This window comes from Pseudomonas germanica (assembly GCF_019614655.1).
In the GTDB taxonomy this organism is placed as follows: domain Bacteria; phylum Pseudomonadota; class Gammaproteobacteria; order Pseudomonadales; family Pseudomonadaceae; genus Aquipseudomonas; species Aquipseudomonas neuropathica.
In genome coordinates this window covers 6,317,508-6,375,178 of sequence record NZ_CP071586.1, presented here as the reverse complement: position 1 = coordinate 6,375,178, position 57,671 = coordinate 6,317,508, and the positions used below count along the sequence as shown (strand labels likewise).

Sequence of the window (57,671 nt, the reverse complement as noted above, 5' to 3'; positions counted from 1 at the left end):
CCACGCTCTGCGTGGTAACGCCGCCCGGGACGCTCCGCGTCCCTGTGACGCAGAGCGTCACTGGATGCATGCCCACGCAGAGCGTGGGAACGATCAAGCGCGCAACGGTCTAAAATCCCGTTGCCCAACCTCTCAAGGAAGCCCCTTACGTGAAATCCCTCCTTGCACTGTTTGCCCTCGTCGCCCTGCCGGTCATGGCCGCCGAGCCGACCCTGTACGGGCGCTATGAATACATCGCGCTGCCGGAAATCGGCGGTGAAGTGCTCAAGGCCAAGATGGACACCGGCGCCCTGACCGCCTCGCTGTCGGCCAAGGACATCGAGACCTTCACCCGCGATGGCGATGAATGGGTGCGGTTCCGCCTCGCCACCAAAGACGCCAGCAACAAGGTCTATGAACACAAGGTCGCGCGGATCAGCAAGATCAAGAGCCGTTCGGATGAAGAGGACGAGGGCGAAAGCACCGAAGTCGCCAAGCGCCCGGTGGTCGATCTGGAACTGTGTCTGGGTAACGTCAAGCGTACCGTCGAGGTCAACCTGACCGACCGCAGCAACTTCAACTACCCGCTGCTGATCGGTGCCAAGGCCTTGCGTGAATTCGGCGCGGCAGTGAACCCGGCGCGGCGCTTCACCGCCGACAAACCGGACTGCTGAACCAAGTGGTCTCATTGACGTAACGTCAGGCTTGGGGCACCGTTCGCGCACCTAACCCACGGGCTCGGACGCCATGCCTCATATCCTGATTGTCGAAGACGAAGCGGCGATTGCCGACACGCTGATTTTTGCTCTGCAGGGCGAGGGCTTCACCACCACGTGGCTGAGCCTCGGCGCGGCGGCGCTTGAACATCAGCGGCAGACGCCGGCCGATCTGATCATCCTCGACATTGGCCTGCCGGACATCAGCGGTTTCGAGACCTGCAAGCAACTGCGGCGCTTCAGCGAGGTGCCGGTGCTGTTCCTCAGCGCCCGCGATGCCGAGATTGATCGTGTGGTCGGGCTGGAAATCGGCGCCGACGACTACGTGGTCAAGCCGTTCAGCCCGCGAGAAGTCGCGGCGCGAGTGAAGGCAATCCTGAAACGCATGGCGCCGCGTCCAGCGATTGAGACCAGTTCAGCGCTGTTCCGTATTGATCCGGAACGGATTCAAATCATTTATCGCGGCCAGACGTTAAGCCTGACCCGCCACGAATTCCGCCTGCTGCAATGCCTGCTCGAACAACCCGAGCGGGTCTTCAGCCGCGAGCAATTACTCGATGCGCTGGGCGTGGCGGCCGACGCCGGTTACGAGCGCAGCATCGACAGCCACATCAAAAGCGTGCGCGCCAAACTGCGTCTGGTGCGTGCCGACGCCGAGCCGATCCAGACCCATCGCGGCCTCGGTTACAGCTACAGCCCGGGGCACAGCTGATGTCACTGGGGCTGCGGATCTTTTTGGTGTATGTGCTGTTTGTCGGCCTGACCGGGTATTTCGTGCTCAACACGGTGATGGAAGAAATCCGCCCCGGCGTGCGCCAGTCCACCGAAGAAACCCTGGTCGATACCGCCAACCTGATGGCGGAAATCCTCCGTGATGATTTCAAGGCCGGCACCCTCAGTGAGAATCGCTGGCCTGAATTGCTGCGCGCGTATGGCGAGCGTCAGCCGCAAGCGACCATCTGGGGCTTGCCGAAAAATCAGGTCAACCACCGTATCTACGTCACCGACGCGAAAGGCATCGTCGTGCTCGATTCCAGTGGTGTCGCGGTCGGTCAGGATTACTCGCGCTGGAACGACGTCTACCTGACCCTGCGCGGTGAGTACGGCGCACGTTCGAGCCGCAGTGATCCGGATGACGCCAGCTCGTCGGTGATGCACGTCGGCGCGCCGATCCGCGACAACGGCCAGATCATCGGTGTGGTCACCGTGGCCAAGCCGAACAGCTCATTGCAGCCCTACGTCGATCGCACCGAGCGGCGCCTGCTGTTTTACGGCGCCGGATTGATCGGTCTCGGTCTGCTCTTTGGCGCATTGCTGTCGTGGTGGCTGAGCCGCGCGCTGCATCGTCTGACCGGTTATGCCCAAGCGGTGAGTGAGGGCCGGCGGGTGGAAGTGCCGCATTACCGTGGCGGTGAACTGGAACAATTGGCTACCGCCGTGGAACAGATGCGCACGCAACTGGAAGGCAAGGCCTACGTCGAGCGTTATGTGCACACGCTGACCCATGAACTGAAAAGTCCGCTGGCGGCGATTCGTGGCGCGGCGGAGTTGCTGCAAGGGGACATGCCGCCGGTTCAGCGATTGCGCTTTGTCGGCAACATCGACAGTGAAAGTGCGCGGATGCAGCAGTTGATCGAACGGTTGCTGAATCTGGCGCAGGTGGAACAACGTCAGGGCCTTGAAGAGCGGGTCGCCGTGCCGTTGGCGGCGCTGGTTGATCAGTTGTTGCAGGGGCAGGCGGCGCGAATTGAAGGCAAACAGTTGCGCATCGAACAGACCATTGCGGCGGATCTGCTGTTGATTGGCGAGCCGTTTCTGCTGCGTCAGGCGTTGGGTAATCTGCTGGAGAATGCGCTGGATTTCACCCCGGTTGAGGGGCTGCTGCGCTTCAGTGCCGAGCGGGTTGGCGAGCAGATCGAATTTCGATTGTTCAATGAAACGGCGCCGATTCCTGACTACGCTTTGCCGCGTTTGACTGAACGCTTCTACTCATTGCCGCGCCCGGACAGTGGACGAAAAAGCACGGGGTTGGGGCTTAACTTCGTTGAAGAAGTGGTCAAGTTACATGGTGGGACGATGCAGATTCGTAATGTCGAAAGTGGTGTTGAGGTGACATTGCGCTTGCCTTGATTCCGTCAAAAGATCGCAGCCTTCGGCAGCTCCTACATAGGGTGCGTACACCTGTAGGCGCTGCCGAAGGCTGCGATCTTTTGATTTTTCCACACAATCTCCACATTCCCCCCACAAAACCCCCACACCCACTCAGCAGACTCTCCCCATCCAAACAGGGAGAGTCCCATGAACAAGAATCTGACTATAAAGCTCGGCGCCATCGCCCTGCTGATCCTGCTGTTATTGATCCCGCTGCTGATGATCGACGGCGTCATCGACGAGCGCCAACAGCTGCGCGATGGCGTGCTCGAAGACATTGCCCGCAGCTCCAGCTACAGCCAGCAACTGAGCGGCCCGGTGATGGTGGTGCCGTATCGCAAAGTGATTCACAACTGGAAAACCAACGATAAAACCAACCAGCGTTACGACGAACCGGGCGAAGAACGCGGGCGTTTGTACTTCCTGCCGGAACGATTTGAACTGGACGGCCAGGTGCAAACCGAACTGCGTGCGCGGGGCATTTATGAGGCGCGGCTGTTCCACGCCGATAACCGCATCAACGGCCATTTCTCATTGCCGGCGCAATTGGGCATCAAGGAAGACTTCAGCGACTACCAGTTCGATGCACCGTTTCTCGCGGTCGGTATCAGCGATATTCGCGGTATCGAAAATGCGCTGAAACTGGAGCTCGATGGCCAGCGCCTCGATTTCGTTCCGGGTACGCAAGTCGGTTGGCTCGGTGAAGGTGTGCGGGTCACGCTGCCGTTGCTCGACACCAGTAAAACCACGGAACTGAGCTTCGGCTTCGACCTGCGTCTGCAAGGCACTGGTTCATTGCAGGTGCTGCCGGTGGGCAAGAGCAGTAGCGTCAGCCTCATTGCCAACTGGCCGCATCCAAGCTTTGTCGGCAACTTCCTGCCGGGCAAACGTGAAATCAATGATCAAGGTTTCAGCGCCGATTGGCAGACCACGTTTTTCTCCACCAACCTGCAAGACGCCATGAGCCGTTGCGTGAGCAGCAATGATTGCGAGGCGTTCAACGGTCGTAGCTTCGGTGTGAGCTTTATCGATCCGGTGGATCAATATCTGAAGAGTGACCGGGCGATCAAGTATGCGCTGCTGTTCATTGTCCTGACGTTCGCCGGTTTCTTCCTCTTCGAAGTACTCAAGAGTCTGGCCGTGCACCCGGTGCAATACGCGCTGGTTGGTGTGGCGCTGGCATTCTTTTATCTGTTGTTGCTGTCGCTGTCGGAGCACATTGGTTTTGCCCTGGCATATTTGCTGTCGGCCGGTGCCTGTGTGGTGTTGATCGGATTTTATGTCTGCCATGTGCTGCGCAGTGTGCGTCACGGCTTGAGTTTTTCGGCGGGGCTGGCGGCGTTGTATGGCCTGCTTTATGGCTTGCTGAGCGCTGAGGATTACGCGTTGTTGATGGGCTCGTTGTTGCTGTTTGGTTTGCTCGGTGTGTTCATGGTGCTGACGCGCAAACTGGATTGGTACGGGATCGGTCAGAAACCGGCGAAGCCGTTGGAGTTTGATGTCGGGGCGATGCAATGAGCCGGTCGCTGGGATTGCGTGAGGATCAGTGCTGGAGGGAGGGATTGGTGACGCGGATGATCGGTTTTTTGCCTGTGGAACCGAGGTGGTGCCATCGCTGGCAAGCCAGCTCCCACAATGAGTTCGGTGATGACACAAATCCCCGATCTACCACAAATCCTGCGGGAGCTGGCTTGCCAGCGATGAGGCCGGAACAGGCCCTGGAAAACTAAGGCTTGGGCATGGTCGCGATCATGGAAGGTCGCTGACTCACTTCAAAAAACCAGTTGGCCAATTGCGGGTTGGCATCCCGCCAGCCCAGATCCGGGAAGCGCAAATCGAGATAACCCAGCGCACAGGCGACGCTGATCGCTGCCACATCAAAGTGGCTGGTCAGCTCGGCAATGGCATCTTTTTCCAACACTGCGAGGGCGCGGCGGATCTTGTCGCGCTGAGCCTCGAGCCATTCATCCCAATGCTTTTCCGGCGCGCGCAGGACCATTTCATAACGCACCATCACCGACGCATCCATGATCCCGTCGGCCATCGAGGCCAGGGTCAGGCGGCGCCAGCGAGCCGCGCCTTCGCGCGGGATCAGCGGGTTGCCGACGTGTTGTTGGTCGAGGTATTCGAGGATCACACGGCTGTCATGGATGACATTGCCGTCGGCCAGGCGCAGGGCAGGGATCTTGCCCAGCGGGTTGTCGAGATTGAGCTCGGCGCTCGGGCTGACCGGGCTGAGCACGCAGTCTTGCAGCGCGACGCGATCCTGCTGGCCGGTTTCGTGCAGCAACACCATCACTTTGCGCACAAACGGGGAGAGCGTGTTGTGGTACAGGGTCATGCTGGGGGCGGACATTGGCAAACCTCGGTGATCGTCGAAGAGCAGGTGGTTAGCCTAGTCAGAACCGCGATGGCTGGCGAGGGAATTTATGGCGCCCATCCGGCCGCCATCGCTGGCAAGCCAGCTCCCACAGGTTTTTGCAGTGAACACACATTTCAGGCCCAGCAGAGATCCTTGTGGGAGCTGGCTTGCCAGCGATGAGGCCATCACCGACAGCACAAAAACTACCTGCGCAGCAACAATCCCCTGATCGCCAGAAAGGCCGGAACACCCAGTCCGACCCAGCTCAATGCATCCCAAATCCCATCCCCCAGCAACGCCGCAAACAACCCCGCCGCACTGAGCAACGCAATCACGATCGGCGTGCTGAAGACTTTCCAGAAACTCGACTGACGCGGCTTCATGCAGAGGCCTCCGCCGTTTCCAGCACAGGCCTGGCCGCTCTGCGCCGCACCACCCACAAATACACGCCACTGCCGAGCACAATGATCGTCAGCACATCCAGAGTGGCCCAGAGGATTTTCATCGGCATGCCGCCATAGTCACCAAAGTGCAGCGGCTGCGACATGCCCATGGCGTCCATGTACCACGGCCGTTCGGCCACGGCGGTGACCTGCAGCGTGGTCGCATCGATCAGCACCGGCGTCAGCAGATGCGAGGTCAGGTGCGTACCGCCCTTCATGAACACCGAGTAATGGTGTTCGCTGGAAAAGCGTGTGCCGGGGAAGGCAATGAAATCCGGTTTCATCTCCGGCGCAACTTCAGCAGCGATATCGAGCAAACGCGTGGCCGGCGCCAGATGGGTCAGCGGTGGCGCACCGCGGTACGGTTCGATCAGCGCAGTCAGTGCGTCATTGCGCCAGGCAGCGATCAGCAGGTCGGCGCAGGCGCTGATCACACCGGTCACGCCGACAACCAGCGCCCAGGTCAGGGTGACAACACCGATCAGGTTATGCAGGTCGAGCCAGCGCAGCCGTGTCGACTTGTCCTGACGCACCGTGCCGAACTTCAAACGGCGCATGAACGGCAGGTACAGCACCGTCCCGGATACGATGGCCACAACAAACAGCAGCCCCATGAACGCCAGCAGTAATTTGCCCGGCAGCCCGGCGAACATGTCGACATGCAGTCGCAGGATGAACAGCATCAAGCCGCCATTGGCCGAAGGCGTTTCCAGCGCTTCCCCGGTTCGCGCATCGAGCATGAACGTGTGCGAGGAATTCGGTTCGGTGCCAGCGGTTTTCGCCATGATCGTCAGCACGGCGTTCGGCTCATCGTCATCGAAACCGAAGTACTGCACGACTTCGTCGGGACGATGTTTTTCTGCGGCCTCGACCAGTTGCGCCAGGTTCAGCCGTGGCGTGTCGGCCGGCATCTCGCGTACTTCGGGTGCATCGCCGAGCAGATGTTCGATCTCGTGATGGAAAATCAGCGGCAGACCGGTCAAGGCCAGCATCAGCAAAAACACGGTACAGACCAGGCTGGTCCAGGTGTGGATGAACGACCAGCGACGAATTGTTTTACTTTTCATTTCATGACCTTCAAAAACACCAAAGCCGTCCACGAAGGACGGCCTGGTCACAGGGCCTGTTTCAGCTCAAGCGCTTACCACTTGTAAGTGGCGCTGGCGACGACACTGCGTGTGTCGCTGTAGTAGCAGTAGAAGCTGTCGCAGGTGGAAATGTATTCCTTGTCGAACAGGTTGGTTGCGTTGACCGCCAGCGACGCGCCTTTGAGGCTGTTGTCCAGACGGCCGAGGTCGTAATGCACACTTGCGTCGAACACGGTGTAGGCGTCCGCTTTGCCCAGCCAGGTATTGGCCTTGTCGCCGTAGGTGTTGCCGGTGTAACGCACGCCACCGCCAATGCCAAAGCCGTCGAGCACGCCGGCGTGCCAGGTGTAATCGGTCCACAGCGACGCTTGCTGGTTCGGCATCAGTTGCAGGCGATTGCCCTTGTCGACGCCATTCTGCACTTCCGATTTGGCCAGGGTGTAGGCAGCGATGACTTTCAGGTTGTCGGTGACGTCGGAAACCGCTTCCAGCTCGAGGCCTTTGACTTTCACTTCGCCGGTCTGACTGGTGATCGAGACGTTGTTGACGAAGGTGTTGACCGAGACGTTCTTTTGGGTGAGGTCGTACACGGCGGCGGTCAGCAGGGTTTTACTGCCCGGTGGCTGGTACTTGATGCCCAGTTCCCACTGCTTGCCTTCGGTCGGTTTGAGCGAACCCGTCGAGGTAGCGTCGGCACCCGTGGTCGGCTGGAAGGATTCGGCGTACGACAGGTACGGCACGAAACCGTTGTCGAAGACATAACTGAGCGCTGCGTTGCCGCTGAAGGCCTTGTCACGCTGGGTGTTGGTGGCATCGCCCTTGTTGATGAACTTTGTGCTGGTGTGCACCCAGTCTTCACGGCCGCCGAGGGTCAGGCGCCACTGGTCGAGGGCCATCTGGTCCTGAATGTACAGGCCGGTCTGGTAGGTTTTCTGGTCGTAATCGTAAAACGCCGTGGAGCGCGCTGGACGTACGATTGGCTGGCCGTAGATCGGGGTGATCACGTTGGTGGTCAAACCGTCGCCGAAGATCGAGGTGTAGTTGGTGTTGCTGCGCTGATGATCCAGGCCCAGCAGTAGGGTGTGGCGGATGTCGCCGGTGGCGAAGTCAGCCTGGAAGTTGTTGTCCACGGCGAACTGGCTGATGTCTTCTTCGACGCTGGTGCTGGTGCGCCCGACGTTGCCTTGATCATCCACTTCGGTGAACGGGTAGGAACCCGGCGTCAGCGACTGGAACGACAGGTCCGACTTGGTGTAGCGCAGGTTCTGCTTGAACTGCCAGACATCGTTCAGACGATGTTCGAAGGCGTAGCCCAGCGCGTAGTAGGTGCGATCGTAATATTCCCAGTCCGGATCACCCAGATTCTTGTGGTGGGAAATATCACCGAACGGTGACTTGATCTTGGTGCCCTGAATCGGCAGGAACTGACTGGTGATGCCGGTATCGTCGCGGGTGAACTGGCTCAGCAGGGTGAGCTTGGTGTCGTCGTCGATGTTCCAGGTCAGGCTCGGCGCGATGTTGTAGCGCTTGTTGTCGACGTGATCGACTTGCGTGCCGCTGTCGCGCACCACACCGCTGAGACCATAGAGGAACTGGCCGGCGTCATCGATCTTGCCGGTGCTGGCGAAGTTGATCTGACGGTGATTGTCGCTGCCGTACTGCAGCTGGATTTCGTTGCTGGCTTCGGCGCTTGGGCGACGGCTGACCATGTCCAGCAAACCGCCCGGTGGGGTCTGACCGTACACCGACGACGCCGGGCCACGCAGCAGGGCGAGGCGGTCGAGGTTCCAGGTTTCCTGTTTCGGGTTGGCGTACACGCCTTTTGGCAGCGGCAGGCCGTCGAGGAACTGGGTCGGTTCGAAACCGCGCACACGCAACCAGTCGGCACGGGTGTCGCTGCCGTAGCTGCTGGCGGTGATACCCGGCATGTAGCGCACGGCGTCATCGAGGCTGTGCACGCTGCGGTCGTCCATTTGCTGGCGAGTCGCGACGGAGATCGAACGCGGCGCTTCGACCAGTGCGGTGTCGGTCTTGCTGCCAGCGGCGGTGCGGGTGGCGGTGTAGCCGTCGACCGGTCCCCAGGCGCTTTCGAAGTTTTCCACACCGATGACGGAAGTTTCCGGCAGGGCCAACGTCCCTTCAGGCACCGCCACAAGGGTGTAGGTGCCGGTGCTGCTTTGTTCCAGTTGCAGACCGGTGCCACGCAGGGCCGCGCGCAAGGCACCGGCCGCGTCGTACTGGCCGTTGACCGGTGCCGAGGTTTTGCCTGCCGCCAGCGACGGACTCAGCGACAGCGCAATGCTGCCTTGGCTGGCGATCTGGTTCAGGGTGGTCGACAGAGGCGCCGCCGGCAGGTTGTAGGCGCGCACGCTGGACGCTTGTTCAGCGGCGAGCAACGGACTGCTGATCAGCGGCGCGCTGAGCGCGATGGCGACGGCCAGCAGACCGGGGCGCAACAAGGTGTCTAGCGAACGGGACATACGGCGGCTCCTGAATGGAAATATTTCTCAATTGCCTGTGTGCCGGATGAAATTCGAAAAGTGATAGGGCTGGATGAAAATAATTTCGATTAACTGAAAGTAGAGGCTGTAGGGGCCTCATCGCTGGCAAGCCAGCTCCCACAGGTTTCAGTGCTGTTCACAAAATTGCTGCTCACCGCAGATCCCTGTGGGAGCTGGCTTGCCAGCGATGGCGGCCGCTCAGACACCGCATTACTCAGGCTTTATATCGGCCTTTGCGACAGTGACCCAATATGGCGTATGCCGCTCGATCTGCACCGGCAGGGTCGGCAGCAGGGCGCTCAGGGCTTTATCGGTGTCATGCAGCGGGAAGCTACCGGTAATCCGCAGGTCAGCCACGTCCGGTGCCACGCCCAGATGCCCGCGACGATAACGCCCGAGTTCGTGCACCAGATCGCCCAACCGCGCGTTATCGACCACCAGCATGCCGCGCGTCCAGGCATCGGCGCCGGGGTTGAGCGCGACGATCGAACCCAATCCATCACTGCGCAGCAGCACTTGCTGGCCTTCATGGAGGATTTGCTCTGCAGGGTTGGATTGCGGGTGCGCCGCGACCGCCGACTGCAACACACTCAGGCGCGTGCCTTCTTCTTCACGCTTGACCAGGAACCGCGTACCCAGCGCGCGCATGCTGCCTTCGCGGGTTTCGACGATAAAAGGGCGCGCATCGCCATGCCCGGTTTCGACAAGAATTTCGCCTTCCTGCAACACGATCAACCGGCGCTTCTCATCGAACCGCACATCCACCGCACTGTGGGTGTTCAGATTCAACACAGTGCCGTCCGCCAGACGCACGGTGCGCTGCTCACCGGTCGCGGTGCGTTGATCGGCGAGCCAGTAATCCAGCGGCAGAAAGCGTTCGCTGGCGAAAAGCCCCACACCGACCAGCACCACAACGCTGGCCAGCCCACCGCCCAGTCTGCGCACCCGGCGGCGAATGCCTTCGCGTGACTGCAGCAAGGCACTGCGGGCCGGACCTTTGGCCACGCTGAAGCGCTGATCGAGCATGCCCAGTTGCCGCCACGCGCGGGCGTGTTCTTCATGGGCCGCATGCCATTTGGCGAATTCCTCACGCTCCAGCGGGCTGCTTGAGTCGAGGGTCAGTTGCCAGGCAATCGCCGCGTCCAGCACATGCGCCGGCACCGGTCTGGAACTGGCCGGACTCATGTCGGTTCCCCGTACAGGGCGATGTAGCACTGGCGAATGCCTTGCGCCAGATACTGCCGAACGCGCGGCACCGAGACGCCGAGCTTGTCGGCGATCTCGGCATGGCTGAGGCCGTCGAGGCGGTTATAAAGGAACGCGGCGCGGGCCTTGGTCGACAGTTTGCCGAGCAAGCGGTCGATGGCTTTGAGGTCTTCGAGAATCATTTGCTGTTCTTCCACCGACGGTTGTTCGCCTTCGGGGATCAGCATCAGTTCGGTGAGGTAGGCCTGTTCCAGCGCCGCACGGCGGAAGTAGTCGAACAGCAAGCCTTTGGCGATCGCCACCAGAAAGGCGCGGGGCTCACGGGGTGTCAGCATGTCGTCGCGACCGAGCAGGCGGACGAAGGTGTCCTGGCTCAGGTCTTCGGCGCGCTGCGGGCAGGCCACATTGCGCCGCAGCCACGCCAGCAGCCAACCGCGATGGTCACGATACATCGCACCGACGAGCTCACTGTTAGGGCTTGGGACTGACGACACCGGACATCACCGATTGGGAAATATTAACTAACGCGAATTGTTCGCGATTGTGGCAGAGGTGGGAATGGTTAGCAATTGGCCACTGGTCAGGTAAGCGTTTAAAGGCAGACCCTCACCCTAGCCCTCTCCCAGAGGGAGAGGGGATCGATCGCGGGATATTCTGGAGGTACACCGACCTGAGCGAACTTCAGGGAATCCATAATCGACCCGATTTCTCAGGTCGATGAAGAGCCCGAGACACCTCGGTAGGCTCCCTCTCCCTTTGGGAGTGTATGTACCGGAGACATGGTGGACACATGTTCGGAGACATGGTGGACGGTTTTAGATCTTCTTACCTGCCGTCACGATCTGCAAGTTCAAGTCGATTCGGGCGATACGATGTCTACTCCAGTAGACATCGTGGATGCCGTCCTCCGTCGTTTCCCTGATAGCCACTGACCTCCCGTAAAATGCCTTTCCAACTGTGTATTCACGATTGCCCCAGTAGATCTCGCCCTTCACCTGAACCTTCCTGACCACATCCCCATCATCGTACTCAGGCGCCGCCGGTTGCTCCTGATATTCCCGCGGGCTACTGCTGTAGCGAGTAGCAGGAACCTGCATGCCCAGTGCTTGATGCGGGCGCTTCTGGTTGTAAATCTCACGCCAGATATCAAACGCCCGTTGCGCATCGTCCAGATCGATGAAGAGCTGGCCTTGCAGGACTTCCCTTTTCAGGCTGCGGTGGAAGCGCTCCAGCTTTCCCTGGGTTTGCGGGTGATAAGGTCGGGAGTGGCCGACCTTGATGCCCTGGCTCATCAGCCAGACCTCCAGTGCGGTATAAACACCTGTCTGATCACCCCATGGCGAACCGTTGTCCATCGTCATGCGTAAAGGCAGGCCGAAACGCCGAAAGGTCCTGATTAGATGCTCCTGAACGGTTTGGCGCTGCTCATTAATGCATGCCGCGATGCACAGCGAAAACCGTGAATGATCGTCCAATATCGTCAACGGATGGCAACGCCCCTGAGCCAGGCTGATATGTCCCTTGAAGTCCATCTGCCAAAGATCGTTGGGCGCTTCATGCTCGAACCGGATAAACGGTTTGATCTCAGCGGCCTTTGGATCAACGCGCGAATGACGCTGTAAAACCGCATGCACGGTACTGACCGAAGGCATCACTTTGCCGTCGTCTTCCAGCACACGCTTGAGCTTGCGAGCGCCCCAAGCGGCGTACTCCTGACTCACGGTCAGAATCTGCTGCTCAACATCGTCAGCGCAACGTTTGGGTGATGTCTTTGGTTGTCGAGACTGATCGATCAATCCCTCTGCACCTGAGGTCTCAAACCTGTTGAGCCATTTGTAGGCAGTGCTTGGGCTGATATTGAATCGACGGCAAAGCTGCCGAACATTGGCCCCTTCTTGCCGAGCCAACAGCACGAATTCTGAACGAAGCTGCACGGTGGACACCTCTTCCCAAGACACAGGCCATCTCCTTCGCGATGAGCAATGTGTCTATTAAAATGTGTCCACCATGTCTCCGAACACCTGTCCACCATGTCTCCGGTACATACAGGGAGAGGGCTGGGGTGAGGGGGATGGATCTTGGACTCGACTCAACTTCAGAACGAAGGCGCCTGCTGCCGCCGCTTCCACTGACTCAGCCGCTGCTGCAAATTCAACGGACTATGAATCTGCTGCCCCCGCGCCCGGCTGAACAGGATCAGCGCCAGTTCCGCAGTGGCCAGCGCATCGGCACTGGCGTTATGCCGCTCGAACACCTCAAGCTTGAACCAGTCGATCCACTCATCCAGCCCGGCCTCACGAATATTCGCTTGCGGGCACACTAGCGGTGCAATGTCGGCGACATCAAGAAAGACCTGCTGCAACTTGTGCCCCAGATGCTCCTTCAGCGCACGCCCGAGCATGTGCTGATCAAACGGCGCATGAAACGCCAGTACCGGGCTGTCACCGACAAACTCCATGAACTCCAGCAGCGCCTCGGCCGGTTCACTGCCCGCCGCAATCGCACTCGGCCCCAATCCGTGAATCAACACGCTTGGGCTGAGCTTCAGCTCGCGACATTGCAGCGTGCGTTCGAACTGCTGACTGAAATCGATCGCGCCGTCCTCGATCACCACCGCGCCAATCGACAACACACGGTCCTTGTTCAGATTCAGCCCGGTGGTTTCCAGATCCAGCACTACCCAACGTTGTTCGCGCAGTGTGCATTCGCTCAGCTCGGTAATCGTCGGCAGCTGCGCCAGACGCTGCTGAAAATCCACCGGCACCACCGCACTCGCCGGGCGCAGCCACGAGAACAGGCTCATAGCTGATACCGCAAGGTCAGGCTGCTTTGCAGGCGCTGGGCCTGGCGCAGGGATTCCCGCAGGATGCGCCGGTCGAGGTGATTGAGGCTGTCCGGGTCGACGCGGTTGGAATAGGGCAGGTTCTCCCGCGTCTGCAATTGATGCTGCTGCATGCGCGTCTGCTGTATGAAGTGATAGGCCTCTTCATACGCCGCGCCATCCAGTCGCTCGATGACTTCTTTCTCGACCAACTGACGGAAGCGCTCGAGGGTATTGTTGGCGTCGATACCGTTAGCCAGCGCGAGCAATCGTGCGCCATCCACGAACGGCGTCAGCCCCTGCACCTTCAGGTCCAGCGTGGCTTTCTCGCCATTCTTGCGTGCCAGCACAAACTCACGGAAACGCCCCACCGGTGGACGATTGCGCAGGGCGTTCTCGGCCATCATGCGCTGGAACAAACGGTTGTCGCCGACCTGATCGAGAATGCCCCGGCGCAGTTGTTCACAGCCTTGTTCATCACCCCAGACCACGCGCAGGTCGAAATAAATGCTCGACCCGAGCAGATTCTCCGGCGTCGCCTCACGAATAAAAGCTGCAAAGCGCCGTGCCCATTCTGCCCGCGACAGACACAGCTCGGGGTTGCCGGCCATGATGTTGCCCTTGCACAGGGTGAAGCCGCACAGCGCCAGGCTCTGGTTGATCTGCTGGGCAATTGGCAGCAGCTTGCCGCGAATCTCCGCTGCATGCGCAGCATCGCGGGCGTCAAACAGAATGCCGTTGTCCTGATCGGTGTGCAGCGTTTGCTCGCGGCGGCCTTCGCTGCCGAAGCACAGCCAACTGAACGGCACGCCGGGATCGCCTTTTTCCGCGAGGGTCAGCTCGATCACCCGGCACACAGTGTGATCGTTGAGCAAGGTGATGATGTGGGTGATCTGCGTCGACGACGCGCCATGAGCAAGCATGCGCTCGACCAGTTGGCCGATCTCACCGCGCAGACCGACCAGCTGTTCGACGCGTTGGGCGCTGCGAATCGTCCGGGCTAGATGCACCAGGTCGACCCGTTGTAGCGAAAACAGATCACGTTCTGAGACCACGCCACACAAACGCTGATCCTTGACCAGACAGACATGCGCGATGTGCCGTTCGGTCATGGCAATCGCCGCATCGAACGCACTGTGATCCGGCGAAAGATAAAAGGGCGAAGGCGTCATGTGGCGCTCGATGGCCTCGCTGAAATCACCGACGCCCGCAGCCACGACATGACGCAGATCACGCAGGGTGAAAATGCCCAGCGGCGCCTTGTGTGCATCCACCGCAACGATGCTGCCGACCTGCTGCTCGTGCATCAGCTTCACCGCTTCACGCAATGGCGTGTCGGGGCTGCAGGTGACCGGGTGACGCATCGCCAGTTCGCCCAGTCGGGTGTTCAGCGAGTACTGCGTGCCGAGGGTTTCCACGGCTTTCTGCTGCACTTGCTGATTGACTTGATCGAGCAGACTGCTTACCCCGCGCAAGGCGAAATCGCGAAAGGCGTTGGAGAGGGCGAACAGTTTGATGAACGCCAGTTTGTTCAGTTGCAGGCAGAAAGTGTCTTCGCCCGCAAGGTGCTCGGTGCGCGTCGCGCGTTCGCCGAGCAATGCGGCCAGCGGAAAACATTCGCCGGTGGTGATTTCAAACGTGGTCTCGGTGCCGGGCTTGGTGATGTGCTGACGTTCGCCGACCACCCGACCTTGCTTGACGATATAGAAGTGTTCAACCGGGCCGTCGGCGGGTTTGATGATGCTTTCGCCCTGGCCGTAGAAACGCAGCTGACATTGCTCCACCAGATAAGCCAGGTGGGCGTGTTCCATCTGATTGAAGGGCGGGAAGCGCTGGAGGAATTGCAGGGTGCCCTGAATGTTCTGCAATACCGCGGTTTTCCCTGCCTGGGTGAAGGCGTCCGCTTTACTCATAACCATTACCGCAGTCTTTTTCGAATTGTTGTTGTCGGATCGTTCTGGCCATGGTCGACCCCTGCGGGCGGGGTGCCCATTGGACGTAAGTCTAGGTTTGCCATGCCGTTCGGCACATTTGGGAAGTGCCCTACAAAAACAGTCGGAAATTCGCCCGCCAGCCTCTTGGAAAAAAATCCGACGAAGTGCACATTGAAGCTCTGCTTAGCGATGTCTGACGACTGTGCCAGGTGATTGATTTGAAAACGTAGAGAACGCCATGTCCGACCACGATATTTTGAGCGACGCCGAGCGTGAAGCGCTCAGCGCTGTAATGCTCGAACCCGATTTGCCGCCGCAGCGTGTACTGATCGTCGATGACGACAAGGACGCCCGAGAGCTGTTGTCGGAGATTCTCGCGTTGGATGGCATTCGTTGCATGACCGCAGCCAGTGGCGAGACGGCGCTGAAGATGCTCGAAGAAAAACCTTCGATCGGGCTGGTGATTACCGATCTGCGCATGGGCCATGTCGGTGGCCTTGAGCTGATCCGCCAGGTGCGTGAGTCGGTAAGGGCGGCGATGCCGATCATCATTGTCTCGGGCGATGCCGATGTGAAAGACGCGATCGCGGCGATGCATTTGAGCGTGGTGGATTTTCTGCTCAAGCCGATTGATACGGGCAAGTTGTTGGAGTTGGTGAAACATGAATTGGGGATTGAACCCTAAGAGCCCCTCACCCTAGCCCTCTCCCTGTATGTACCGGAGACATGGTGGACAGGTGTTCGGAGACATGGTGGACACATTTTAATAGACACATTGCTCATCGCGAAGGAGATGGCCTGTGTCTTGGGAAGAGGTGTCCACCGTGCAGCTTCGTTCAGAATTCGTGCTGTTGGCTCGGCAAGAAGGGGCCAATGTTCGGCAGCTTTGCCGTCGATTCAATATCAGCCCAAGCACTGCCTACAAATGGCTCAACAGGTTTGAGACCTCAGGTGCAGAGGGATTGATCGATCAGTCTCGACAACCAAAGACATCACCCAAACGTTGCGCTGACGATGTTGAGCAGCAGATTCTGACCGTGAGTCAGGAGTACGCCGCTTGGGGCGCTCGCAAGCTCAAGCGTGTGCTGGAAGACGACGGCAAAGTGATGCCTTCGGTCAGTACCGTGCATGCGGTTTTACAGCGTCATTCGCGCGTTGATCCAAAGGCCGCTGAGATCAAACCGTTTATCCGGTTCGAGCATGAAGCGCCCAACGATCTTTGGCAGATGGACTTCAAGGGACATATCAGCCTGGCTCAGGGGCGTTGCCATCCGTTGACGATATTGGACGATCATTCACGGTTTTCGCTGTGCATCGCGGCATGCATTAATGAGCAGCGCCAAACCGTTCAGGAGCATCTAATCAGGACCTTTCGGCGTTTCGGCCTGCCTTTACGCATGACGATGGACAACGGTTCGCCATGGGGTGATCAGACAGGTGTTTATACCGCACTGGAGGTCTGGCTGATGAGCCAGGGCATCAAGGTCGGCCACTCCCGACCTTATCACCCGCAAACCCAGGGAAAGCTGGAGCGCTTCCACCGCAGCCTGAAAAGGGAAGTCCTGCAAGGCCAGCTCTTCATCGATCTGGACGATGCGCAACGGGCGTTTGATATCTGGCGTGAGATTTACAACCAGAAGCGCCCGCATCAAGCACTGGGCATGCAGGTTCCTGCTACTCGCTACAGCAGTAGCCCGCGGGAATATCAGGAGCAACCGGCGGCGCCTGAGTACGATGATGGGGATGTGGTCAGGAAGGTTCAGGTGAAGGGCGAGATCTACTGGGGCAATCGTGAATACACAGTTGGAAAGGCATTTTACGGGAGGTCAGTGGCTATCAGGGAAACGACGGAGGACGGCATCCACGATGTCTACTGGAGTAGACATCGTATCGCCCGAATCGACTTGAACTTGCAGATCGTGACGGCAGGTAAGAAGATCTAAAACCGTCCACCATGTCTCCGAACATGTGTCCACCATGTCTCCGGTACATACACTCCCGGAGGGAGAGGGGACTGACCGCGGTGAATGTTTGAGGTACACCGACCTGAGATTCCCGAGTCGAACTCCGGTTTTGAAAGCACAAAGATCGGCTCCCTTTCCCTTCTACCCTTGGCAACTCCTGAGCCGAGCTCAGATTTTGAAAAGCACAGAGATCGGCTCCCTTTCCCCTCTAACCTTGGCAATTCCTGAGCCGAGCTCAGATTTTGAAAAGCACAGAGATCGGCTCCCTTTCCCCTCTACCCTTGGCAATTCCTGAGTCGAGCTCAGATTTTGAAAAGCATACAGATCTGCTCCCTTTCCCCCTCTACCCCCTGGGGGAGAGGGCTGGGGTGAGGGGGGATGGATTTCAAGCCCACCACAAAAATCCAATCCACAGCACAAACAAAAAAGCCCTGATCTTTCGATCAGGGCTTTTTCATGTCCGGCATTCAGCGCAAGTTACAGGCCGTTGGCCTTCTTGAACTCGCGACGACGACGGTGCAGCACCGGCTCGGTGTAGCCGTTCGGCTGTTTGGTGCCTTCGATCACCAGTTCGACCGCCGCCTGGAAGGCGATGTTGCTGTCGAAGTTGGGTGCCAGCGGACGGTACAGCGGGTCGTTGGCGTTCTGACGATCCACCACCGGCGCCATGCGCTTGAGGCTTTCCATCACTTGCGCTTCGGTGACTACACCGTGGCGCAGCCAGTTGGCGATGTGCTGGCTGGAGATACGCAGCGTGGCACGGTCTTCCATCAGGCCGACGTCATTGATGTCCGGCACTTTCGAGCAACCCACGCCCTGGTCGATCCAGCGCACCACATAGCCAAGAATGCCCTGGGAATTGTTGTCCAGTTCGTTCTTGATCTGCTCAGGCGTCCAGTTCGGGTTGACCGCCAGCGGAATGGTCAGGATATCGTCTACCGAAGCGCGAGCACGTTTGGCCAGTTCGGCCTGACGGGCGAACACGTCGACCTTGTGGTAGTGCAGCGCGTGCAGCGCAGCAGCAGTCGGCGACGGCACCCAAGCGGTGTTAGCACCGGCCAACGGGTGCGCGATTTTCTGTTCGAGCATCGCCGCCATCAGGTCCGGCATCGCCCACATGCCTTTACCGATTTGCGCGCGACCTTGCAGGCCGGTGCTCAGACCGATATCGACGTTCCAGTTTTCGTAAGCGCCGATCCACTTCTCAGCCTTCATGTCGGCCTTGCGTACCACCGGGCCGGCTTCCATGGAGGTGTGGATTTCGTCGCCAGTGCGGTCGAGGAAACCGGTGTTAATGAACACCACGCGCTCGCTGGCCGCTTTGATGCAGGCCTTGAGATTGACCGTGGTGCGGCGCTCCTCGTCCATGATCCCGACTTTCAGGGTGTTGCGCGTAAGGCCCAACACGTCTTCGATGCGGCCGAACAGCTCGTTGGTGAACGCTGCTTCTTCCGGGCCGTGCATCTTCGGTTTAACGATGTAGACCGAGCCGGTGCGGGTGTTACGACGCGAGGTATTGCCGTTGAGGTTGTGCATCGCCGCCAGGCAAGTCACCAGACCGTCGAGGATGCCTTCCGGAACTTCGTTGCCGTCTTTGTCGAGGATCGCGTCGATGGTCATCAAGTGGCCAACGTTGCGCACGAACAGCAGCGAACGACCGTGCAACGTCACTTCACCGCCATTTGGCGCGGTATAGGTGCGATCCGGGTTCATGGTGCGGGTGAAGGTCTGACCACCCTTGGCGACTTCTTCCGAAAGATCGCCCTTCATCAGGCCGAGCCAGTTACGGTAGATCACCACTTTGTCGTCGGCATCGACGGCGGCCACGGAGTCTTCGCAGTCCATGATGGTGGTCAGCGCCGCTTCCATCAGGATGTCTTTGACGCCGGCCGGGTCGGTCTGGCCAACCGGGGTAGTGGCGTCGACCTGGATTTCGAAATGCAGACCGTTGTGTTTCAGCAGGATCGCGATTGGCGCGTTGGCGTCGCCCTGGAAACCAATCAGTTGTGCATCGTCGCGCAGACCACTGTTGCTGCCGCCCTTGAGGGTGACCAGCAGTTTGCCGTCGGCGATTTTGTAGCCGGTCGAATCGACGTGGGAGCCAGCAGCCAATGGCGCGGCTTCGTCGAGGAAGGCACGGGCGAAGGCGATGACTTTGTCGCCACGCACCTTGTTGTAGCCTTTGCCTTTTTCCGCGCCACCTTCTTCGCTGATTGCGTCGGTGCCGTAGAGGGCGTCATACAGCGAACCCCAGCGGGCATTCGAGGCATTGAGAGCGAAGCGGGCGTTCATCACCGGCACAACGAGTTGCGGGCCGGCGGTGAGGGCGATTTCATCATCGACGTTTTGCGTCGTTGCCTGGAAATCAGCCGCTTCTGGCAACAGATAACCGATTTCTTGCAGGAAGGCTTTGTAGGCCACGGCGTCGTGCGCCTGACCGTTGCGTTCCTGATGCCAGGCGTCAATACGAGCCTGGAAGTCATCGCGTTTGGCGAGTAGGGCTTTGTTCTTCGGCGCCAGGTCATGAATGACCTTGTCGGCACCTTCCCAGAATTTTTCGGCGGTGAGGCCGGTACCGGGAATGGCTTCGTTGTTCACGAAGTCGAACAGGACTTTGGCGACCTGCAGGCCACCGACTTGAACGTGTTCAGTCATTGCTTGCCTCACTCTGCTCAGCTATTTCGCTTTTCAGCTCTTCAATTTGACAATGAAGCCTCTGGCCATTTAAACCACAAACCTGCCGACCAGTACATGCCATTGCTGGCGGCTGGGCTGGGACCAATCAACGGCTTGGGGCCTTGCTGACGGGGCTTTCAGGGTTGCGAACAGGCTTTGGGCAGACATCGATTCAGCGTTATGTAGTGCGCGCTGCGGCATACTACATGATGAGTTGCGCTTGTGAAAATCAGACTAATTACGTCGTTCTGCGACCTCATGTCGCATTGCGGTCACATCGCGGAACGGGATGTTCTCAAAAAACAGATAGATTGTTCCAGCTAAATATAAAAAGTTGTACACGATTTGTTGTTTCGGGCGTCTGAGGCGGCGGACCGTCCCTTGCCTATACTTGCCCTTCTACAACAAAAGTCATGACAAGAGGGCTGCGCCATGGACCATCTCGTACTCACCGTATTCGCCCCGGACAAGCCCGGGCAGGTCGAGCGCATCGCCCAATGCATTGCCGAACACGGCGGTAACTGGCTGGAAAGCCGCATGTCGCGGATGGCCGGGCAGTTCGCCGGGATTCTTCGGGTGGGGGTGCCGGCAGAGGCTTACGACGAATTAGTCGATGCCTTACAAGCATTGTCGACGCATGGCATTCGCGTATTGATTGCCGAGAGTGGCATCGAGCAATCCTGCACCTGGAAGCCGATCGCCATGGAGTTGGTGGGCAATGACCGGCCCGGTATCGTCCGCGACATCACTCGGCTGTTGAGCGAGCAGGGCGTCAACCTTGAGCGGCTGGTGACTGAAGTGCGTCCGGCACCGATGAGCAGCGAACCGCTGTTCCACGCCGAAGCGATTCTCGCGGTACCGCTAACCCTGTCGCTGGATGTATTGCAGTCGCGGCTGGAAACCCTGGCTGATGATCTGATGGTCGAACTGGTGTTACGCACAGACAGTTAAGCGCTGACCGGGTTATCCAGTTTTAACGTGCACCTGCCTGTGGATAACCTGTAGAGACCGGGCGCAGCGCCAAGCCGGCCGGGGCTTGCGCGGAACTGATCAAAAAACCGCCAACATTCAGTGACTTGCACACAAACGGCGGGGATCACGATGTGGATAACCTTGGGAAGGAACGATGCAGGCCACGAGAACCGTGGCCTGTGAGGGTTTGTACGTTTTTTGATCAGCTGCGCCGGCGTAAACTGATCACGGCATCGACGCTGTAAACGGCCAGGCCGGCCCAAATGAAGATAAACGCCACCAGTGTGCTGGACGATAGATGCTCACCGAACAGCAGCACGGCTTGCAGCAGCACCAAAGTCGGCGCCAGGTATTGCAAGAAGCCGATGGTGGTGTAGGGCAAGTGACGCGTGGCAGCGTTGAAGCACACCAGCGGGACCAATGTCACCGGGCCGGCCGCTACCAGCCACCAGGCTTGCGAGGTGGTCCAGAACTCCGGTTGGGCGCTGGTCGCGGTCTGATTGAACAGCAGCCAGGCAATCGCGATCGGTACCAGCATCCAGGTTTCCACCACCAGTCCCGGCAACGCCTTGACCGGCGCCTGTTTGCGGATCAGACCGTAGAAGCCGAACGTCAACGCCAGCACCAGCGACACCCACGGCAGACTGCCGACCTGCCACACCTGTTGCGCCACACCGACCGCCGCCAGGCCGACCGCGAGCCACTGCATCCGCCGCAAGCGCTCGCCGAGAATCAACATGCCCAACAGCACGTTTACCAACGGGTTGATGTAGTAACCGAGGCTCGCTTCCAGCATGCGCCCGTTATTCACCGACCACACGTAGGTCAGCCAGTTGGCCGCGATCAACGTGCCGCTCAAGGCCAGAATTGCCAAACGTTTAGGGTTGTCGAGCAGTTCGCGCAACCAGCCCGGGTGTTTCCACACCATCAGCAACAACGCACCAAACAGCGCCGACCACAGCACTCGATGGATGATGATTTCAACGGCCGGCACTTCGGCGATGGCTTTGAAGTAGATCGGGAACAGGCCCCAGATGATGTAGGCGCTCAGGCCCAGAATGTACCCGCGACGCGGGTTGGCGGCTTGCATGCAGAATCCTTGCTTAGGCAGCTAACAAAGGAGGGATTGTAAGGAGATTTGTCTACGAATGCCGTAGCGCAATGGTCGGGAAATTGTGAACACCGGACAATTGTGGGAGCGAGCCTGCTCGCGATCGCGGTCTGACATTTAACATTTACGTCGACTGACAAAGCTCTATCGCGAGCAGGCTCACTCCTACAAGGGGGAGGTGGTGATCAGAAGAGTTTCAGTGGCTCTTCATTCAGCGCGGATAGCTGCTCACGCAGCGCCAGCACCTGATCACCCCAATAACGCTCGGTGCCAAACCACGGAAAACTGTGCGGGAAGGCCGGGTCATCCCAGCGCCGCGCGAGCCAGGCGCTGTAGTGCATCAGGCGCAAGGCGCGCAGCGGCTCGATCAGCGCCAGTTCTCGCGGATCGAAGTCGTGGAACTCGTTGTAGCCGTCCATCAGTTCCGACAACTGCCCTAGGCATTCCTGACGATCACCGGCGAGCATCATCCAGATGTCCTGCACCGCCGGGCCCATGCGGCAGTCGTCGAGGTCGACGATGTGGAACATCTCGTCGCGGCACATCATGTTGCCGGGGTGGCAGTCGCCGTGCATGCGGATGTTCTGGTGCGGCGTGTTGGCGTAGGCATCTTCCACGCGTTTGAGCAGGTCGCGGGCGACAGACTCGTAGGCCGGCAGCAGGCTTTTCGGAATGAAGTTGCCTTCGAGCAAGGTGTTCAGCGAGGCATGGCCGAAGTTCTGCACGGCGAGGGCTTCACGGTGTTCGAACGGCTTGGTCGCGCCGACCGCGTGGATGCGCCCGAGCAACTGGCCGAGGCGATACAGCTGATCAAGGTTGCCCGGCTCCGGCGCACGACCGCCGCGACGCGGGAACAGGGTGAAGCGGAAACCGGCATGCTCGTGCAGGGTTTCGCCGTTGTGGATCAGCGGCGCTACCACCGGGATGTCGACGTTGGCCAGTTCGAAGGTGAATTGATGTTCTTCGAGGATGGCTTCGTTGGTCCAGCGTTGCGGGCGGTAGAACTTGGCGATCAGCGGTTCGGAGTCTTCGATGCCGACCTGATAGACGCGGTTTTCGTAGCTGTTGAGCGCGAGAATGCGCGCATCGCTCAGGAAACCGATGCTTTCAACGGCATCGAGCACGAGGTCGGGGGTGAGGGTTTCAAACGGGTGGGCCATGCTGACTCCTGCGCGCAGCAGGCTGCCGCGTCCGGCCCAGCATGGTAGCGCAGATGGCAGCGGGGGAGGTGGTTGGTGTCTGTGCTGACGCTATCGCGAGCAGGCTCACTCCTACAGGGGAACGCACGCATTCCAAATGTAGGAGTGAGCCTGCTCGCGATGAGGGCCTGTCAGGCGCCGACGATTCCACCATCCTCGCGAGTGATCGCCATCACCGAAGACCGCGGCTTGCCATTCGGCAGATGCTCGGGGAAGGTCGACCCGCCGTTCTCCCCCGGATGCTGAATCCCGACAAACAGGGTTTTCTGATCCGGCGAGAAACTGATCCCCGTCACCTCACAACCAATCGGCCCGACCATGAACCGGCGAATTTCACCGGTCTTGGGATCGGCGCAAAGCATCTGGTTATTGCCCATCCCGGCAAAGTCGCCGGCGTTGCTCGAATCGCCATCAGTGAGAATCCACAGGCGACCGGCCTTGTCGAAACCCAGGCCATCCGGGCTGTTGAACATGTTCTGCGGGGTGATGTTCTTCGAGCCACCCTTCGGCGTCCCGGCATGCACGCCCGGATTACCGGCGACTACAAACAGGTCCCAGGCAAACGTCTTCGATGCGTGATCGTCACGGTCGGTGCGCCAGCGCAGAATTTGCCCGTAGACGTTTTTCTCGCGCGGGTTCGGCCCGCCCACCGGCTGCCCGTCTTCGCCGCGCTTGGCGTTGTTGGTCAGGGTGCAATAGACCTGGCCATCCTTCGGACTGACGACGATCCATTCCGGGCGGTCCATGCGTGTTGCACCAACCACGCTGGCGGCGAGGCGTGCATGGATCAGCACTTCGGCCTGATCGGCAAAGCCGCTGCTGGCGTCGATGCCGTTTTTGCCGTGGGTCAGCTCGATCCACTGGCCCTGGCCTTTCGGGTGATCGGGGTTGCTGTCGCCGTTGTCGAATTTCGCCACGTACAAGGTGCCGTGATCGAGGATGTCGCGGTTGGCCTTGGCGTTGCGGTGGTTGATGCGGTCGCGGCTGACGAATTTGTAGATGAACTCGCCACGCTCGTCGTCGCCCATGTACACCACGGCGCGACCGTCGTCGGTCTCGGCCAGTGCGGCGTTTTCATGTTTGAAGCGGCCCAGCGCGGTGCGTTTGACCGGGGTCGATTGCGGGTCGAACGGATCGATCTCGACCACCCAGCCGTGACGGTTGAGTTCGTTGGGGTTTTTCGCCATGTCGAAGCGCGGGTCGTACGGGTGCCAGTTGATCTCGCGGCTGGCGACCGAGACGCCGTAACGCTTCTGCGCCGGGTCGAACTGTTGCTGGGCATTGCTGCTGCCGAAACAGTCGGTGAAGTTTTCTTCGCAGGTCAGGTAAGTGCCCCACGGCGTTTTGCCGTTGGCGCAGTTCTGGAAGGTGCCGAGGACTTTCTTGCCGTGTTTGTCGGCTGCCGTTTTCATCAAGTCGTGACCGGCAGCCGGGCCGCTGATGCGCAGCGGTGAGTTGCCGTGAATGCGGCGGTTGTAGCGTGAGCCCTGAACGAACTGCCATTGGCCGTTCTTGCGCTGTACCTCGATCACCGACACGCCCTCGCAGGCCAGTGCTTTACGCACGTCTTCGGCCGATTGCGGCATGCCGCCGTGCGGATAGAGGTAGCGGTAGTTGGTGTATTCGTTGTTGATCGCCATCAACGCGCGATTGCGGTCGTCGGGGAAGGCGAACAGGCTCATGCCGTCGTTGTTGTCGCCGAATTGCACTTCCTGTGCGGCCGCGGTGCCGTTGCCGCTCGGGTCGAAGGCCGGGCCGTTCTTCTGCAGGGGCTGGCCCCAACTGATCAGCACCGAAGACTTGTAGCCTTTGGGCAGGGTGATGACGTCGGTGGTTGCCGCCGGAATACTCTCGAAACCGAGCAGACGGCTGTTGCCGGCGCTGACGCCAGTGGCCAGCGCGCTGCGGCTCAACAGGCTGCCGCCGAGGAACATCGCCGCGCCGCACAGCGCACCGGCGCCGATGAAACCGCGACGGCTGAGGCCGACCATTTTTTCCAGGTCAGTGGATTGGTTTTCTTCTAATAGGCTCACATCAGGCTCCCTGCATGGTTTTGGCAGCCACCTTAATGAGCGTCGATGACGCTTTCGTTGCAGCGCCTGATTACAGCGGCGTGCCGAGCAGCACATTGGACGGCGAAAACTGCACCTGCACCGGTTGTGCGACGCCCAGCCCGCGAGTGCGCAGGTCCAGCGGTTCCGCCAGGGCACAGAGGGTATGGCCGTTGGGCAGGGCAATGCGCACTTCGCTCGGGCCATCCTCGGCGTCGAGAATTGCTTCGATGGTGCCGTTGAGAAGATTGTGACCAAACGTTGCAGGCTGCTCATTGCTGAGCAATTCCAGCCAGCCGGCCTTGATCAGGGCGACCACTTCAGTGCCGGCTTGCAGCTCCAGGTGCACGGTGCTGTCATGGGTGATCTGCGCGTCGAGGCACAGGCCTTCGGCCAGTTCGAGGCGGATCAGGTCATTGCGGCCCTGCGCTTCGATCGCCACGACCTTGCCGTGCAACTGATTGCGTGCGCTGGTTCTGAGCATCAAACGACCGAGCAGATCCAGATCACTGGCGTCTTCCGCTGCCTCCAGCACCTGGGCCTGCAAGGCCTGCAGTTTTTGGTACAGGCGCAAAACGCGCTCGCCTTCGCTGGAGAGTTTCGCACCGCCGCCACCCTTGCCACCGACGGCGCGCTCGACCAATGGTTTTTGCGCCAGGTTGTTCAGCTCATCAATGGCGTCCCACGCCGCTTTGTAACTCAGGCCTGCGCTTTTCGCCGCGCGGGTGATCGAGCCCTGTTCGGCGATGTGTTGCAGCAAGGCGATGCGCTGCGGACGGCGGACGATGTGCTGGGAGAGCAGGGAAGGCATGGACATGGATGGGTGCTTTTTTGTGGCGGTGGACGTGGAAGTTGGCCGCTAGCGACGCGAGAGTCAAGTCGAGCCGAGATCCCTTGTAGGAGTGAGCCTGCTCGCGATTGCGGTGGATCAGTCAGCATAAATGTTGGCAATGATGACGCTATCGCGAGCAGGCTCACTCCTACAGGGATTGTGCTGGCTCAGGTTCCGGGTTTTGGCGTGCGGGCCAGGCAATAGACATCGACCCGTGCAGCGCCTGCGTTCATCAGTAACCGGGCGATTGCCTGGGCAGTGGCACCCGTAGTCAGCACATCATCGATCAACGCCAGATGCCGGCCTTTCACATCGGAGTCGGGTATCAGGCTGAAAGCATTGCGCAGATTACCTTTACGCGCCTTGGCATCGAGATTTTGCTGAGCGTCGGTATCCTTGATTCGCCGCAGAACCCGTTCTTCGCACGGCAGATCCAGTGACTGACTCAACCACCGCGCCAGCATCGCAGCCTGGTTGAACCCGCGTTGACGCAGGCGTTTGTTCGCCAGCGGCACCGGCAACAACACATCAGGCCTCGGCAACCCCTCATCGAAGCGATGTTGCAGGTATTGCCCGAGAACGTCGGCGAGCAGGTGACCAAACGGCCATTTTGCGTTGTGTTTAAAACGCGTAATCAAACTGTCGACCGGGAAGCCATAGCGCCACGGCACCACCACCTGTTCGAATGCCGGCGGCTCTAGCAGGCACTCGCCACAGGTCAGGCCGGCGGCGAAGAGTGGCAGAGCGCAGGTCTGGCAGTGGTCGCCGAGCCACGGCAAATCAGTTTCGCAGGCCACACAGATTGGCATTTCTGCTTCTGCCGGCTCATCGCAAAGCAAGCAGCTCTGTACATTATTTAAACAGATGTAAACCTGTCCTTCGTATCGTGGTTGACAGCGCATGACTCTTCCTTAAATATGCCGAACATCCGTGTCGCGCCTGTGGGTATTCCGTTCCCGCAGCCGCCAGCCAAGCATAACCAAGGAACTACCCATGAGCGCGAGCACCACTGCCACCCTGCGTCACGACTGGTCTCTGGCCGAAGTCAAAGCACTCTTCGTACAGCCATTCAACGACTTGCTGTTCCAGGCGCAAACGGTGCACCGCGCACATTTCAACGCCAACCGCGTTCAGGTGTCGACCCTGCTGTCGATCAAGACCGGCGCCTGCCCGGAAGACTGCAAGTACTGCCCGCAGTCCGGTCACTACAACACCGGCCTTGAAAAAGAAAAGTTGATGGAAGTGCAGAAAGTCCTCGAAGAGGCAGCACGCGCCAAGGCCATCGGTTCGACACGTTTCTGCATGGGCGCGGCGTGGAAACATCCGTCGGCCAAAGACATGCCGTACGTGCTGAAAATGGTCGAAGGCGTGAAGGCCATGGGCCTGGAAACCTGCATGACCCTCGGCCGTCTCGATCAGGATCAGACCGAGGCACTGGCCAAGGCCGGGCTCGATTACTACAACCACAACCTCGACACGTCGCCCGAGTTCTACGGCAGCATCATCACCACCCGTACTTACAGCGAACGTCTGCAAACGCTGGCCTATGTGCGTGAATCGGGGATGAAGATCTGCTCCGGCGGCATTCTCGGCATGGGCGAGTCGCTGGATGACCGCGCCAATCTGCTGATCCAGTTGGCCAACCTGCCGGAGCATCCGGAATCGGTGCCGATCAACATGTTGGTGAAAGTTGCCGGCACCCCGCTGGAAAACGCCGAAGACGTCGATCCGTTCGACTTCATCCGCATGCTCGCCGTGGCCCGCATCCTCATGCCGCAATCCCACGTGCGCCTGTCCGCCGGCCGCGAAGCGATGAACGAGCAGATGCAGGCCCTGGCCTTCTTCGCCGGCGCCAACTCGATTTTCTACGGCGACAAACTGCTGACCACCGCCAACCCGCAGGCGGACAAGGACATGCAGTTGTTCGCGCGTCTGGGCATTCAGCCGGAAGCTCGTGAAGAACATTCCGATGAGGTTCACCAGGCCGCAATCGAACAGGCGCTGGTGGAGCAGAAGAGCAGCGAGCAGTTCTACAACGCCGCGGTTTAAAGCTGCGCGGATTCCTCTGAAGGAATGCAAAACCCCTTGTGGGACGAGCCTGCTCGCGAAAGCGGTGCCTCAGTCGACATTGATGTTGGATGTGAAGGCCTATTCGCGAGCAGGCTCGCTCCCACAAGGGATCTGTGTCACTTGAAAGTCGAGGCCTGCATGTCTTTCGATCTCGCCGCACGCCTTGCTGCCCGTCGTGCCGAAAATCTCTATCGCCAGCGACCGCTGCTTGAGTCCCCGCAAGGCCCGCAAGTGGTGGTCGACGGTAAACCGTTGCTTGCCTTCTGTAACAACGATTACCTCGGCCTGGCCAATCATCCGCAAGTGATCGAAGCCTGGCGCGCCGGCGCTGAACGTTGGGGTGTCGGTGGTGGCGCCTCGCATCTGGTGATTGGCCACAGTGGCCCGCATCACGCACTGGAAGAAGCGCTGGCCGATCTCACCGGTCGACCGCGTGCATTGCTCTTTACCACCGGCTACATGGCTAATATCGGCGCGGTCACGGCGCTGGTCGGGCAGGGCGATACGGTGCTGGAAGACCGCCTCAATCACGCTTCGCTGCTGGACGCGGGTCTGTTGTCCGGCGCGCGTTTCAATCGTTATCTGCACAACGACGCGGTGAGCCTGGCCAAGCGTCTTGAGAAAGCCACCGGCAATACGCTGGTAGTCACCGACGGTGTGTTCAGCATGGACGGCGATCTCGCTGACCTGCCGGCATTGGCTCGTGAAGCCAAGGCCAAAGGCGCGTGGCTGATGGTCGATGACGCTCACGGTTTTGGGCCGCTGGGTGCGAACGGTGGCGGCATCGTCGAGCATTTCGGTTTGAGTCAGGAGGACGTGCCGGTACTGGTCGGCACCCTCGGTAAAGCCTTCGGCACCGCTGGCGCCTTCGTCGCGGGCAGCGAAGAGCTGATCGAAAGCCTGATCCAGTTCGCCCGTCCGTACATCTACACCACCAGCCAGCCCCCGGCGCTGGCTTGCGCGACCCTGAAAAGTCTGGAGTTGCTACGCACTGAACACTGGCGCCGGGATCATCTGCAGACCTTGATCCGCCAGTTCCGCCAGGGCGCCGAGCAGATCGGCCTGGAGTTGATGGACAGCTTCACGCCGATCCAGCCGATCTTGATCGGCGATGCCGGGCGCGCGGTGCGGTTGTCGCAAATGTTGCGCGAGCGCGGGCTGATGGTTACCGCCATCCGCCCACCGACCGTGCCCGCCGGCAGCGCGCGCTTGCGCGTGACCCTGACCGCCGCCCACAGCGAGGCGCAGGTGCAGCTATTGTTAGAGGGACTGGCCGATTGCTTTGCCCAACTGTCGTCGGAGCCAAGCCATGCGTAATCGCCTGATTCTGCTGCCCGGCTGGGGCCTCGGTGTGTCGCCGATGGAGCCTCTGGCCGCCGCTTTGCAAGGGCTCGACGAGCATCTGAAAGTGGAAATCGAGCCGCTGCCGGAGCTGGATTCCAGTGACCTGCAAGACTGGCTCGATGAACTCGATGAACGCATTCCACAAGACGTCTGGCTCGGTGGCTGGTCGCTGGGTGGCATGCTCGCGTCCGAATTGGCGGCGCGCCGTGGCGAGCGCTGCTGCGGTTTACTGACTCTGGCGAGCAACCCTTCCTTCGTTGCCCATGAACAGTGGCCGACCGCGATGCCGGGCGAGACCTTCGATGCATTTCTCGCCGGTTGCCAGGCCGATCCCCGGCTGACCCTCAAACGCTTTTCGCTGCTCTGTGCTCAAGGTGCACAAGATGCGCGCGGCTTGTCGCGGTTGATGCTCGGCGGCGCACCGCACACGGCGCCGTCGGTGTTGATGGCGGGCCTGGAATTGCTCGCGCAACTGGACACCCGCGAAGCACTGCAAGCATTTCGCGGCCCGCAATTTCATCTGTTCGCCGGACAGGACGCTCTCGTTCCGGCGGAAGCGGCGGGGGCGTTGTTCGTCCTGTTGCCGGACATCGAAATAGGTCTGATCGAACAGGCCTGTCATGCGTTCCTTCTGGAAGACCCCCACGGACTGGCGGGCGCTATCCAGGCTTTTTTACATGAGTGCGGTGATGACTGATTTGTCTCTTGTGCTGCCTGGCGGCTTGCCTGACAAGCGTCAGGTCGCGGCCTCTTTCTCCCGCGCGGCGGCCAGTTACGACAGCGTCGCCGAGTTGCAACGTGATGTGGGTACACAATTGCTTCAACGCTTGCCGGCGGATTTTTCACCGTCGCGCTGGCTGGATCTGGGCTGCGGCACCGGCTATTTCACCCGGGCACTGGCCTCGCATTTTATCGAGGGGCACGGTCTGGCGCTGGACATTGCCGAGGGCATGCTCGATCACGCGCGGCCGTTGGGCGGCGCTGAGTACTTCATTGCTGGCGATGCGGAGCGTCTGCCGTTGCAGGACTCGACTTGCGACCTGATCTTTTCCAGCCTGGCGGTGCAGTGGTGCGCGGATTTCGATGCAGTGCTCAGCGAAGCCTTTCGCGTACTGAAACCGGGTGGGATTTTTGCGTTTGCTAGTCTTTGTGTCGGGACGCTGTTTGAGTTGCGCGACAGCTGGCGGCAGGTCGACGGGATGGTGCACGTCAACCGCTTCCGCGAGTTCGCCCGTTATGAGCAACTGTGTACGGCCAGTGGCTTGCGTACGCTAAGCCTGGAGAATCAGCCTCACGTGCTGCATTACCCCGATGTGCGCAGCCTGACCCATGAATTGAAGGCCTTGGGTGCGCACAATCTGAATCCCGGACGGCCCGGTGGTTTGACCGGGCGCGCGCGGATTCTCGGGCTGGTGGAAGCTTACGAGCAGTTCCGTGAAGCGTCGGGATTGCCGGCGACTTATCAGGTGGTCTACGCCGTGTTGGAGAAACCCGTATGAGCGCAGCCTATTTCATCACCGGAACGGACACCGATGTCGGCAAGACCACGGTTGCCGCAGGGTTGCTGCACGCGGCGCGTTCGGCCGGGCTGAGCACAGCGGCGGGCAAACCGGTGGCGTCCGGGTGCGAAGTGACGCCCAAGGGGCTGCGCAATTCCGATGCGTTGGCGCTGTTGGCCGAATGTTCGCTGCCGCTGACTTATCAACAGGTCAATCCCGTGGCGTTCGAGCCTGCGATTGCTCCGCATCTGGCGGCGCGTGAGGCCGGAGTAGCGTTGACCGTGCAATCGTTGCTGGCGCCGATGCGCGAGATTCTGGCGATGAACGCCGATTTCACCTTGATCGAGGGCGCGGGTGGCTGGCGGGTGCCGTTGGCGGACCAGGACAATCTGTCGGATCTGGCGATTGCGTTGAAGCTGCCGGTGATTCTGGTGGTGGGTGTGCGGCTGGGGTGCATCAGTCATGCCTTGCTGACGGCCGAGGCGATTGCCCGTGATGGGCTGCAACTGGCCGGGTGGGTGGCGAATATCATCGATCCGAAGACTTCGCGGCTTGAGGAGAACCTCGCCACATTGGCCGAGAGAATTCCGGCGCCGTGCCTTGGGCGCGTGCCGAAACTCAAGAGCTTGAGTGCCGAAGCGGTAGCGGATCATTTGCAACTGGATCTGCTCGACTAAGCTTTTCTCTATGGGCAGGCACTGTGCCATTAGTGTTTTTGACGGGTGTTTTTCTGGCGCCTCTGGTTCAATGGCGCCATTGATCCTTCCCAAGGATGAGAACTGTTATGGAAATCTCCGGTAACACAGCTTTTTATGCAGGTCTGAGCTCGATTCAAAGCGGGCAGAACCGCGTTGATCAGGCCGCCAGCCAGATTGCCAACAACACCATTGAGCGTTCGGTCACCAGCCAGTCTTCGGAAGCGCAGGTCGATCGTCTGCGCGGCGTTGATCGCAGCCAGCAAATGGACCTGGGCAGCGACATGGTGCAAATGGCCCAGGGCAAATTTCAGGTGGAGCTAGGCGTAAAAGTTGCCAAAGCTTCCGACGAAATGCTCGGTACGATCATCGACACCTTCGCCTGATTTTTCACCATCTACACCCTGAACGCCGCGCTTTGTCGCGGCGTTTTTCGTTGTAAGTCCTTCTCCCTCAACTAATCTTTTTTCAGCGCCCATGACTCGTTCGAGCTCATGGCGGTTTGCTGCGTCCGCTGTTTGAAAGATGCGGGGACGAACGGCAAAAGATCGATGCTTGACAAGATTTCGGCGTAAACGTATGTTTCAAACAACTGTTTGACCGTCACAACAAATCAACACGGTCGTTCATTCCCGGTTACATCAGCAGAGGTTTATCGCTATGCCTGACTACAAGGCCCCCTTGCGTGATATTCGCTTCGTTCGTGACGAACTGCTCGGCTACGAAGCGCACTATCAGAGCCTTCCGGCTTGCGCAGACGCAACTCCGGACATGGTTGACGCCATTCTCGAAGAAGGCGCCAAGTTTTGTGAGCAGGTACTGGCACCGCTGAACCGTGTGGGCGACCTCGAAGGTTGCACCTGGAGCGAGTCCGGCGTGAAAACCCCGACCGGCTTCAAAGAGGCTTACAAGCAATTCGTCGAAGGCGGCTGGCCAAGCCTGGCTCACGACGTTGAGCACGGCGGTCAGGGCTTGCCTGAATCGCTGGGTTTGGCAGTGAGCGAGATGGTTGGCGAAGCCAACTGGTCGTGGGGCATGTACCCAGGCCTGTCGCACGGTGCGATGAACACCATCTCCGAGCACGGCACCCCTGAGCAGCAAGAAGCCTATCTGACCAAACTGGTTTCCGGCGAATGGACCGGCACCATGTGCCTGACCGAACCACACTGCGGCACCGACCTGGGCATGCTGCGCACCAAGGCCGAACCTCAGGCCGATGGTTCCTATAAGGTTTCCGGCACCAAGATCTTCATCTCGGCCGGTGAACACGACATGGCCGATAACATCGTCCACATCGTGCTGGCCCGCCTGCCGGACGCACCGGCTGGTACCAAAGGCATCTCGCTGTTCATCGTTCCAAAGTTCCTGCCCAATGCTGATGGCACCGTCGGTGCACGCAACGCAGTGAGTTGCGGTTCGCTGGAACACAAGATGGGCATCCACGGCAACGCCACTTGCGTGATGAACTTCGACGGCGCCACCGGTTACCTGATCGGCCCGGCGAACAAAGGCCTGAACTGCATGTTCACCTTTATGAACACCGCACGTCTGGGTACCGCACTGCAAGGTCTGGCCCACGCCGAAATCGGTTTCCAGGGCGGCCTGAAATACGCTCGCGACCGTCTGCAAATGCGCTCCCTGACTGGCCCGAAAGCGCCGGACAAAGCCGCTGACCCGATCATCGTGCACCCTGACGTTCGCCGCATGCTGTTGACCATGAAGGCGTTCGCCGAAGGCAACCGTGCGATGGTGTACTTCACCGCCAAACAGGTCGACATCGTCAAATACGGCGTCGACGAAGAAGAGAAAAAGAAAGCCGACGCACTGCTGGCCTTCATGACCCCGATCGCTAAGGCGTTCATGACCGAAGTCGGTTTTGAATCCGCCAACCACGGCGTACAGATCTACGGCGGCCATGGCTTCATCGCCGAATGGGGCATGGAGCAGAACGTTCGCGACAGCCGCATTTCGATGCTGTACGAAGGCACCACCGGTATCCAGGCACTCGACCTGCTGGGCCGTAAAGTGCTGATGACGCAAGGCGAGGCCCTGAAAGGCTTCACCAAGATCGTCCACAAGTTCTGCCAGAACAACGAAGGCAACGAAGCCGTTGCAGAGTTCGTCGCACCGCTGGCCGCGATCAACAAGGAATGGGGCGAGCTGACCATGAAGGTCGGTATGGCTGCCATGAAAGATCGCGAAGAAGTCGGCGCGGCTTCCGTGGACTACCTGATGTATTCCGGTTATGCCTGCCTGGCTTACTTCTGGGCCGACATGGCGCGTCTGGCAGCTGAAAAGCTGGCAGAAGGCACCGGCGACGCGGCGTTCTACACGGCCAAGCTGCAAACCGCGCGCTTCTACTTCCAGCGCATCCTGCCGCGTACCCGTACGCATGTGGCCACCATGCTGTCGGGCGCCAACAACCTGATGGACATGAAAGAAGAAGACTTCGCACTGGGCTACTAAGCATTAACGCGGTCTGTTGAAAAACCGCTGCTCCCTTGGGGGGCAGCGGTTTTTTTATGCGCGGAGTTCCTCCGGTTGTGGGTATTCCTGGAAGAAATTCCCGACATGGCCATCAAGCATGATGGCCATGAAGGAGGTTTCATCTCCAAGGAGGCAAAAAACCTTGGTCGAAGGCTCAGAAATCAGCGTTTCCGGCCGTTAAAGAGACTGCGTGTGATCTGGATCACATTGTGTGTGCTTAACTGCATGCATTGCAGGCACAATGCCACCTCTTTGCCATGACGGGTCGGAGCTTTACCCTTGCCGCGTTCTTCCGCTGTACGTTTCAGCCATTTCCTACCTTCACTGCTGTTGTTACTCGCGGGGTTGGCGGCTGCGTACGTCAAAGACCTTAGCGTATTCTTCACGTCGCTGTTCAACGTGTTGCCGACGTTGGTGCTGTTGCTGGGCGGCGCGTATTGCGCGGTTTACCGCCGTCAGCGCGAGCTGTTTCTGATGCTCACGGTGTACATCGCCTACTTTCTGCTCGACACCCAGACCGACTATTACCGCGACAATGGCAAGGTCCGCGAAGACGCTGCGGTGGTCTTCCACCTCGTCTGCCTGCTGTTGCCGTTGTTGTTCGGCTTGTTCGCCGCATGGCAGGAACGTACACATCTGTTCCAGGACATGGTCGCGCGTTTCGCCGTGTTGCTGGCCTTTGGCAGCGTGGCATTGGGGCTTGAGCAAAGTTATCCCCAGGCATTGCTGATGTGGCTCTCGGAAATTCGCTGGCCGGCGCTACACGGCGCGTGGATGAGTCTGATTCAGCTCTCGTATCCAGTGTTCATCTCGGCGTTCCTGCTGCTGGCCTGGCAATACTGGCGCAACCCGCGTCCGCTGCATGCGGCGCAACTGGTGGGTTTGCTCGGTGTGTTCTGGATGCTGCCGAAAACGTTCATCCTGCCGTTTACCCTGAACATCATGTGCAGTCAGGTGATGTTGATGATCGCCGCCGCGGTTGCGCATGAGGCTTATCAAATGGCCTTCCGCGATGAACTCACCGGACTGCCGGGCCGTCGCGCGCTCAATGAACGCATGCAGCGCTTGGGTCGCAACTATGTATTGGCGATGAGCGACGTCGATCACTTCAAGAAATTCAACGACACCCACGGCCACGATGTTGGTGACCAGGTTTTGCGTCTGGTCGCCAGCAAACTGTCGAAAATCAGCGGTGGCGGTAGGGCGTATCGCTATGGCGGTGAGGAATTCGCCCTGGTGTTCGCAGGCAAAACCCTTGAGGAGTGCATGCCGCACCTTGAGGTGATCCGCGAGTCGATTGCGTCCTACAGCATTCAACTGCGCAATCAGGAAAACCGTCCGCAGGATGATCAGCAAGGTCGTCAGCGCCGCGCCGGTTCCGGTGCTTCCAGCGTTTCGGTCACGGTGAGCATCGGCGTCGCCGAGCGAGTGGAGCAACGCAACCCGGAACAAGTGCTGAAGTCCGCCGACGAGGCGCTTTACGCCGCTAAAGGCGCGGGGCGTAACTGCGTGGTTGCGTTCGGCCAGAACCGTCGTGGCGCGGTGCGCATGGACACGGCCGCAGGTTGAGTGATGACGGCGCATTCAGCGCCTGCACAATGATTGTGGGGCGTGGTGGCCGGCAGTAGGTTGGAGAAATCTGCTGACGGAGAAGCCACCATGCCTGAGTACAAAGCTCCCCTGCGCGACATGCGCTTTCTGATCGACCACGTCTTCGACTTTCACAGCAACTACGCCGCCCTCGGCGCCCACGACGCCAGCCCGGACATGATCAACGCGATCCTCGAAGAGGGCGCGAAGTTCTGCGAGAACGTGCTCGCACCGCTCAATCGCAGCGGTGACGAAGAGGGCTGCCATTTCGACAACGGTGTGGTGACAACGCCTACAGGCTTCAAGCAGGCATTCGCACAATATGTCGAAGGTGGCTGGCATGGTCTGGCGGCAGATCCGAGCTACGGCGGCCAAGGGCTGCCAAGTTCGCTGGGGCTGGTGATCAGTGAGATGGTCGGCTCCAGCAACACTTCCTGGGGCATGTACCCGGGCCTGACCCACGGCGCGATGTCGGCGATCCATGCCCATGGCAGCGCCGAGCAGAAAGACACCTACCTGAGCAAACTCACCGCCGGCCAGTGGACCGGCACCATGTGCCTGACCGAAGCCCACTGCGGCACCGATCTGGGCATCATCAAGACCCGCGCCGTGCCTCAGGCTGATGGCAGTTACGCGGTTACCGGCAGCAAGATTTTCATCTCTGCCGGCGAGCACGATATGAGCGATAACATCATCCATCTGGTGTTGGCCAAGTTGCCGGATGCGCCGGCCGGGACCAAAGGGATTTCGCTGTTTATCGTGCCGAAGTTCTTGCCGGATACGGCGGGTGAAGCGGGCGAGCGCAACGGTGTTTCCTGTGGTTCGATCGAACACAAGATGGGCATCAAGGCTTCGGCCACTTGTGTGCTGAACTTCGATAGCGCCAAGGGCTATCTGATCGGTGAGCCGAACAAGGGCCTGAACTGCATGTTCACCATGATGAACCACGCGCGGCTAGGCACCGGCATGCAGGGTTTGTGTCTGGGCGAAGCAAGCTTCCAGGGCGCGATCAAATACGCTAACGACCGCTTGCAGATGCGCGCGCTGACCGGCGCCAAAGCCCCGGATAAACCTGCAGACCCGATCATTGTCCACCCGGACGTGCGGCGCATGCTGCTGACCATGAAAGCCTTTAACGAAGGCAATCGGGCGCTGACCTACTTCACCGCGCAGTTGCTCGATGTCGCGCATCTGAGCGGTGATGCCGAAGCACGGCAGGAGGCCGAGGATTTGCTGGCGTTCCTCACGCCAATCTGCAAAGCGTTCATGACCGACACCGGCCTGGAAGTGACCAACCACGGCATGCAGGTATTCGGTGGCCACGGCTTCATTCGCGAGTGGGGCATGGAGCAGTTGGTTCGCGACTGTCGGATTGCGCCGATCTACGAAGGCACCAATGGCATTCAGGCCTTGGATCTGCTTGGGCGCAAGGTGCTGGGCAGTCAGGGCAAGTTGTTGCGTGGCTTCACCAAAATCGTCCATAAGTTCTGCGCGGCCAACGGCGAACACCCGCAACTGGGCGGTTTCGTTGCGCAGCTCAATGAGCTGAACCAGCAGTGGGGCGACCTGACCGTGAAGGTCGGGATGGCGGCGATGAAGAACCCGGATGAAGTGGGCGCGGCGTCGGTGGACTACCTGATGTACAGCGGTTACATCATCCTTGGCTATCTGTGGTTGCGCATGGGCCTGGTGGCGCAGGCGCAACTGGAGGCGGGCGAGGGCGAGGGGGATTACCTGCGCGGGAAATTGGCGACCTGCGAGTTTTACTTCAAGCGCTTGTTGCCGCGTACGGTGGCGCATCGTGCGGCGATCGAGGCGGGCAGTGATTGCTTGATGAAGTTGCCGGCTGAAATGTTTGCGCTTTAAGCAAGATCAAAAGATCGCAGCCTGCGGCAGCTCCTACATGGGACCGAGTTTTATCTGTAGGAGCTGCCGCAGGCTGCGATCTTTTTTGTGATGACTAAAAATAACAAAACGGTCACGGGTTGACCCTATGTGTCGCAAAAGTTGTTGAGGTACACTCGGGCTCAACGAAAACATCATTCCACGAATCACCTGTTTAGATCTTGCGAGGTTTGCCATGGCTGACTACAAAGCGCCGCTGCGCGATATGCGCTTCGTCCTCAATGAAGTGTTCGAGGTCGCCAAGCTCTGGGCCGAACTGCCGGCCCTGGCCGAGACTGTCGACGCCGAAACCGTTGAAGCCATTCTCGAAGAGGCCGGCAAAGTCACCAGCAAAAGCATCGCACCTCTGAGCCGCGCTGCCGACGAAGAAGGCTGCCACTGGAAGGACGGTGCCGTCACCACGCCGGCCGGTTTCCCACAGGCTTATCAGACGTACGCTGAAGGCGGCTGGGTTGGCGTCGGTGGCGATCCGCAATACGGCGGCATGGGCATGCCCAAAGCCGTGTCGGCGCAAGTCGAAGAAATGGTCAACTCCGCCAGCCTGTCGTTCGGTCTGTACCCGATGCTGACCGCCGGCGCCTGCCTGTCGATCAACGCTCACGCCAGCGAAGAGCTGAAAGCCGCGTACCTGCCGAACATGTACGCTGGCGTCTGGGCCGGCTCGATGTGCCTGACCGAGCCGCACGCCGGCACCGACCTGGGGATTATTCGCACCAAGGCCGAGCCTCAGGCCGACGGGTCGTACAAAGTCAGCGGCACCAAGATCTTCATCACCGGTGGCGAACACGACCTCACCGAAAACATCATTCACCTGGTGCTGGCCAAGCTGCCGGACGCCCCGGCCGGTCCTAAGGGCATCTCGCTGTTCCTGGTGCCGAAGTTCATGGTCAACGCCGACGGCAGCCTGGGCGCGCGCAACCCGGCGAACTGCGGTTCGATCGAACACAAAATGGGCATCCAGGCGTCCGCGACCTGTGTGATGAACTTCGATGAAGCCGTGGGCTATCTGGTCGGTGAGCCGAATAAAGGTCTGGCCGCGATGTTCACCATGATGAACTACGAGCGTTTGGGCGTGGGCATCCAAGGTCTGGCCACCGGCGAGCGCTCCTATCAGAACGCCGTCGAATACGCCCGCGACCGTCTGCAAAGCCGTTCGCCGACTGGCGCGCAGAACAAAGACAAAGTCGCTGACCCGATCATCGTCCACCCGGACGTGCGGCGCATGTTGCTGACCATGAAAGCCTCGAACGAGGGCGGCCGTGCGTTCTCCACCTACGTAGCGATGCAGCTCGACACCGCCAAGTTCAGCGAAGACGCCACCACCCGCAAACGTGCGGAAGATCTGGTCGCGTTGCTGACGCCTGTGGCCAAGGCATTCCTCACCGACCTGGGTCTGGAAACCACCGTGCACGGCCAGCAGATTTTCGGCGGCCACGGCTACATCCGCGAGTGGGGTCAGGAGCAACTGGTACGTGACGTGCGCATCACCCAGATCTATGAAGGCACCAACGGCATTCAGGCACTGGACCTGGTCGGGCGCAAGATCGTCGGCAGCGGTGGCGCTTTCTACAAGCTGTTCGCTGACGAGATCCGCCATTTCACCGCGACGGCCAGCGCCGATCTGGGCGAATTCACCAAACCGCTGAACGATGCCGTCGACACCCTCGACGAGCTGACCTCGTGGCTGCTGGATCGGGCGAAAAACAACCCGAACGAAATCGGCGCGGCTTCGGTCGAATATTTGCAAGCATTCGGATACACAGCGTACGCCTACATGTGGGCATTGATGGCCAAAGCTTCGCTAGGCAAAGAAGCGCAAGACGATTTCTATGCCAGCAAACTGGGCACCGCGCGCTTCTACTTCGCCCGCTTGCTGCCGCGTATTCACTCGTTGAGTGCGTCGGTGAAGGCCGGTAGCGAGTCGCTGTTCCTGCTGGATGCGGCGCAATTCTGATGCGATGACGTCATGTAAGCATTCTCTTACATGACGTGCTGCTGTTCTCCCATATGCGTAGATTGGATCCACGGCTAATCTACATTTCATGGACGTCGCGCAGGAAGCGCAAAGCAACAACACGGACACGTAGGATTCTGCCAGGGTGGCGGAGTGAAATGGATGTCAGGGAAACAGTCTGCAAAGCCCCGCTTCGGCGGGGTTTTCTTTTGCCTGCAGAAAAGTAGTCAGGCCAGCGGATCAAGCGCCGGCTTCACTTCGCGCTCCATCACTTCTTCCAACAATGTCTGCAACAGCGCCAAAGGCGCCTGCTGGCGCTGCACATCGCGACAGACCAACCCTACCTTCAGCGGCACGCGCGGTTCGCTCAGCGGTTTCCAGAGCAGATCCTGATCGTCGTACTCCTTTTGCGAACGCCCCGGCAGCACCGTCGCCAGTTTGGTGTGCGGCAGGCTGTCGAGTATCCCCACCATATTGTTCAGTTCGGCCTGCACCTGCGGGCGTCGTCCGAGCGCGGTCAATTGCGCCTGCCAGATCTGGCGGATCTGAAACTCTTCGCCCAGCAGCAACATCGGCAGCTCGGCAGCCTGGCGCATCGAAACTTTCTTGAATTCACGCAGCGGATGATCCGCCGGGATGACCAGCGTCAGTTCATCTTCGTAGAGCATCACGCCGTGCAGGCCGGGTTGGCGCGGCGGCAGGTAACTGATGCCGATGTCCAAAGAACCGTTGAGCAGCCGCCGCTCGATCTCAAGTCCGGTCAATTCATAGATCTGCACCACCAGATGTGGCTGTGCCTTGCGCACCCGCTCAAGCATTTGCGGAACGAGACTGGTGTGAACCGTTTGCAGCACGCCGATTGCCAGCGTGCGCAAGGCCTGCCCCTTGAAGTTGCCCAGCGCCTCACGCGCCCGCTGCAATCCGTCGAGCAGTGGCAAAGCGTGGTTGTACAACGTGTGCGCGGCGAGGGTCGGCAGCAGGCGTTTGCTGCTGCGTTCGAACAAGGTGACGTCGAGGTTCTGTTCGAGCTGGCGGATCTGCTGCGACAGTGCCGGTTGCGAGATCGACAGGCGTTCGGCGGCGCGGCCGACATGGCCTTCTTCGTAGACCGCGACGAAATAACGCAGTTGTTTGAAATCCATAAGTAATGCTTATCGAAAATGCTGGTAAATCGAAATGGCCCGCAGACCTCAGTGAGCCTAGTCTAACCGCATTCACAAGGCTTACAGGGCCAGAAAGCGCGATGAATAGCGTTCGCTTCGACAGTGTTTGCATAGGCAGTTCAAAACACCTTAAACGTGGTGTTTTTCAATGAATCTGTTCAGTTTGCGGCGCCAGACGCCGAGTCTCGATGACCTCGCTTTTGAGGCTGATCCTTCTGATATCAACGAAAATCTTAGCTCCGAGCGCCTGATGCCCAGCGTCGAACGGCCGCAACAGGTGTTCGTGCGTGGTCAGGGTTCGTGGCTGTGGGACAGCAATGACCGCGCGTACCTCGATTTTTCCCAGGCCGGTGGCGCCAACAGTCTTGGCCACAGCCCATCAGCGCTGGTCAAAGCGATTGCCAGCCAGGCGCAGGCGCTGATCAATCCCGGTTTCAACCTGCACAATCGCGGCATGCTCAGCCTCGCTGAACGGCTGTGCGCCAGCACCTCCAGCGATCAGGCCTATCTGCTCAACAGCGGCAGCGAAGCCTGTGAAGCGGCGATCAAACTGGCGCGCAAATGGGGCCAACTGCATCGTGGCGGCGCTTCGCGAATCATTGTGGCGAAGCAGGGCTGTCATGGTCGCAGTCTGGCGACGATTTCTGCCTCCGACAGCTGCAACCTGCACAACCGTTTTGCGCCGTTACTGCCGGGTTTCGATCTGGTGCCGTTCAACGACTTGCCCGCGCTGCACGCCGCGGTCGATGCGCAAACCGTGGCGATCATGCTGGAGCCGATCCAGAGCGATGCCGGGGTTGTTCCGGCGACTGAGCATTACCTAAAAGGCGTTGAACGTCTGTGCCGAGAGCTGGGCATTCTGCTGATCCTCGACGAAGTACAAACCGGCATCGGTCGCTGCGGCACCTTGCTTGCCGAACAGTCCTATGGCGTACGCGCCGATATCGTCGTGCTCGGCAAAGGCCTTGGCGGCGGTGTGCCCTTGGCGGCGCTGCTGGCGCGGGGCAAGGCGTGTTGTTTCGACACGGGTGAACTGGGCGGCACGCATCACGGCAATGCGCTGATGACAGCGGCTGGCCTGGTGGTGTTCGACAGCGTGTACGACCGCAGCTTCCTGCAGCAGGTCAACGATAATGGCCAGCATCTGCGCGAAGGCCTGGCCCGATTGGCGCACCGCTACGACCACGGCGAACTGCGTGGCCAAGGTTTGTTCTACGGACTGACCCTGTCGGACGATTCCGCTGAGGCCGTGGTCCACGCCGCCCTTCACGAAGGCTTGCTGCTCAACGCCCCGCAAGCCAACTGCCTGCGCTTCACCCCGGCCCTTACCGTCAGCAAAACCAACATCGACGAAATGCTCCTGCGCCTGGGCCGCGCCTTCTCGCGAGTGCGAACCGCACAACTGCAATGCCGCAAGGGGATTGCCGTCTGAACTGAAGTTTCTTACCCGATTTCCAGAACCGTCTCGCGGTATAACGCACGCCCCACGCCTGATTCTTTTGGCGTGGGGCGTTTTTTTTGAGGTGGTGGCGATCAAATGGCCGTTGCACTGAACCCTGACGAGCGGCGCAGGTCGATTAGCTTGTATGGCTCAAGTGAGCCAACCCCCATACAGGAGCTGCCCCATGGATTTCATTCGCATCATCATCGCTATTCTGTTGCCACCACTGGGCGTATTTCTGCAGGTCGGGTTTGGCGGGGCGTTCTGGTTGAACATTCTGCTGACGTTGTGCGGTTATATTCCGGGGATCGTGCATGCGGTGTACATCATCGCCAAGCGCTGAGTACTGCGGCGCCAAGTAGATAGCTTTCGCGAGCAGGCTCGCTCCCACAGGGGATTTGTGAACAACACAGATCCAATGTGGGAGCGAGCCTGCTAGCGAATGGGGCAACCCGGTTTTGAACAGGGCGCGGTGATCAGTCCGTCAATCCCATTACCTGGCGATAGAACTTCCACTCCTGCTCCAGCGCATGCGCTTGATTGGCCGCGCGGCGGAATCCGTGGCGTTCGTCGGGGTAGTAATGCGCTTCGACCGGGACGCCGTTGTGCTCCAGCGCCGTGACCATGTCGCGGGTCTGTTGTGGCACGACCACGGCGTCCAGTTCACCCTGAAAGAAAATCACCGGTACGCGGATGTTGTTTGCGTGCAACAACGGCGTGCGTGCGGCGTAGCGTTCGGCGTCTTGCTCGGGATCGCCGATCAGCCAGTCCAGATAATCACCTTCAAATTTGTGCGTAGCTCGAGCCAACGCAACCGGGTCGCTGACGCCGTACAAGCTCGCTCCAGCGCGGAAGACTTGCTTGAACGCCAGCGCACATAACGTGGTGTAGCCACCTGCGCTACCGCCACGAATGAATGCGCGATCACCGTCGATCAAACCCTGGCCGGCGAGATGACTCACCACCGCACAAGCATCCTCGACATCCACCTCACCCCAGCTCAGATGCAAGGCCTGCCGATATTCGCGGCCATAACCACTGCTGCCGCGATAGTTGAGATCGGCCACGGCGAAGCCGCGTTGCGTCCAGTATTGAATGCGCGGGTCGAGCATCGGGTAGCAGGCCGATGTCGGGCCGCCGTGGATGAACACCACCAGCGGCGGGTTTGTCTCGCCGCTCATGGCCGGATAAAAGAACCCATGCGCTTCGCCCGAACCGCTTGGGTAACACAGGGTTTGCGGACGGCTAATGCGCTCTGCGGGTAAAGGCGCTACGCCGCCGGCCAGCATGTTCACTTTGCGCGTCGCCCGATCAATGGCGATGACCGCAGAAGGACTGATCGGCGAGGCGGCGATGCAGTAGATAAATTGCGCATCCAAAGCCAAATGCCGGAAACGACTGTAGTCACCGGTGAAGTCGTCATCGCCTAATGTCAGACGGCCGAAACCGCCTTCACTCCAACTGGCTAAAACCGAATTTTCAACAGGCAACCAAGTGCAGCCGCCCAGTTGCCACGGTGCTGGCGCGTGATCGGCTTGCGCAGCAGGTAATGGCTCCAAACCGTTGGAAGTCTCAGCCCACGGCTGCCAGAATCCACCACGATCGGTCAGGCAATAAAGGCGATTGTCGGCATCGAATCGCGGTTGCTGAATGGACTCTTCAACCTCGGTGCCGGCAATGCATTGCGGCGAACCAAATGCACCGTCAGTCGAACGCTCAGCCACCATCAACCGGGTCGACGTCCACGGCTGATGCGGCCGACTCCACTCGATCCAGGCCAAGCGCTGGCCATCCACACTAAGGATTGGCGCCGCATAAAAATCCGCGCCTTCAGCCAATAAATGCCGCCCACCGTCAGCCAGATCGATTGCTACCAGCCGATGCTGATCTTGCTGTTCTTCGACCGCCAGCACTTGGCCGAAAGCAAAATGCAGATCGCCATAACGGCACTCGCCCGAGGTCAATGCTTCCGGCTCGCCACCGAGCTTCTGGCGATACAACTGCTGATCCGCCTCAGCGACGAAAACCACCCCATCCGGCGTCAGACAAAACGCGCCACCGCCATATTCGTACACGCGACTGCGCACGCTAAAACCATTCGGCGTCAGACATTTCGTCACGCCATCGCGCCAATGCCAGATCCGGCACGCGGCATCTTCCGGACGATATTCATTCCAGAACAGCCCGTTGGCGCCGAGCTGAAGTTCGGCGAAGTCCATGCCGGCAGCGACGGCTTGCGAAGCGCTGAATGGCTCAGCCCTTGGCGATGAGGCGCGAGTTTCGTTCATTGCGGAAGGCCAGTTGTTCGATGGTTTGAGTGGCAGTCTCGGCTTCTTCGCGGGCCTTGAGAATCACGCCGTGATGTTCGGACTTGCTGCACACCGGGTCGGCATTGCTCGCATCACCGGTGAGCATGAACGCCTGACAGCGGCAGCCGCCGAAGTCTTTTTCTTTCTCGTCGCACGAGCGGCACGGCTCGGGCATCCAGTCGTAACCACGGAAGCGGTTGAAGCCGAACGAGTCGTACCAGATGTGCTGCATGCTGTGATCGCGCACATTGGGAAATTGCACCGGCAACTGTCGGGCGCCATGACAAGGCAGGGCGGTGCCGTCCGGTGTGACTGTCAGAAAAATACTGCCCCAGCCGTTCATGCAGGCCTTCGGGCGTTCTTCGTAGTAATCCGGGGTGACGAAAATCAGCTTGCACGGATGCCCTTCGGCTTCCAGCTTCGCGCGGTATTCGTTGGTGATGCGCTCGGCGCGCACCAGTTGCTCTTTGGTCGGCAACAGGCCGACACGATTGAGCTGCGCCCAACCGTAAAACTGGCAGGTGGCGAGTTCAACGAAGTCGGCTTCCAGCGCAATGCACAGCTCGATGATGCGGTCGATCTTGTCGATGTTGTGCCGATGGGTGACGAAGTTCAGCACCATCGGATAGCCGTGGGCCTTCACTGCGCGAGCCATTTCCAGCTTTTGCGCGAAGGCCTTTTTCGAGCCGGCCAGCAGGTTGTTCACTTGCTCATCGCTGGCCTGAAAACTGATCTGGATGTGATCGAGCCCGGCCTTCTTGAAGTCGCTGATTTTCTGCTCGGTCAGGCCGATGCCAGAGGTGATCAGGTTGGTGTAGAAACCCAACTGCCGCGCTTCATGAATCAGCTCCGCGAGATCCTGACGCACCAGCGGCTCGCCGCCGGAAAAGCCCAATTGCGCCGCGCCCATCTCCCGCGCTTCGCGGAACACCTTGATCCACTGCTCGGTGCTCAGCTCTTTGCCCTGCTCGGCGAAATCCAGCGGATTGGAGCAGTACGGGCATTGCAGTGGGCAGCGATACGTCAGCTCGGCGAGCAGCCACAGCGGCAGGCCGACTTCAGGCTTGGGCGGCAGATCAGGCAAGTTCGATCCAGTGCTGCGCACGGGCAACCTCCATGAATTGCTCGATGTCGTCACCGAGCTCAGGCACGCCCGGGAACTGCTCATCGAGTTTGGCAATGATTGCCGCGACATCGCGTTCGCCGTCGATTAAACCGCCGATCAACGCAGCGGTTTCGTTGAGTTTGATCATGCCTTCGGGGTAGAGCAGCACATGGCCTTTCTGCGCCGGTTCGTACTGGAAGCGGTAGCCGGGACGCCAGGTCGGGACTTTGCTGCGGTCGAAACTCATAAGGTGATTCCTTTGTGCCAGACGCGTTGTTCGGTGACGCTGTGATACGGCGGGCGGTTCAGTTCGTAGGCCATGCTCATGGCATCGAGCATGCTCCAAAGAATGTCCAGTTTGAACTGGAGAATTTCCAGCATGCGCTCCTGGCCTTCACGCGTCTTGTAGTGCTCAAGCGTGATCGCCAGACCGTGCTCGACATCGCGTCGCGCCTGACCGAGACGGGTGCGGAAGTATTCGTAACCGGCCGGGTCGATCCACGGATAATGCTGCGGCCAACTGTCGAGGCGCGACTGGTGGATCTGTGGTGCAAACAGTTCGGTCAACGAGCTGCTGGCGGCTTCCTGCCAACTGGCGCGGCGGGCGAAGTTGACGTAGGCGTCGACGGCGAAACGCACGCCGGGCAGCACCAGTTCCTGGGAACGCAGTTGATCAGGGTCGAGGCCGACCGCTTGGCCGAGACGCAGCCAGGCTTCGATGCCGCCGTCCTCGCCGGGGGCGCCGTCGTGGTCGAGCAGGCGTTGAATCCACTCGCGGCGGATTTCCCGATCGGGGCAGTTGGCGAGGATCGCCGCGTCCTTCAGGGGGATGTTCACCTGATAGTAGAAGCGGTTGGCGACCCAGCCCTGAATCTGTTCGCGGGTGGCGCGGCCTTCGTACATCGCCACATGGTACGGGTGGTAGATGTGGTAATAGGCGCCTTTGGCGCGCAGGGCCGCTTCGAATTCGGCCGGGGAAAGCGGGGTGTCGGTCATTGCGGTTCTCCGGGGAACAACCCTAGAAATATCTGGTGTCTGTACCGGTCTTATCGCGAGCAGGCTCACTCCTACAAGTGATCGCATTCCAATGTAGGAGTGAGCCTGCTCGCGATAGACCGCGCAGCGGTCTTAAATGCTTACAGCACAATACTCATGCCATCGAACGCCACTTCAACATTACGCCGGGCCAACTCAGCACGCTCCGGCGAATCTTCGTCAAGAATCGGATTGGTGTTGTTGATGTGGATAAGCACTTTGCGCTGCTCAGGCAACTGCTCCAGCACTTCGAGCATGCCGCCAGGGCCGTTCTGCGCCAGATGGCCCATCTCGCGACCGGTGCGGGTGCCGACGCCACGGCGCTGCATTTCATCGTCATCCCACATCGTGCCGTCCACCAGCAGGCAATCGCTGCCGGCCATGATCTCCAGCAACGGCGCATCGACCTTGCCCAGGCCCGGCGCATAGAACAATTTGCCGCCGGTCTTCAAGTCTTCAACGATCAAACCGATGTTGTCGCCCGGGTGAGGATCGAAGCGGTGCGGCGAGTACGGCGGCGCGGCGCTACGCAACGGCAGCGGGGTGAAGCGCAGGTTCGGGCATGCGGCCACGGTGAAGCTCTGGTCGAGTTCGATGCGGTTCCAGTCCAGCCCGCCGTTCCAGTGGGTGAGCATCTTGAACAGCGGGAAACCAGTGCTCAGATCTTCATGAACCATGTCCGTGCACCAGACCTGATGCGGGCAGCCTTCGCGCAGGCTGAGCAGGCCGGTGGTGTGGTCGATCTGGCTGTCCATCAGAATGATCGCGCTGATGCCGGTGTCACGCAGGGCGCGGCCCGGTTGCATCGGGGCGAAGCTTTGCAGCTGTGCGCGGATGTCCGGCGAGGCGTTGCACAGTACCCAGTTCACGCCGTCATCGGAAATCGCGATGGACGATTGGGTGCGGGCCTTGGCATTCAGGCTGCCGTCGCGAAAGCCTGCGCAATTGACGCAGTTGCAGTTCCACTGCGGAAAACCGCCACCGGCGGCCGAACCCAGAATCTGGACGAACATGAACGCTCCATCATTTCTACGCGGAAAATAAAACGCCCCGGCGAGCCGAGGCGTTGCACTGCAATTCTACGTAAGCAGAACTCAGCGGCTGGCGAAGTACATGGTGACTTCGAAGCCGATACGCAGGTCGGTGTAAGCCGGTTTTGTCCAGGACATAGGGTGTCTCCTCAGGTTGGGTGGGATAGCGCTGTCCATAGGTATAGTCCACGGCAGCGCAAAGATGTTCCAAATAGTTAGGCGGCTATGTTACTCAAAATTTCACCGGGTTTGCCCGTGAATATTCGAGAAAGCTCCTTGCAGCCTCGGTAATGATCAATTTGTCGTTTGCCATGGGTTACCGGGTGCGGGGTCGCTGGCGAGACAGAGCCAGCCGCCCTCGGCGTTGATCAAGCGCTGTGCTGCGTTAAACAACGCCTGGCGATCCAGTTGGCCAATGGCGGCGAGTAATTGCCCAAGATAATCCGACGAGTGGCCTGCGAGTCTGGCCTGCCAGAGCAGCTCAGCAGCGTCTTTGCTGGATAGATTGGCTGCGTCGAATTGATCCGCGAGGTTATGCCGCTGCTGGTTGAGGCTGGCCTCATCAAACTGTTCGATCAGCGCGGGCATACCTTTGAGGAACTGTTGAATGTGTTTGAGCAACTCCGCAGGTCTGGCGCTCGGGGATTGCACGCCAAACAGCAGGGCGGTTTGGCCATTCATCTGACGAAGCGCACTGAACACCACATAGCCCAATTGCAATTCGACGCGCAGGCGCTGGTAGAACGGCGTCTGGCACACGTGCGCCAACAGTCGCCACGCGGCGTCCTCGACGATGTCGCGGCTGGTGGCGGGGCAGAACAACAGCACGGCGTGTTCGCTGGAGGCGGTATCGACATGGCGCCAGTGTTTTTGCGCGGTGATTGCCGCCGGCGCTGCCAGTTGGTTGTCCGGGATGGCGGGAACCCGGCTCAGGGCCAGGCCCAAGGCGGACTGGGTCTGTTGGCTCAGTCCCAACGCGAGGCCGTCCCAATGCGAAGTTGTCCACAGCTGTTGGGCGTCGTCGCCGGTTTTAGCTGATTCCAGCGCCTGTTCCGGCAGCGCTTTCAGCAACTGGCGAATGGGGATCAGCGGCGTTTCCGCCTCACTACGCAACGAATCGGCGTCAACTTGCGTCAGACATTTCAGCGCATGCTCCAGGACGCTGGGCATTGGCTCCTGCAGGCCGGTGAGCTTGAGCAACCATTGATGCCCTGTGGTGCTGAAAGACAACTCGACTCCAGCCTCGCGCGCGTCTTGCTGAGTTTCCCGAAGACTGCGTTGCAATCTCGAGTGCAGATCAGGGCTGGCGGCAGACTCAACCTGCCAACGCAGATAAATCGCGCCTTCATTGCCGCTGTCCGGCAAGACCTGGCTGAACTGCATCGGCGAGCGTTCGCGACGGCCGCGCGAGCGATCCTGAGCAAATGTACGAAGGCCACGGTGGGCGCTGGTTTGGCCGCGAATCAGGCCTGCATTGGCGAGCGGTTCGCTGGTGCGCAGGAATGGATTGGCAGCAGGTAATCGCCAGTGAGCGCTGAAGTTATCCACAACACCGATTTCACGGAGCAGATGTTTGAGGGCGCTGATGCCGCTGTCGGACAGACCACTCTCTTGTCGCTCGCTGTCGAGTCGTGCCAGTTGCAGCGCGCCGCTGACTTGTTGCTGGCGCTGAACCAGGGCCGTGTATTCCGCCCGCAGCGGCGTCCAATCCTGTTGCGCGAAGAAGCTCAGCCAATCCTTTGCGCGTTCGCTAATGGCGTTCATCGATTCGGCTGGTGCGATGAATGCCAGATGTAGCAAGGCTTGCCCCGCAAAGCAGTACAGGGGTGCGGCTTTCAGATCATCCGCCAGATTCTGTTCCTGCAGATGCGCCAGCAACCCCCCGGGCTTGGCACTGTTCAGCCAGTGGCAGAGGAATGCCATTGCCTCGGCGGAAGTCTCCGGCAAATCATCGAACGCAAACAGCAGATTGCCGCGTCGCTCAGCGGCCTGTTGATAACTTTTCACCGCCAGCGGCAGGGGCGCCACCTGTGCAACTTTATCCCCAACCGGCAAAGCCGCTGCGAACTGCTCGGCCAGCGCGCGCAGCTCTTCAAGGCTCTGCGGCCCCACCAGGCTCAAGCTCATTTGTCCGGTGCGATAGAACTGCTGGTGGAAATCCTTCAACGCCTGTTGAAACGCTGGCAATTCCACTTTCAGGCTGTCCCGATTCCCCGCATGAAATCCGCGCAACGGATGCTCTGCCGGTAAACCCTCATACAACGCAAACTGCTGCTGAGCCGCAGGATCTTGCGACCAGGCGACAAATTCCGCCTGCAACACTTCCCGTTCCCGCAGTTGATCGTCCAGATTCATACGCGGCTTGGCTAGCATGTCTGACAGACGCTCCAACCCCTTGCTGAACGAGCGCGTCGGCAGCTCAAAGAAAAAGTCAGTGGTGCGTTCGCGAGTGCTGGCATTCACTTGGCAACCGTGGCGCTGCACGTAGGCCATCAACCCTTCGTCCGCCGGAAAACGCTCAGTGCCGAGAAACAGCAAATGCTCGAGGAAATGCGCCAGCCCCGGCCACGCCAATGGCACGTCATGACTACCGGCAGCCACCCGCAGGGCAGCGGCACTGCGCTTGAGGCCTGGCACATGACGCAGGGTCACGCGCAAGCCGTTGGCCAGGGTTTCGGTGTGGGGGCGGGGGTGAGTCGGCGCAGGCATGGGCACTTCCAGAACAGTGGAGTGCCCATGCTAGCGGATTAGCGCTTGTTCAGCGCGCCGTAAAGCTCCGGGCGGCGGTCGCTGAGGTAGCGATTGGCCGCGCGTGAATCGATCATCAACTGCCGATCCAGTTCGCCGACGATCAATGCTTCGTCCAGACCGGCCTGAGCAATACGGCTGCCGTCAGGCGCGGCGATGCTGCTTTGCCCGCAATAGTGGATATCGCCTTCATGGCCGCAGTAGTTGGCGTAGGCCACGTAGCATTGGTTTTCGAAGGCGCGGGAGCGTACGGAGACATCGGCGATAAAATCGAACGGAATCATGTTCGCCGTCGGCACCAGAATCAGCTCGGCGCCGTCGAGGGCCAGGCGTCGGGCGTTTTCCGGGAATTCCAGGTCGTAGCAGATCAGGAAACCGAGTTTCCAGCCGTTCAGTTCAACCACCGGAAAATCGCCTTCACCGGGGCTGAACATCGAGCGATCAAGGTCACCGAACAGGTGCGTCTTGCGGTAATTGCACAGGCGCTCACCGTTGGCGTCTATCAACTGCACGGCGTTGTAGATCTGCCCGTCCGCCGTGCGCTCGGGGTAACCGTAGAGAATCGCCAAACCGGCCGACTTGGCAATGCGGCCGATCTGCTGCGCCCATTCCCCGTTGTAGACCTCAGCCAGGGTGCTGACCGCTTCGGCGCCAATGTTGTAGCCGGTCATGAACATCTCCGGCAGCACCAGCAGATCGGCGCCTTTGGCCTCCATCGCCACTTGATGCAGGCGTTGCAGGTTGGCGGCAGGGTCCAGAGGCAGCGGTGGACATTGGTAAAGGGCTACACGCATCAGGGATTCCTCTTACTCGGGCAGGGCGATAGGGCCGATGTCTTTGAACACATCACCCGGGCCCGGGTTCGCTTTATGTGTCGAACCGCCGAAATGCTTCATGATCCCCCACACCGCGTTGAGCGACGTCTGCACCGCGCCTTCAACCCATGCCGGTGTCCACGAAACGTCGTCGCCAGCGATGAAGATCCCGCGCTGCTCGGCGGGCATCTCGTCCTGCATGAAGTGCGCGTACATGCGCTGGTTGTAGCGATAGTGGCCGGGCAGGGCGCCCTTGAACGCACCGAGAAAGTAAGGGTCGGCTTCCCACGACACGGTGATCGGATCGCCGATGATGCGCGCGGCGATGTCGACTTTCGGGTAGATCTTTTTCAGCGCGTTCAACGCCAGCTCAACGCGTTTTTCCACCGGGTGCGGAAGCATCTTCAAGGCGTCGCTCATCCACGAGTACGACAGGCAGATCACCCCCGGTTTGTCGTCGCCGTTGTCGAACAGATAAGTGCCGCGGGTCAGGCGATCGGTGAGGGTCATGCTCATCAGGTCGCGGCCGGTTTCCGGGTCTTTGTCTTTCCAGAATGGCCGGTCGACCATCACGAAAGTCTTCGACGATTGCATATAGCGGGTGCGGTCGAGGGCCATCCACATCTTCTGCGAGAACAGGGTTTCGTCGCATTCGATCTGGGTGGTCAGCAGCCAGCTCTGGCAAGTGGTCAGCACTGCGGCGTATTCGCGAGTGTCGCCATTATTGTCGGTGACCGCGAAACGGCCATCGGCCGCGTGAGCGATTTTCTTCACCCCCGAGCGTGGCGCACCACGGTGCAGGGATTTCAGGCTGGTGCCTTCCGGCCAGTGCACGCAACGCTCCGGCACATGCCGCCAGATGCCTTGTGGGACTTGCTCGACGCCACCGACCACCAGGTGCTGGTGATCGTCGCAGTTGGTCATCACCACGCGGAAGATTTCCAGCATCGAGTTGGGGAAGTCGGAATCCCAGCCGCCGGTGCCGAAACCGACCTGCCCGAACACTTCGCGGTGATGGAACGACAGTTTGGCGAAGGCTTCGGAGGTGGCGACGAAGTCGTAGAACGTTCGGTCGTCCCACAACGGCACCAGGGTATTCCAAAGTTCTTTCAGGCGCGGCACATCGCGATCGCGGATGGCTTGCTGGATATCGGCGAACTGCGAGCCGGCTTCCAGTGCGTCCGCCCAGGCGTCAGCCACTTCCTGAAACAGTGCAGGAAGATCCGCCAGCTTTTGTGCGTAATGGGTTTTGCCTTCCAGGTCGATCACGGTGCTGCCGGAGGCCGGCGTCAGCGGGTTCGGGAAAGGTTTGGTTTCCAGGCCGAGCTTGTCGACGTAGTGATAGAACGCGGTGGAGGACACCGGAAAACGCATGCCACCCAGTTCCGCGACGATGCCGTCAGTGCCGTTGAACGCTTGCGAGCGCAGACGCCCGCCGAGCTTCGAAGCCTCGTAGACCACCGGTTTCAGGCCGAGCTTCATCAGCTCGTAAGCCGCTACCAGGCCGGCGATGCCAGCGCCGACGATCGCCACTTCAGCGCCATGATGATGTTCAGGAATAGTGCCGAGACCGGCCGGGTGCTCGATCCAGTCGTCGAACGCGAACGGAAAGTCCGGGCCGAAAATGGTGACTGGTTTCTTACCGTCTGCAGGATGGCGATTGTTCTTGTTCATGGCTGACCTTGCTGGCGACCCGACGCAGGATGCGCGTCTGAGTATAGGAAAAGATGCCAGCCATTCTAGGGAGCGTAGAACACGTTAATAAGACGCAAAATGTCGTCGTTTTGCCAATTAACATATCAATATGACGATCAGAGACTGCACATCGACCAACGTGTAGAAGCGAGCCTGCTCGCGAAGAGGCCCTCTGATCCAGCCGAGAAGCCCGATCAAAACCTCAAACTGGCTGCCCCCGATCAATCTTGCTACTCAGAATGATCGACGTCGTCGTCTTCTCCACCCCGTCCACACTGCCAATCTGATCCAACAACTGATCCAGTTGCTCCGGCGAATCGGTGCGCAACCACGCCACATAATCAAACTCGCCACTCACGGCACACAGCTGCTGCACCTGCGCCATCGCACTCAACCGGCGCAACACCTCTTTGCCTGAGCGCGGCTGCACCTTGATCCCGACATACGCCTGCAACCCGCCATCGACCACTCGCTGGCCGAGACGCACGCCATAACCGGTGATCACTTTGGCTTTTTCCAGCCGCGCCAGACGCGACGTCACAGTGGTGCGCGCGATGTCCAATTGCCGCGCGAGCATGGCTACGCTTTCACGGGCATTGATCTGCAGGGCGGCGATCAGCTGACGGTCGATTTCATCAAGCACGGGCGGGCGGATGTCTGGCAAGGGGGCGGCTCCATTGGCGCGAATCGGTGGCTTGCGCATGTTACAGGCTCAATAGAGCGGACGCTTGCAGGCGATGATCGGGTTTTCATCTGCGTGCCGACGATATTGAACTGCTGAAAACTGACCGTTACTTCACGCCCGTGTTGCTTAGGCCATAACCTCGGCAAACGCCTCCCGGAACCGGTGCATGTCATCGTCCGTGCCGACACTCACCCGAACCCAGGTCGGCCATTCTTTCCAGACGCGACCGACATGCACGCGACGCTCGGCCAAAGCCTTGACTATGTCACTCGCCGGGCGTCTGACGTCTATCATGAAGCAGTTGGCTTGGGACGCCGTGCAGCGAAAACCGCGCGTATTCAGCCACGCGACGGTTTCCTCGCGCAGGCGCGTATTGTTGTGTTTCCTTTGGCTCAACAACGACGCGTCTTCAAGGCTGGCGATTGCTCCCAGCAGGGACGATGCGGCTGGGACGTTGTAGTTGCCGAACACCTCCAGTTGTTCCAGCAACACCGGATTGCCCACCGCGATACCGAGCCTTGCGCCGGCCATGCCGTAAATTTTCGAAAAGGTACGCAGCACCAGCAGGTCGGGGTGTTCCTTGACCAGGGGAATGCACGTCGTGGCCTGCGAGAAATCAATGTAGGCCTCATCGACCAACAGAATCGAGCCTTTGGGTTTGTCCTTCAGGGCACGTTCGATATCGCTGCGAGCCGTGAGAGTGCCAGTCGGATTGTTCGGGTTGCAGATATAGATCAAACCGGGCCGAGGGTCGGCAACCAGCATGCGCGGCAGGTCGTGGGCATGCTCGGCGTTCAGGGGAATCTCGTGGACAGTGACTTTCCTGCCACGAGCCGCCTGGGCGGGATCTTCGTAGGAGGGGGCGGCGACTACCAGACTGCCCTGCTGGGTGAAGGCATGCACGGCATGCTGCAAGGCCTGTTTGGAGCCGCAATACGTCTGGACGAAATCCTCGGGAATGCCTTGCTGGCGGGCAAACAGTGCATTGAGTCGGTACTGGATCTTGTAGGGATAACGTCCCGACAGGGCGATACCTTCCTGCATCGCGTGCCGGGCTGCCGCTGAGGGTCCCCAAGGACTTTCGTTGAAGTTGATCAGCACGTCATCGGAAGTTGCTGCTGTCGAGGCGGTTTCAATGTGAGCCTGTGCCCAGGGGTTGTGGGCCAGTAACGGCAGCGTCGCAGCAAATCCAACGAATGAGCGTCGAGTGACATCAACCATGAAAACTCCCTTTTCGGATCATCAGATGCGCCACGGCTGTGGGGCCTGGATACTGAAGTAACGAACTGGTTAATGGTTGATTTACAGGAGGGTGATCTCATGAGTAGAAAAGCACACGCAAAAAAACCGCCCATCACGGGCGGTTCAGCATGTGCAGCGAGCATCGGTTTTTCTCTGCGCGCAGACCGCTACAAGCGTTCTGCCAGCGAATTTGTAGAGTCCAGATGCGGTTCGTCGCGCAGCAACTTGAGGCTCTTGCCGTCCTTGCTGATGTTCGGCGTAGCGCTGCAGTGACGCATCGCCGAGCAAAGTACTTCCCGGTCCTGCGGGTCGAGTTTGGGTTCCAGGACGCTGACAGGGTTCATCTGACCCTCTGGTTTCATGCCACCTTGGGATACGGACGGTTCAGTCATTGCTTTCACCCTGCACAAGGTCCATATGAAGGGTTTGCGGCGATTTATCCTTGACCCAACGGGTCATACCCTCGGCATCCGTGGTGTCGAAGAAGCTGGTGCCGGAGGAGGACCAGACCTTGACCTTGCGGCCAGCCATGGGCTTGCCGGTTTCCTGGTTGATCAATTGAAAGCGCCCGGAGAATGGCGCGGGTAGAGACGGGATCGGGATGAAGGGCGCGGGAGTGTGCGTGTCGCCGATGATGATCGTGCTCGCGCCCTGAATGACCGGTGCACCGTGGTCGGTGACGCATGCCAAGCATGGCGGCGGGTTGGCCGTTGATGAAAACGGTGGAGGATACTCCTGAAGCAATGTGGCCTCCGCAAGCGGTGGCGTCGTTCAGTCGTGCGGCCTGCAGGCCTTCGAACATTACATCGGGGGAACCCGAAACGATCGGGTTGGTTGCATGTCCGGGCAATGGACAGGCGGTCGGATCTGTAACGCGTGCAGCAGGTTTACCACTCATTTTGCGAATCCTTGCAAAAGGGCGATAGCGGCGCAACGCTCGGCAGGCCTCAAGTCCGGGTGCTGCTGGTGAGCCAGTACCAAGTGTCGCGAAGCAACTGCCGGTGCCGCGCGCTGGTTAAAGGCCTTGACGGTGGGAGTGCGAAAGGTGATGTGTCTGTTGCAGCATCAGTGCACACGAGTGGACAGATTATGGACGGAACAAGCTATTCCGCGATTTGAGGAGCCGCATTTTTTCGCTTCAGATACGCAAAAGCCGCGCATTTGCGCGGCTTTCAGGTTTGGTGGGCCCACACGGACTTGAACCGTGGACCAAAGGATTATGAGTCCTCTGCTCTAACCAACTGAGCTATAGGCCCTCAGTAGGTCGCGGATTATAGCGACGGTTTCTCGGCTGTGCTATCCGAATAATCCGATACGGTTACACGAAGAAACGTCGCGGCGAACTCTTCTGGTGGTAACGGCAGGCTGACGATGTAGCCCTGGATCTGTTCACAGCCTTCGGCGGCGAGAAATTGTTGTTGTGCCTGGGTTTCCACACCTTCGGCGATAACCGTGAATTGCATGCTCCGGCCCAGCGCAATGATGGCCCGGACAATGGCCGCATCATGGGGATCGTCGGGCAGTCCGCGGACAAACGACTGGTCGATTTTGAGGATGTCCAGCGGCAGCCGTTTGAGGTAGCTGAGCGAAGAATATCCGGTGCCGAAGTCATCAATCGCCAATTGAACGCCGAGGTGTTTGAGTTGGTGTAACACCGCCAACGCCTCTTCAGCCTGACTCATGATGAAATTCTCGGTAATTTCCAGTTGCAGTAAATCCGGCTGCAGGCGGTTGTCGTTGAGTAGCTGTTCGATGCGTCCGAGCAGATTTGGCTGACGCAGTTGCGCACCGGCGAGGTTCACCGACAGCGGGCCGAGGCTGTCGTAGACCTGCCCCCATTCGAACATTTGCCGGCACGCCGTCTCGAGCACCCAGTCACCAATCTGCAGGATCATGCCGTTCTCTTCGGCCAGCGGAATGAAGTGCTCTGGCGGCACGTCGCCGAAGGTCGGGTGACGCCAGCGGATCAGCGCCTCGGCACCGACCAGGCGATGATCGTCGAGGCTGATTTTCGGTTGGTAGTAGAGGAACAGTTCATCACGTTCAATGGCCCGACGCAGTTCATGCTCCAGCGCGATGCGCTCGCTGGCCTGGGCAGTGAGGTCGCGGGTGTAGCTCTCGACGCGGTTGCGGCCCTTGGCCTTGGAGCGGTACATCGCCGCGTCGGCGTTTTTCACCAAGGTGGCGACATCGCAGCCGTCCCGTGGGTAGAGGCTGGTGCCAATGCTGGCGCTGATGAAGAACTCATGCTCGCCGGCCTGGAATGGCGCACCGAAGCAGTTGAGCAGTTTGGTGGCGATGTTATCGGCGTCGCTGGCCTGTTGCAGGCCGGGTAGCAGAATGATGAATTCGTCACCGCCCAGACGCGCCACGGTATCGATGTCTCGCAATTGCTCCTTCAGGCGCACGGCGATGCCCTTGAGCAGCAGATCGCCGACCGGGTGGCCGAGGCTGTCATTGATGTGTTTGAAGCGGTCGAGATCGAGAAACAGCACGGCGCCCTGACTGCCGTTTTCCTGCTGGCTGTTCAGTGCCATCAGCAAGCGGTTTTCGAACAGCGTGCGGTTCGGCAGGCCGGTAAGCGGGTCGTGATGCGCCTGATAGTCGAGTTTGGCTTGTGCATGTTTGAGGCTGGAGATGTCGGCAAACACGGCAACAAAGTGGGTAATGAACTTGTCGCGATTGCGCACAGCACTGATGGTCAGCCAGCTGGGGTACAGCTCGCCGTTCTTGCGTCGGTTGGAGATCTCGCCTTGCCAGTGACCTTCGTCGGTCAACTGGTGCCACATTGCCGCGTAGAATGCGCTGTCGTGCAGACCGGATGCGAGCAGGCGCGGGGTATGCCCGAGCGC

At 59.7% G+C, this 57,671-nt stretch carries 48 protein-coding genes, 1 tRNA gene and 1 pseudogene (1 of these 50 only partly in view); 19 read left to right on the top strand and 31 right to left on the bottom strand.

The window, feature by feature from the left end; all coding sequences use genetic code 11:
- Positions 1-149: 149 nt before the first annotated feature.
- The 4 genes from rloA2 to creD all read left to right on the top strand — a co-directional run bounded on the left by rloA2 (position 150) and on the right by creD (position 4,364).
- A complete protein-coding gene (gene rloA2 / locus J0G10_RS28345) occupies positions 150-653 on the top strand; it encodes a retropepsin-like aspartic peptidase RloA2 (protein ID WP_095050277.1) in 504 nt (167 codons plus the stop codon).
- A gap of 73 nt (positions 654-726) precedes the next feature.
- Positions 727-1,407 (top strand): two-component system response regulator CreB, encoded by a 681-nt coding sequence (gene creB / locus J0G10_RS28340; RefSeq protein ID WP_038363216.1) that lies wholly within the window; start codon positions 727-729, stop codon positions 1,405-1,407.
- A complete protein-coding gene (creC, locus tag J0G10_RS28335) occupies positions 1,407-2,825 on the top strand; it encodes a two-component system sensor histidine kinase CreC (RefSeq protein ID WP_220557090.1) in 1,419 nt (472 codons plus the stop codon). The genes creB and creC overlap by 1 nt, the downstream gene beginning before the upstream one ends.
- A gap of 168 nt (positions 2,826-2,993) precedes the next feature.
- Positions 2,994-4,364, top strand: a complete 1,371-nt coding sequence (gene creD, locus J0G10_RS28330; protein WP_220557089.1) for a cell envelope integrity protein CreD — start codon at positions 2,994-2,996, stop codon at positions 4,362-4,364.
- Positions 4,365-4,572: 208 nt separating this feature from the next.
- Here creD and J0G10_RS28325 read toward each other — a convergent pair whose 3' ends face one another.
- The 9 genes from J0G10_RS28325 to J0G10_RS28285 form a co-directional block, all read right to left on the bottom strand.
- A complete protein-coding gene (locus J0G10_RS28325) occupies positions 4,573-5,202 on the bottom strand; it encodes a glutathione S-transferase (RefSeq protein WP_095126234.1) in 630 nt (209 codons plus the stop codon).
- A gap of 209 nt (positions 5,203-5,411) precedes the next feature.
- The gene (locus J0G10_RS28320; protein WP_095050282.1) at positions 5,412-5,591 is read right to left on the bottom strand and encodes a hypothetical protein; all 180 of its coding nucleotides are present in this window, start codon (positions 5,589-5,591) and stop codon (positions 5,412-5,414) included.
- Positions 5,588-6,718 carry a PepSY-associated TM helix domain-containing protein gene (locus tag J0G10_RS28315; RefSeq protein ID WP_220557088.1) on the bottom strand — a complete coding sequence of 377 codons (1,131 nt, stop codon included), beginning with the start codon at positions 6,716-6,718 and terminating at the stop codon, positions 5,588-5,590. The genes J0G10_RS28320 and J0G10_RS28315 overlap by 4 nt, the downstream gene beginning before the upstream one ends.
- A gap of 74 nt (positions 6,719-6,792) precedes the next feature.
- On the bottom strand, positions 6,793-9,219 hold the full coding sequence (locus J0G10_RS28310; RefSeq protein ID WP_220557087.1) for a TonB-dependent siderophore receptor: 2,427 nt from the start codon (positions 9,217-9,219) through the stop codon (positions 6,793-6,795).
- A gap of 231 nt (positions 9,220-9,450) precedes the next feature.
- Complete coding sequence (locus J0G10_RS28305) at positions 9,451-10,425, bottom strand: FecR domain-containing protein (RefSeq protein WP_220557086.1); 975 nt, start codon at positions 10,423-10,425, stop codon at positions 9,451-9,453.
- A complete protein-coding gene (locus J0G10_RS28300) occupies positions 10,422-10,898 on the bottom strand; it encodes an RNA polymerase sigma factor (RefSeq protein ID WP_189661312.1) in 477 nt (158 codons plus the stop codon). Before J0G10_RS28300 ends, J0G10_RS28305 begins: the two co-directional genes overlap by 4 nt.
- Positions 10,899-11,261: 363 nt before the next feature.
- Positions 11,262-12,404, bottom strand: a complete 1,143-nt coding sequence (locus J0G10_RS28295) for an IS481 family transposase (protein ID WP_220556126.1) — start codon at positions 12,402-12,404, stop codon at positions 11,262-11,264.
- 137 nt (positions 12,405-12,541) lie between these two features.
- Positions 12,542-13,249 (bottom strand): 3'-5' exonuclease, encoded by a 708-nt coding sequence (locus J0G10_RS28290; RefSeq protein WP_220557085.1) that lies wholly within the window; start codon positions 13,247-13,249, stop codon positions 12,542-12,544.
- Positions 13,246-15,180, bottom strand: a complete 1,935-nt coding sequence (locus J0G10_RS28285) for a putative nucleotidyltransferase substrate binding domain-containing protein (protein ID WP_305883329.1) — start codon at positions 15,178-15,180, stop codon at positions 13,246-13,248. The genes J0G10_RS28290 and J0G10_RS28285 overlap by 4 nt, the downstream gene beginning before the upstream one ends.
- Before the next feature lie 259 nt (positions 15,181-15,439).
- On the opposite strand from J0G10_RS28285, the gene J0G10_RS28280 reads away from it, so the two are divergent.
- Both J0G10_RS28280 and J0G10_RS28275 read left to right on the top strand, forming a co-directional pair.
- Complete coding sequence (locus tag J0G10_RS28280) at positions 15,440-15,886, top strand: response regulator (RefSeq protein WP_095050287.1); 447 nt, start codon at positions 15,440-15,442, stop codon at positions 15,884-15,886.
- A gap of 115 nt (positions 15,887-16,001) precedes the next feature.
- Positions 16,002-17,144, top strand: coding sequence for an IS481 family transposase (locus J0G10_RS28275; protein WP_220556126.1), 1,143 nt, complete (start codon positions 16,002-16,004; stop codon positions 17,142-17,144).
- A 498-nt stretch (positions 17,145-17,642) separates the two neighbouring features.
- On the opposite strand, the gene J0G10_RS28270 is transcribed toward J0G10_RS28275, so the two are convergent.
- Complete coding sequence (locus tag J0G10_RS28270) at positions 17,643-19,820, bottom strand: malate synthase G (RefSeq protein ID WP_220557084.1); 2,178 nt, start codon at positions 19,818-19,820, stop codon at positions 17,643-17,645.
- Positions 19,821-20,273: 453 nt separating this feature from the next.
- On the opposite strand from J0G10_RS28270, the gene J0G10_RS28265 reads away from it, so the two are divergent.
- A complete protein-coding gene (locus J0G10_RS28265; RefSeq protein WP_093429935.1) occupies positions 20,274-20,792 on the top strand; it encodes a glycine cleavage system transcriptional repressor in 519 nt (172 codons plus the stop codon).
- A gap of 223 nt (positions 20,793-21,015) precedes the next feature.
- On the opposite strand, the gene rarD is transcribed toward J0G10_RS28265, so the two are convergent.
- The 5 genes from rarD to J0G10_RS28240 form a co-directional block, all read right to left on the bottom strand.
- On the bottom strand, positions 21,016-21,903 hold the full coding sequence (rarD, locus tag J0G10_RS28260) for an EamA family transporter RarD (protein WP_093429936.1): 888 nt from the start codon (positions 21,901-21,903) through the stop codon (positions 21,016-21,018).
- Positions 21,904-22,109: 206 nt separating this feature from the next.
- Entirely contained in the window at positions 22,110-23,084 is a 975-nt protein-coding gene (locus J0G10_RS28255; protein ID WP_093429937.1) for a serine/threonine protein kinase, read from the bottom strand.
- A 170-nt stretch (positions 23,085-23,254) separates the two neighbouring features.
- Positions 23,255-25,156: a PhoX family protein gene (locus J0G10_RS28250; protein ID WP_093429938.1), complete on the bottom strand. Its 1,902-nt coding sequence runs from the start codon at positions 25,154-25,156 to the stop codon at positions 23,255-23,257.
- A 70-nt stretch (positions 25,157-25,226) separates the two neighbouring features.
- Positions 25,227-25,991, bottom strand: coding sequence for a TOBE domain-containing protein (locus tag J0G10_RS28245; protein ID WP_220557083.1), 765 nt, complete (start codon positions 25,989-25,991; stop codon positions 25,227-25,229).
- 182 nt (positions 25,992-26,173) lie between these two features.
- Positions 26,174-26,908, bottom strand: a complete 735-nt coding sequence (locus J0G10_RS28240) for a ComF family protein (protein ID WP_220557082.1) — start codon at positions 26,906-26,908, stop codon at positions 26,174-26,176.
- A 91-nt stretch (positions 26,909-26,999) separates the two neighbouring features.
- Here J0G10_RS28240 and bioB point away from each other — a divergent pair, with 91 nt between their 5' ends.
- From bioB to J0G10_RS28190, 10 genes are all read left to right on the top strand, one after another.
- Entirely contained in the window at positions 27,000-28,055 is a 1,056-nt protein-coding gene (bioB, locus tag J0G10_RS28235) for a biotin synthase BioB (RefSeq protein WP_007910031.1), read from the top strand.
- 159 nt (positions 28,056-28,214) lie between these two features.
- Positions 28,215-29,393 (top strand): 8-amino-7-oxononanoate synthase, encoded by a 1,179-nt coding sequence (gene bioF, locus J0G10_RS28230; protein ID WP_095050335.1) that lies wholly within the window; start codon positions 28,215-28,217, stop codon positions 29,391-29,393.
- On the top strand, positions 29,386-30,117 hold the full coding sequence (locus J0G10_RS28225; protein WP_220557081.1) for an alpha/beta fold hydrolase: 732 nt from the start codon (positions 29,386-29,388) through the stop codon (positions 30,115-30,117). Before bioF ends, J0G10_RS28225 begins: the two co-directional genes overlap by 8 nt.
- On the top strand, positions 30,110-30,919 hold the full coding sequence (gene bioC / locus J0G10_RS28220) for a malonyl-ACP O-methyltransferase BioC (protein ID WP_095126230.1): 810 nt from the start codon (positions 30,110-30,112) through the stop codon (positions 30,917-30,919). Before J0G10_RS28225 ends, bioC begins: the two co-directional genes overlap by 8 nt.
- On the top strand, positions 30,916-31,596 hold the full coding sequence (gene bioD / locus J0G10_RS28215) for a dethiobiotin synthase (RefSeq protein WP_095050294.1): 681 nt from the start codon (positions 30,916-30,918) through the stop codon (positions 31,594-31,596). Before bioC ends, bioD begins: the two co-directional genes overlap by 4 nt.
- Positions 31,597-31,703: 107 nt before the next feature.
- Complete coding sequence (locus J0G10_RS28210) at positions 31,704-32,000, top strand: pyrroloquinoline quinone biosynthesis protein PqqE (RefSeq protein WP_093429944.1); 297 nt, start codon at positions 31,704-31,706, stop codon at positions 31,998-32,000.
- A 274-nt stretch (positions 32,001-32,274) separates the two neighbouring features.
- A complete protein-coding gene (locus tag J0G10_RS28205; protein ID WP_095050295.1) occupies positions 32,275-34,080 on the top strand; it encodes a phenylacyl-CoA dehydrogenase in 1,806 nt (601 codons plus the stop codon).
- A 300-nt stretch (positions 34,081-34,380) separates the two neighbouring features.
- Complete coding sequence (locus J0G10_RS28200) at positions 34,381-35,670, top strand: GGDEF domain-containing protein (RefSeq protein ID WP_095050296.1); 1,290 nt, start codon at positions 34,381-34,383, stop codon at positions 35,668-35,670.
- A gap of 90 nt (positions 35,671-35,760) precedes the next feature.
- Entirely contained in the window at positions 35,761-37,557 is a 1,797-nt protein-coding gene (locus J0G10_RS28195) for an acyl-CoA dehydrogenase C-terminal domain-containing protein (RefSeq protein ID WP_220557080.1), read from the top strand.
- Positions 37,558-37,771: 214 nt separating this feature from the next.
- Entirely contained in the window at positions 37,772-39,550 is a 1,779-nt protein-coding gene (locus tag J0G10_RS28190) for an acyl-CoA dehydrogenase C-terminal domain-containing protein (RefSeq protein ID WP_194935268.1), read from the top strand.
- Positions 39,551-39,777: 227 nt separating this feature from the next.
- Here the strand turns inward: J0G10_RS28190 and J0G10_RS28185 are convergent, their stop codons facing one another.
- On the bottom strand, positions 39,778-40,692 hold the full coding sequence (locus J0G10_RS28185; protein WP_077574788.1) for a LysR family transcriptional regulator: 915 nt from the start codon (positions 40,690-40,692) through the stop codon (positions 39,778-39,780).
- Positions 40,693-40,861: 169 nt separating this feature from the next.
- On the opposite strand from J0G10_RS28185, the gene J0G10_RS28180 reads away from it, so the two are divergent.
- Complete coding sequence (locus J0G10_RS28180) at positions 40,862-42,145, top strand: aspartate aminotransferase family protein (protein ID WP_095126227.1); 1,284 nt, start codon at positions 40,862-40,864, stop codon at positions 42,143-42,145.
- Between the two features lie 193 nt (positions 42,146-42,338).
- Positions 42,339-42,497 (top strand): YqaE/Pmp3 family membrane protein, encoded by a 159-nt coding sequence (locus J0G10_RS28175; RefSeq protein ID WP_003228885.1) that lies wholly within the window; start codon positions 42,339-42,341, stop codon positions 42,495-42,497.
- A gap of 133 nt (positions 42,498-42,630) precedes the next feature.
- Here the strand turns inward: J0G10_RS28175 and J0G10_RS28170 are convergent, their stop codons facing one another.
- From J0G10_RS28170 to J0G10_RS28100, 15 genes and pseudogenes are all read right to left on the bottom strand, one after another.
- A complete protein-coding gene (locus J0G10_RS28170) occupies positions 42,631-44,442 on the bottom strand; it encodes a S9 family peptidase (RefSeq protein ID WP_095050300.1) in 1,812 nt (603 codons plus the stop codon).
- The gene (gene pqqE, locus J0G10_RS28165) at positions 44,408-45,547 is read right to left on the bottom strand and encodes a pyrroloquinoline quinone biosynthesis protein PqqE (protein WP_016983158.1); all 1,140 of its coding nucleotides are present in this window, start codon (positions 45,545-45,547) and stop codon (positions 44,408-44,410) included. Before pqqE ends, J0G10_RS28170 begins: the two co-directional genes overlap by 35 nt.
- Positions 45,540-45,815, bottom strand: a complete 276-nt coding sequence (gene pqqD, locus J0G10_RS28160; RefSeq protein ID WP_095050301.1) for a pyrroloquinoline quinone biosynthesis peptide chaperone PqqD — start codon at positions 45,813-45,815, stop codon at positions 45,540-45,542. Before pqqD ends, pqqE begins: the two co-directional genes overlap by 8 nt.
- The gene (gene pqqC, locus J0G10_RS28155) at positions 45,812-46,564 is read right to left on the bottom strand and encodes a pyrroloquinoline-quinone synthase PqqC (protein WP_042606685.1); all 753 of its coding nucleotides are present in this window, start codon (positions 46,562-46,564) and stop codon (positions 45,812-45,814) included. The genes pqqD and pqqC overlap by 4 nt, the downstream gene beginning before the upstream one ends.
- A gap of 140 nt (positions 46,565-46,704) precedes the next feature.
- Entirely contained in the window at positions 46,705-47,616 is a 912-nt protein-coding gene (gene pqqB / locus J0G10_RS28150; protein WP_064388219.1) for a pyrroloquinoline quinone biosynthesis protein PqqB, read from the bottom strand.
- Positions 47,617-47,697: 81 nt separating this feature from the next.
- A complete protein-coding gene (gene pqqA / locus J0G10_RS28145; protein ID WP_003422658.1) occupies positions 47,698-47,772 on the bottom strand; it encodes a pyrroloquinoline quinone precursor peptide PqqA in 75 nt (24 codons plus the stop codon).
- 156 nt (positions 47,773-47,928) lie between these two features.
- On the bottom strand, positions 47,929-50,343 hold the full coding sequence (gene pqqF / locus J0G10_RS28140; protein WP_220557079.1) for a pyrroloquinoline quinone biosynthesis protein PqqF: 2,415 nt from the start codon (positions 50,341-50,343) through the stop codon (positions 47,929-47,931).
- Between the two features lie 38 nt (positions 50,344-50,381).
- Entirely contained in the window at positions 50,382-51,176 is a 795-nt protein-coding gene (locus J0G10_RS28135) for a carbon-nitrogen hydrolase family protein (RefSeq protein WP_220557078.1), read from the bottom strand.
- 12 nt (positions 51,177-51,188) lie between these two features.
- Entirely contained in the window at positions 51,189-52,871 is a 1,683-nt protein-coding gene (locus J0G10_RS28130) for a flavin monoamine oxidase family protein (protein ID WP_095050305.1), read from the bottom strand.
- A 223-nt stretch (positions 52,872-53,094) separates the two neighbouring features.
- Positions 53,095-53,556, bottom strand: a complete 462-nt coding sequence (locus tag J0G10_RS28125) for an Lrp/AsnC family transcriptional regulator (protein ID WP_095050336.1) — start codon at positions 53,554-53,556, stop codon at positions 53,095-53,097.
- A 147-nt stretch (positions 53,557-53,703) separates the two neighbouring features.
- Positions 53,704-54,798, bottom strand: a complete 1,095-nt coding sequence (ptaA, locus tag J0G10_RS28120) for a pyoverdine biosynthesis transaminase PtaA (RefSeq protein ID WP_095050306.1) — start codon at positions 54,796-54,798, stop codon at positions 53,704-53,706.
- 188 nt (positions 54,799-54,986) lie between these two features.
- The gene (locus J0G10_RS28115) at positions 54,987-55,211 is read right to left on the bottom strand and encodes a hypothetical protein (protein WP_176471330.1); all 225 of its coding nucleotides are present in this window, start codon (positions 55,209-55,211) and stop codon (positions 54,987-54,989) included.
- Positions 55,204-55,717 (bottom strand): annotated as a pseudogene (locus tag J0G10_RS28110) (PAAR domain-containing protein). The gene J0G10_RS28115 and the pseudogene J0G10_RS28110 overlap by 8 nt, the downstream one beginning before the upstream one ends.
- Positions 55,718-55,998: 281 nt before the next feature.
- Positions 55,999-56,075 (bottom strand) — tRNA-Ile (locus J0G10_RS28105).
- A gap of 15 nt (positions 56,076-56,090) precedes the next feature.
- A protein-coding gene (locus J0G10_RS28100) for a bifunctional diguanylate cyclase/phosphodiesterase (RefSeq protein ID WP_095050307.1) crosses the window boundary here: on the bottom strand, positions 56,091-57,671 show its final stretch. 2,166 nt of this gene lie beyond the right edge of the window; 1,581 of the gene's 3,747 nt are visible here — the last part of the coding sequence; its start codon lies beyond the right edge, outside the window; the stop codon is at positions 56,091-56,093.

Excerpts from the sequence above, each read along its gene's own strand:
- J0G10_RS28320 (WP_095050282.1), bottom strand. The coding sequence starts at position 5,591 with ATGAAGCCGCGTCAGTCGAGTTTCTGGAAAGTCTTCAGCACGCCGATC.
- J0G10_RS28245 (WP_220557083.1), bottom strand. The coding sequence starts at position 25,991 with ATGTCCATGCCTTCCCTGCTCTCCCAGCACATCGTCCGCCGTCCGCAG.
- bioC (WP_095126230.1), top strand. The coding sequence starts at position 30,110 with ATGACTGATTTGTCTCTTGTGCTGCCTGGCGGCTTGCCTGACAAGCGT.
- J0G10_RS28180 (WP_095126227.1), top strand. The coding sequence starts at position 40,862 with ATGAATCTGTTCAGTTTGCGGCGCCAGACGCCGAGTCTCGATGACCTC.
- bioD (WP_095050294.1), top strand. The coding sequence starts at position 30,916 with ATGAGCGCAGCCTATTTCATCACCGGAACGGACACCGATGTCGGCAAG.
- J0G10_RS28300 (WP_189661312.1), bottom strand. The coding sequence starts at position 10,898 with ATGTATCGTGACCATCGCGGTTGGCTGCTGGCGTGGCTGCGGCGCAAT.
- J0G10_RS28175 (WP_003228885.1), top strand. The coding sequence starts at position 42,339 with ATGGATTTCATTCGCATCATCATCGCTATTCTGTTGCCACCACTGGGC.
- J0G10_RS28310 (WP_220557087.1), bottom strand. The coding sequence starts at position 9,219 with ATGTCCCGTTCGCTAGACACCTTGTTGCGCCCCGGTCTGCTGGCCGTC.
- J0G10_RS28265 (WP_093429935.1), top strand. The coding sequence starts at position 20,274 with ATGGACCATCTCGTACTCACCGTATTCGCCCCGGACAAGCCCGGGCAG.
- J0G10_RS28115 (WP_176471330.1), bottom strand. The coding sequence starts at position 55,211 with ATGACTGAACCGTCCGTATCCCAAGGTGGCATGAAACCAGAGGGTCAG.
- pqqB (WP_064388219.1), bottom strand. The coding sequence starts at position 47,616 with ATGTTCGTCCAGATTCTGGGTTCGGCCGCCGGTGGCGGTTTTCCGCAG.
- creD (WP_220557089.1), top strand. The coding sequence starts at position 2,994 with ATGAACAAGAATCTGACTATAAAGCTCGGCGCCATCGCCCTGCTGATC.
- rarD (WP_093429936.1), bottom strand. The coding sequence starts at position 21,903 with ATGCAAGCCGCCAACCCGCGTCGCGGGTACATTCTGGGCCTGAGCGCC.
- J0G10_RS28325 (WP_095126234.1), bottom strand. The coding sequence starts at position 5,202 with ATGTCCGCCCCCAGCATGACCCTGTACCACAACACGCTCTCCCCGTTT.
- J0G10_RS28170 (WP_095050300.1), bottom strand. The coding sequence starts at position 44,442 with ATGAACGAAACTCGCGCCTCATCGCCAAGGGCTGAGCCATTCAGCGCT.
- J0G10_RS28240 (WP_220557082.1), bottom strand. The coding sequence starts at position 26,908 with ATGCGCTGTCAACCACGATACGAAGGACAGGTTTACATCTGTTTAAAT.
- creB (WP_038363216.1), top strand. The coding sequence starts at position 727 with ATGCCTCATATCCTGATTGTCGAAGACGAAGCGGCGATTGCCGACACG.
- bioB (WP_007910031.1), top strand. The coding sequence starts at position 27,000 with ATGAGCGCGAGCACCACTGCCACCCTGCGTCACGACTGGTCTCTGGCC.
- J0G10_RS28185 (WP_077574788.1), bottom strand. The coding sequence starts at position 40,692 with ATGGATTTCAAACAACTGCGTTATTTCGTCGCGGTCTACGAAGAAGGC.
- J0G10_RS28210 (WP_093429944.1), top strand. The coding sequence starts at position 31,704 with ATGGAAATCTCCGGTAACACAGCTTTTTATGCAGGTCTGAGCTCGATT.
- bioF (WP_095050335.1), top strand. The coding sequence starts at position 28,215 with ATGTCTTTCGATCTCGCCGCACGCCTTGCTGCCCGTCGTGCCGAAAAT.
- J0G10_RS28135 (WP_220557078.1), bottom strand. The coding sequence starts at position 51,176 with ATGCGTGTAGCCCTTTACCAATGTCCACCGCTGCCTCTGGACCCTGCC.
- pqqD (WP_095050301.1), bottom strand. The coding sequence starts at position 45,815 with ATGAGTTTCGACCGCAGCAAAGTCCCGACCTGGCGTCCCGGCTACCGC.
- J0G10_RS28255 (WP_093429937.1), bottom strand. The coding sequence starts at position 23,084 with ATGGCCCACCCGTTTGAAACCCTCACCCCCGACCTCGTGCTCGATGCC.
- J0G10_RS28225 (WP_220557081.1), top strand. The coding sequence starts at position 29,386 with ATGCGTAATCGCCTGATTCTGCTGCCCGGCTGGGGCCTCGGTGTGTCG.
- J0G10_RS28195 (WP_220557080.1), top strand. The coding sequence starts at position 35,761 with ATGCCTGAGTACAAAGCTCCCCTGCGCGACATGCGCTTTCTGATCGAC.
- J0G10_RS28285 (WP_305883329.1), bottom strand. The coding sequence starts at position 15,180 with ATGAGTAAAGCGGACGCCTTCACCCAGGCAGGGAAAACCGCGGTATTG.
- pqqC (WP_042606685.1), bottom strand. The coding sequence starts at position 46,564 with ATGACCGACACCCCGCTTTCCCCGGCCGAATTCGAAGCGGCCCTGCGC.
- creC (WP_220557090.1), top strand. The coding sequence starts at position 1,407 with ATGTCACTGGGGCTGCGGATCTTTTTGGTGTATGTGCTGTTTGTCGGC.
- ptaA (WP_095050306.1), bottom strand. The coding sequence starts at position 54,798 with ATGGTTGATGTCACTCGACGCTCATTCGTTGGATTTGCTGCGACGCTG.
- J0G10_RS28190 (WP_194935268.1), top strand. The coding sequence starts at position 37,772 with ATGGCTGACTACAAAGCGCCGCTGCGCGATATGCGCTTCGTCCTCAAT.
- J0G10_RS28205 (WP_095050295.1), top strand. The coding sequence starts at position 32,275 with ATGCCTGACTACAAGGCCCCCTTGCGTGATATTCGCTTCGTTCGTGAC.
- J0G10_RS28315 (WP_220557088.1), bottom strand. The coding sequence starts at position 6,718 with ATGAAAAGTAAAACAATTCGTCGCTGGTCGTTCATCCACACCTGGACC.
- J0G10_RS28305 (WP_220557086.1), bottom strand. The coding sequence starts at position 10,425 with ATGAGTCCGGCCAGTTCCAGACCGGTGCCGGCGCATGTGCTGGACGCG.
- J0G10_RS28270 (WP_220557084.1), bottom strand. The coding sequence starts at position 19,820 with ATGACTGAACACGTTCAAGTCGGTGGCCTGCAGGTCGCCAAAGTCCTG.
- J0G10_RS28280 (WP_095050287.1), top strand. The coding sequence starts at position 15,440 with ATGTCCGACCACGATATTTTGAGCGACGCCGAGCGTGAAGCGCTCAGC.
- J0G10_RS28290 (WP_220557085.1), bottom strand. The coding sequence starts at position 13,249 with ATGAGCCTGTTCTCGTGGCTGCGCCCGGCGAGTGCGGTGGTGCCGGTG.
- J0G10_RS28130 (WP_095050305.1), bottom strand. The coding sequence starts at position 52,871 with ATGAACAAGAACAATCGCCATCCTGCAGACGGTAAGAAACCAGTCACC.
- pqqF (WP_220557079.1), bottom strand. The coding sequence starts at position 50,343 with ATGCCTGCGCCGACTCACCCCCGCCCCCACACCGAAACCCTGGCCAAC.